Annotated in this window: 56 protein-coding genes and 1 pseudogene (1 of these 57 running past the window's edge); 24 read left to right on the top strand and 33 right to left on the bottom strand. The window is 40.0% G+C overall.

The genetic code is table 11. The features are described 5' to 3' along the window. The 8 genes and pseudogenes from VB732_RS19295 to VB732_RS19260 all read right to left on the bottom strand — a co-directional run. A protein-coding gene (locus VB732_RS19295) for a non-ribosomal peptide synthetase (RefSeq protein WP_323232522.1) crosses the window boundary here: on the bottom strand, window positions 1–5,476 show its start. The gene continues 5,687 nt to the left of window position 1, outside the view; the window shows 5,476 of its 11,163 coding nt (coding positions 1–5,476); its start codon is at window positions 5,474–5,476; the stop codon falls past the left edge of the window. A gap of 43 nt (window positions 5,477–5,519) precedes the next feature. Then, window positions 5,520–6,377, bottom strand: coding sequence for a class I SAM-dependent methyltransferase (locus tag VB732_RS19290; RefSeq protein ID WP_323232521.1), 858 nt, complete (start codon window positions 6,375–6,377; stop codon window positions 5,520–5,522). A 5-nt stretch (window positions 6,378–6,382) separates the two neighbouring features. Beyond that, on the bottom strand, window positions 6,383–8,083 hold the full coding sequence (locus tag VB732_RS19285; protein ID WP_323232520.1) for a carbamoyltransferase: 1,701 nt from the start codon (window positions 8,081–8,083) through the stop codon (window positions 6,383–6,385). Window positions 8,084–8,197: 114 nt separating this feature from the next. Then, window positions 8,198–9,967 (bottom strand): ABC transporter ATP-binding protein/permease, encoded by a 1,770-nt coding sequence (locus tag VB732_RS19280; RefSeq protein WP_323232519.1) that lies wholly within the window; start codon window positions 9,965–9,967, stop codon window positions 8,198–8,200. A 107-nt stretch (window positions 9,968–10,074) separates the two neighbouring features. Further along, complete coding sequence (locus VB732_RS19275) at window positions 10,075–11,253, bottom strand: 2-isopropylmalate synthase (RefSeq protein WP_323232518.1); 1,179 nt, start codon at window positions 11,251–11,253, stop codon at window positions 10,075–10,077. 52 nt (window positions 11,254–11,305) lie between these two features. Then, window positions 11,306–12,583, bottom strand: a complete 1,278-nt coding sequence (locus VB732_RS19270; protein ID WP_323232534.1) for a 3-isopropylmalate dehydratase large subunit — start codon at window positions 12,581–12,583, stop codon at window positions 11,306–11,308. A gap of 132 nt (window positions 12,584–12,715) precedes the next feature. After that, a pseudogene (locus VB732_RS19265) lies at window positions 12,716–12,859 on the bottom strand (3-isopropylmalate dehydratase); the annotation flags it as partial. A gap of 139 nt (window positions 12,860–12,998) precedes the next feature. Then, window positions 12,999–14,090 carry an isocitrate/isopropylmalate dehydrogenase family protein gene (locus VB732_RS19260; RefSeq protein WP_323232517.1) on the bottom strand — a complete coding sequence of 364 codons (1,092 nt, stop codon included), beginning with the start codon at window positions 14,088–14,090 and terminating at the stop codon, window positions 12,999–13,001. A gap of 814 nt (window positions 14,091–14,904) precedes the next feature. On the opposite strand from VB732_RS19260, the gene VB732_RS19255 reads away from it, so the two are divergent. The 11 genes from VB732_RS19255 (at window position 14,905) to VB732_RS19205 (ending at window position 27,749) form a co-directional block, all read left to right on the top strand. Continuing rightward, window positions 14,905–16,212 (top strand): NF041680 family putative transposase, encoded by a 1,308-nt coding sequence (locus VB732_RS19255; protein ID WP_323232515.1) that lies wholly within the window; start codon window positions 14,905–14,907, stop codon window positions 16,210–16,212. Between the two features lie 285 nt (window positions 16,213–16,497). Then, a complete protein-coding gene (locus VB732_RS19250; protein ID WP_323232514.1) occupies window positions 16,498–16,632 on the top strand; it encodes a hypothetical protein in 135 nt (44 codons plus the stop codon). A 264-nt stretch (window positions 16,633–16,896) separates the two neighbouring features. Next, window positions 16,897–17,889: an MvdC family ATP-grasp ribosomal peptide maturase gene (locus VB732_RS19245; protein WP_323232513.1), complete on the top strand. Its 993-nt coding sequence runs from the start codon at window positions 16,897–16,899 to the stop codon at window positions 17,887–17,889. 109 nt (window positions 17,890–17,998) lie between these two features. Further along, entirely contained in the window at window positions 17,999–18,976 is a 978-nt protein-coding gene (locus VB732_RS19240; RefSeq protein ID WP_323232511.1) for an MvdD family ATP-grasp ribosomal peptide maturase, read from the top strand. 130 nt (window positions 18,977–19,106) lie between these two features. After that, on the top strand, window positions 19,107–21,203 hold the full coding sequence (locus VB732_RS19235; RefSeq protein ID WP_323232510.1) for a patatin-like phospholipase family protein: 2,097 nt from the start codon (window positions 19,107–19,109) through the stop codon (window positions 21,201–21,203). A 128-nt stretch (window positions 21,204–21,331) separates the two neighbouring features. Next, window positions 21,332–21,736, top strand: a complete 405-nt coding sequence (locus VB732_RS19230) for a hypothetical protein (protein WP_323232509.1) — start codon at window positions 21,332–21,334, stop codon at window positions 21,734–21,736. Window positions 21,737–21,996: 260 nt separating this feature from the next. Beyond that, window positions 21,997–24,015, top strand: a complete 2,019-nt coding sequence (locus VB732_RS19225; protein ID WP_323232508.1) for an ABC transporter ATP-binding protein/permease — start codon at window positions 21,997–21,999, stop codon at window positions 24,013–24,015. A 6-nt stretch (window positions 24,016–24,021) separates the two neighbouring features. After that, a complete protein-coding gene (locus VB732_RS19220; RefSeq protein ID WP_323232506.1) occupies window positions 24,022–24,168 on the top strand; it encodes a hypothetical protein in 147 nt (48 codons plus the stop codon). A 238-nt stretch (window positions 24,169–24,406) separates the two neighbouring features. Then, a complete protein-coding gene (locus VB732_RS19215) occupies window positions 24,407–26,101 on the top strand; it encodes a GUN4 domain-containing protein (RefSeq protein ID WP_323232533.1) in 1,695 nt (564 codons plus the stop codon). 59 nt (window positions 26,102–26,160) lie between these two features. After that, on the top strand, window positions 26,161–26,412 hold the full coding sequence (locus VB732_RS19210; protein ID WP_323232505.1) for a hypothetical protein: 252 nt from the start codon (window positions 26,161–26,163) through the stop codon (window positions 26,410–26,412). Between the two features lie 8 nt (window positions 26,413–26,420). After that, window positions 26,421–27,749 (top strand): IS701 family transposase, encoded by a 1,329-nt coding sequence (locus VB732_RS19205; protein WP_323232504.1) that lies wholly within the window; start codon window positions 26,421–26,423, stop codon window positions 27,747–27,749. Between the two features lie 20 nt (window positions 27,750–27,769). Here VB732_RS19205 and VB732_RS19200 read toward each other — a convergent pair whose 3' ends face one another. From VB732_RS19200 to VB732_RS19185, 4 genes are all read right to left on the bottom strand, one after another. Further along, window positions 27,770–28,216 carry a hypothetical protein gene (locus VB732_RS19200; RefSeq protein ID WP_323232503.1) on the bottom strand — a complete coding sequence of 149 codons (447 nt, stop codon included), beginning with the start codon at window positions 28,214–28,216 and terminating at the stop codon, window positions 27,770–27,772. A 92-nt stretch (window positions 28,217–28,308) separates the two neighbouring features. Next, complete coding sequence (locus VB732_RS19195) at window positions 28,309–29,124, bottom strand: hypothetical protein (RefSeq protein ID WP_323232502.1); 816 nt, start codon at window positions 29,122–29,124, stop codon at window positions 28,309–28,311. 495 nt (window positions 29,125–29,619) lie between these two features. Beyond that, window positions 29,620–29,952 carry a hypothetical protein gene (locus VB732_RS19190; RefSeq protein ID WP_323232501.1) on the bottom strand — a complete coding sequence of 111 codons (333 nt, stop codon included), beginning with the start codon at window positions 29,950–29,952 and terminating at the stop codon, window positions 29,620–29,622. Between the two features lie 91 nt (window positions 29,953–30,043). After that, window positions 30,044–30,271: a helix-turn-helix transcriptional regulator gene (locus VB732_RS19185; RefSeq protein ID WP_323232500.1), complete on the bottom strand. Its 228-nt coding sequence runs from the start codon at window positions 30,269–30,271 to the stop codon at window positions 30,044–30,046. Between the two features lie 126 nt (window positions 30,272–30,397). On the opposite strand from VB732_RS19185, the gene VB732_RS19180 reads away from it, so the two are divergent. The 3 genes from VB732_RS19180 to VB732_RS19170 are packed head-to-tail and all read left to right on the top strand — an operon-like array spanning window position 30,398 to window position 31,409. Next, on the top strand, window positions 30,398–30,691 hold the full coding sequence (locus tag VB732_RS19180) for a hypothetical protein (protein WP_323232499.1): 294 nt from the start codon (window positions 30,398–30,400) through the stop codon (window positions 30,689–30,691). A gap of 14 nt (window positions 30,692–30,705) precedes the next feature. Continuing rightward, window positions 30,706–31,038, top strand: coding sequence for a DUF5674 family protein (locus VB732_RS19175; RefSeq protein ID WP_323232498.1), 333 nt, complete (start codon window positions 30,706–30,708; stop codon window positions 31,036–31,038). Continuing rightward, entirely contained in the window at window positions 31,035–31,409 is a 375-nt protein-coding gene (locus VB732_RS19170; protein ID WP_323232497.1) for a hypothetical protein, read from the top strand. Before VB732_RS19175 ends, VB732_RS19170 begins: the two co-directional genes overlap by 4 nt. A gap of 11 nt (window positions 31,410–31,420) precedes the next feature. Here the strand turns inward: VB732_RS19170 and VB732_RS19165 are convergent, their stop codons facing one another. From VB732_RS19165 to VB732_RS19115, 11 genes are all read right to left on the bottom strand, one after another. Then, window positions 31,421–31,615 (bottom strand): hypothetical protein, encoded by a 195-nt coding sequence (locus VB732_RS19165; protein ID WP_323232496.1) that lies wholly within the window; start codon window positions 31,613–31,615, stop codon window positions 31,421–31,423. 2 nt (window positions 31,616–31,617) lie between these two features. Beyond that, window positions 31,618–31,887, bottom strand: a complete 270-nt coding sequence (locus VB732_RS19160; protein ID WP_323232495.1) for a hypothetical protein — start codon at window positions 31,885–31,887, stop codon at window positions 31,618–31,620. 10 nt (window positions 31,888–31,897) lie between these two features. Then, complete coding sequence (locus VB732_RS19155; RefSeq protein WP_323232494.1) at window positions 31,898–32,047, bottom strand: hypothetical protein; 150 nt, start codon at window positions 32,045–32,047, stop codon at window positions 31,898–31,900. Beyond that, window positions 32,031–32,258 (bottom strand): hypothetical protein, encoded by a 228-nt coding sequence (locus VB732_RS19150; protein WP_323232493.1) that lies wholly within the window; start codon window positions 32,256–32,258, stop codon window positions 32,031–32,033. The genes VB732_RS19155 and VB732_RS19150 overlap by 17 nt, the downstream gene beginning before the upstream one ends. Before the next feature lie 23 nt (window positions 32,259–32,281). Next, window positions 32,282–32,491, bottom strand: coding sequence for a hypothetical protein (locus tag VB732_RS19145; RefSeq protein ID WP_323232492.1), 210 nt, complete (start codon window positions 32,489–32,491; stop codon window positions 32,282–32,284). A gap of 18 nt (window positions 32,492–32,509) precedes the next feature. Then, window positions 32,510–32,866 carry a hypothetical protein gene (locus tag VB732_RS19140; RefSeq protein ID WP_323232491.1) on the bottom strand — a complete coding sequence of 119 codons (357 nt, stop codon included), beginning with the start codon at window positions 32,864–32,866 and terminating at the stop codon, window positions 32,510–32,512. A 13-nt stretch (window positions 32,867–32,879) separates the two neighbouring features. Beyond that, window positions 32,880–33,221: a hypothetical protein gene (locus VB732_RS19135; RefSeq protein ID WP_323232490.1), complete on the bottom strand. Its 342-nt coding sequence runs from the start codon at window positions 33,219–33,221 to the stop codon at window positions 32,880–32,882. Window positions 33,222–33,298: 77 nt separating this feature from the next. Beyond that, window positions 33,299–33,733 (bottom strand): hypothetical protein, encoded by a 435-nt coding sequence (locus tag VB732_RS19130; RefSeq protein ID WP_323232489.1) that lies wholly within the window; start codon window positions 33,731–33,733, stop codon window positions 33,299–33,301. Between the two features lie 79 nt (window positions 33,734–33,812). Further along, window positions 33,813–34,775 (bottom strand): DUF5895 domain-containing protein, encoded by a 963-nt coding sequence (locus VB732_RS19125; protein ID WP_323232488.1) that lies wholly within the window; start codon window positions 34,773–34,775, stop codon window positions 33,813–33,815. A gap of 59 nt (window positions 34,776–34,834) precedes the next feature. Next, window positions 34,835–35,029, bottom strand: coding sequence for a hypothetical protein (locus VB732_RS19120; protein WP_323232487.1), 195 nt, complete (start codon window positions 35,027–35,029; stop codon window positions 34,835–34,837). A 135-nt stretch (window positions 35,030–35,164) separates the two neighbouring features. Beyond that, entirely contained in the window at window positions 35,165–35,968 is an 804-nt protein-coding gene (locus VB732_RS19115; protein WP_323232486.1) for a hypothetical protein, read from the bottom strand. A gap of 6 nt (window positions 35,969–35,974) precedes the next feature. On the opposite strand from VB732_RS19115, the gene VB732_RS19110 reads away from it, so the two are divergent. Then, window positions 35,975–36,760 carry an Rpn family recombination-promoting nuclease/putative transposase gene (locus tag VB732_RS19110; RefSeq protein ID WP_323232485.1) on the top strand — a complete coding sequence of 262 codons (786 nt, stop codon included), beginning with the start codon at window positions 35,975–35,977 and terminating at the stop codon, window positions 36,758–36,760. On the opposite strand, the gene VB732_RS19105 is transcribed toward VB732_RS19110, so the two are convergent. Beyond that, window positions 36,757–36,930: a hypothetical protein gene (locus VB732_RS19105; RefSeq protein WP_323232484.1), complete on the bottom strand. Its 174-nt coding sequence runs from the start codon at window positions 36,928–36,930 to the stop codon at window positions 36,757–36,759. The two genes, VB732_RS19110 and VB732_RS19105, sit on opposite strands and share 4 nt — an antisense overlap. A gap of 235 nt (window positions 36,931–37,165) precedes the next feature. After that, complete coding sequence (locus VB732_RS19100; RefSeq protein ID WP_323232483.1) at window positions 37,166–37,783, bottom strand: hypothetical protein; 618 nt, start codon at window positions 37,781–37,783, stop codon at window positions 37,166–37,168. Between the two features lie 553 nt (window positions 37,784–38,336). Here VB732_RS19100 and VB732_RS19095 point away from each other — a divergent pair. From VB732_RS19095 to VB732_RS19080, 4 genes are all read left to right on the top strand, one after another. Beyond that, on the top strand, window positions 38,337–38,597 hold the full coding sequence (locus VB732_RS19095) for a hypothetical protein (protein WP_323232482.1): 261 nt from the start codon (window positions 38,337–38,339) through the stop codon (window positions 38,595–38,597). 258 nt (window positions 38,598–38,855) lie between these two features. Then, window positions 38,856–40,541, top strand: a complete 1,686-nt coding sequence (locus VB732_RS19090) for a hypothetical protein (RefSeq protein ID WP_323232481.1) — start codon at window positions 38,856–38,858, stop codon at window positions 40,539–40,541. Window positions 40,542–40,662: 121 nt separating this feature from the next. After that, the gene (locus tag VB732_RS19085) at window positions 40,663–41,226 is read left to right on the top strand and encodes an HNH endonuclease signature motif containing protein (RefSeq protein WP_323232480.1); all 564 of its coding nucleotides are present in this window, start codon (window positions 40,663–40,665) and stop codon (window positions 41,224–41,226) included. Then, a complete protein-coding gene (locus VB732_RS19080; protein ID WP_323232479.1) occupies window positions 41,223–42,329 on the top strand; it encodes a hypothetical protein in 1,107 nt (368 codons plus the stop codon). The genes VB732_RS19085 and VB732_RS19080 overlap by 4 nt, the downstream gene beginning before the upstream one ends. A gap of 9 nt (window positions 42,330–42,338) precedes the next feature. On the opposite strand, the gene VB732_RS19075 is transcribed toward VB732_RS19080, so the two are convergent. The 7 genes from VB732_RS19075 to VB732_RS19045 all read right to left on the bottom strand — a co-directional run bounded on the left by VB732_RS19075 (window position 42,339) and on the right by VB732_RS19045 (window position 48,811). Further along, window positions 42,339–42,767, bottom strand: a complete 429-nt coding sequence (locus tag VB732_RS19075; RefSeq protein WP_323232478.1) for a hypothetical protein — start codon at window positions 42,765–42,767, stop codon at window positions 42,339–42,341. Beyond that, window positions 42,754–42,975 (bottom strand): hypothetical protein, encoded by a 222-nt coding sequence (locus VB732_RS19070; protein ID WP_323232477.1) that lies wholly within the window; start codon window positions 42,973–42,975, stop codon window positions 42,754–42,756. Before VB732_RS19070 ends, VB732_RS19075 begins: the two co-directional genes overlap by 14 nt. 364 nt (window positions 42,976–43,339) lie before the next feature. Then, window positions 43,340–44,398, bottom strand: coding sequence for an RNA-directed DNA polymerase (locus VB732_RS19065; protein WP_323232476.1), 1,059 nt, complete (start codon window positions 44,396–44,398; stop codon window positions 43,340–43,342). 21 nt (window positions 44,399–44,419) lie between these two features. After that, window positions 44,420–44,764 (bottom strand): diversity-generating retroelement protein Avd, encoded by a 345-nt coding sequence (gene avd / locus VB732_RS19060; protein WP_323232475.1) that lies wholly within the window; start codon window positions 44,762–44,764, stop codon window positions 44,420–44,422. A gap of 217 nt (window positions 44,765–44,981) precedes the next feature. Beyond that, window positions 44,982–45,818: a formylglycine-generating enzyme family protein gene (locus VB732_RS19055; protein ID WP_323232474.1), complete on the bottom strand. Its 837-nt coding sequence runs from the start codon at window positions 45,816–45,818 to the stop codon at window positions 44,982–44,984. A gap of 159 nt (window positions 45,819–45,977) precedes the next feature. Continuing rightward, window positions 45,978–47,282 carry a formylglycine-generating enzyme family protein gene (locus VB732_RS19050; RefSeq protein WP_323232473.1) on the bottom strand — a complete coding sequence of 435 codons (1,305 nt, stop codon included), beginning with the start codon at window positions 47,280–47,282 and terminating at the stop codon, window positions 45,978–45,980. A gap of 36 nt (window positions 47,283–47,318) precedes the next feature. Beyond that, window positions 47,319–48,811, bottom strand: a protein-coding gene (locus tag VB732_RS19045; RefSeq protein ID WP_323232472.1) for an ISNCY family transposase whose coding sequence is annotated in 2 segments (ribosomal slippage) — window positions 47,319–47,920 and window positions 47,920–48,811 — 1,494 coding nt in all. Because the reading frame shifts where the segments join, the coding sequence is not laid out codon by codon here. Window positions 48,812–48,902: 91 nt separating this feature from the next. Between VB732_RS19045 and VB732_RS19040 the strand changes: the two genes are divergently transcribed. The 5 genes from VB732_RS19040 (at window position 48,903) to VB732_RS19020 (ending at window position 56,747) form a co-directional block, all read left to right on the top strand. Continuing rightward, a complete protein-coding gene (locus VB732_RS19040) occupies window positions 48,903–49,322 on the top strand; it encodes a hypothetical protein (RefSeq protein ID WP_323232471.1) in 420 nt (139 codons plus the stop codon). A 241-nt stretch (window positions 49,323–49,563) separates the two neighbouring features. Then, window positions 49,564–49,968 (top strand): hypothetical protein, encoded by a 405-nt coding sequence (locus VB732_RS19035; RefSeq protein WP_323232470.1) that lies wholly within the window; start codon window positions 49,564–49,566, stop codon window positions 49,966–49,968. Between the two features lie 397 nt (window positions 49,969–50,365). Continuing rightward, on the top strand, window positions 50,366–53,221 hold the full coding sequence (pglZ, locus tag VB732_RS19030; protein WP_323232469.1) for a BREX-6 system phosphatase PglZ: 2,856 nt from the start codon (window positions 50,366–50,368) through the stop codon (window positions 53,219–53,221). A gap of 15 nt (window positions 53,222–53,236) precedes the next feature. Continuing rightward, window positions 53,237–54,553 (top strand): BREX system ATP-binding protein BrxD, encoded by a 1,317-nt coding sequence (gene brxD, locus VB732_RS19025; RefSeq protein ID WP_323232468.1) that lies wholly within the window; start codon window positions 53,237–53,239, stop codon window positions 54,551–54,553. 79 nt (window positions 54,554–54,632) lie between these two features. Next, entirely contained in the window at window positions 54,633–56,747 is a 2,115-nt protein-coding gene (locus tag VB732_RS19020; protein ID WP_323232467.1) for a DEAD/DEAH box helicase, read from the top strand. Window positions 56,748–56,822: 75 nt separating this feature from the next. Here VB732_RS19020 and VB732_RS19015 read toward each other — a convergent pair whose 3' ends face one another. Further along, window positions 56,823–57,065: a hypothetical protein gene (locus VB732_RS19015; protein ID WP_100902141.1), complete on the bottom strand. Its 243-nt coding sequence runs from the start codon at window positions 57,063–57,065 to the stop codon at window positions 56,823–56,825. Window positions 57,066–57,671 lie beyond the last annotated feature (606 nt).

Genomic DNA, 57,671 nt, shown 5'->3' with positions numbered 1-57,671 from the left:
TTGATGGGGGAATCAGCTTTTGCGTCCAGGCTAATTCCGAGGTCAACTGATGCCAGTATGCTGTCGGTAAAATCCAGACGCTTATCTGCCATTCTTCGGACTTTTGTAAAAACTTGCTAACAGAAGTAAATACCTCAGAAGTGGCAATCACCAATGTTCCACCACAGAGAAGACAGGGATAGATTTCTGCTGCTGCGCCATCAAAACTAATAGATAAAAATTGTAAAAAGCGTAGACTTTGCCCACCGTAGGCATTGCGTTTGTTGATTTTAGACTTATCTGTGAACGCTTGCGTGAAATTCACTAAAGAGCGATGTTCAATCATTACTCCTTTCGGTTGTCCGGTAGACCCAGAAGTATAAATCACATAAGCTAAGTTACTAGCTTGCACTTGAATGTGGGGATTCTCTGCTCCTTGAGTACTAATTGTTACCCAGTCGGTATCTAAACAGAGAAGCTCTGCTGTGTGATTTGGTAATGCTGCTAGTAAATTCTCTTGAGTCAGCAATACCTGCACCTGAGAATCACTCAATATATAAGCCAATCGCTCACTCGGATAAGCTGGATCTAAGGGTACGTAAGCACCACCAGCTTTCAAGATCCCAAGAATACCGATGAGCATGAAAAGCGATCGCTCTACACAAATTCCTACCATCACCTCTGGTTTCACACCCAGGGTTTGTAAGTGATGTGCTAATTTGTTGGCTTTGGCGTTCAGTTGAGCGTAAGTGAGATGCTCATTTTCAAAGACTACTGCGATCGCATCTGGTGTTTGCTCTACTTGTGCCTCAAATAGCTGGTGAATACAAAACTCTTTGGGAAAATCCGTTTGAGTGTTGTTCCACTGCACTAACAGCTGATTTTGTTCCTCTACAGACAGCAGATGGTGTAATTCGTAACGTCCTGTTGGCTCGTTTGCCATTGCAGCCAAGGTATTAGCGTAATAATCGCTAATTTTGTTGATTTGCCCTGGGCATAACTCACAAGCATCGTAGCCCAAACTGAGTTCAATTTGAGATGAATCTGGATTGAGGTTGAAGCCAGCATTAAAAGTAAAGTTTGTTTCTTCAAAAAACTTTTTACCTAATAGCTGCAAGCTTTTGAGTTCTTGCAACTGTTCGTACACATGAAAATGCGTGAAGTTAAAAGTTGTCTCAAATAAAGCCTGACCACCTAAGCTTTTCTGGATTTCGACTAATGGATATCTGCGGTGCGGCAGCAATTCTTGTTCGGTTGCGAACACTGCTTTGACTAAATCTATCCAAGTTCCCCCAGACAATTCTTGGCGAAATGGCAAGGTATTGAGGAATAATCCTAGAATTCGCTCCCCATCAGTTTGTTCTGGTCGTCCGTTAGTTACTAAACCTGTGAGAACATCTGCGTTTGCGCTCAGAAGATTTAATACTCGTAAATGGGCAGCCAGCAGCACACTTTTTAGTGGGACTCCTACAGACTTGGCAAGCTGTTTCAAGCCTCCAGAAATTTCAGAAGATAGTGGCACTTCTTGGAAGCAAAATTGTTGTCCTACCGCCTGAGTTGGGGAAACAAACCAGCGAGGTAGTTTAGTTATGCTGCTATCCTTTAACTTTTCACTCCAGTATTGCTGAGAATTTGCCGAAGCGATCGCTTGTTGCTCTAAGACTACAAAATCTCGGAATACACTACTTAACAGTGGCAAGCTAAAATCAACTTGCTCGTCCAAAATCGCCAAATAGCGTTTAAACAACTCAGTCACTAAAGAAGCGACACTCCAGCCATCGAGAATGGCATGGTGGAAACTCACGGTCAGATTAAAGGTTTCCTGTGTGCGGCGATGCACAAAAAAGCGCACTAGGGGAGCATGAATCCATTCAAAGTGCGATTTCTTTTCCGATTCAAACCAAGCCGCTAAAGCCTCTTCCTGCTCTGAGTTCTGTAAATGACACCAATCTTCCACCTGTAAGGGAATCTCAACTTTTTGATGCACTAGCTGCAACGGCAGACTAAAACTACTTAGCTCAAATGAAGTCCGCAGTACAGCGTGATGATTGACTAAATCTTGCACAGCAAACTGCAAAGCCTGAACATCCAAGGCGGCTTGGAGGTAAAAACTGAAAATGTCGTGATAGACTGCACTTTCTCGCCTGTACTCGCTATGAAACAACATTCCCATTTGCAGCCTTGTTACGGGATAAGCATCTTCTACACCTTCGGGTAACTGCTGTTTGTCGGCTGGCGAAATCAGACTAAATGGTTGACTAAATTCTAACCTTGTAGTATGTTCAACAAACTTCAACTCTTGGACTAGCTCGTGAATCGTCTGGTATTGAAATACCTGCGCTACAGAAAAACTCAAGCCATGTTTTTGGGCTAGAGATTGGACTTGAATACTGCGGATCGAATCTCCGCCTAAAGCAAAGAAGTTATCATGAATGCCTACTTGCTCCCAGCCGAGAATTTGCGTCCAAATGTCTACTAAAAGCTTTTCTTCAGGAGTATTGGGTGCTTGATAAACTGCTTCTAATTCTGGTCTAGCTGTATCAGGTTTCGGCAATACGCGACGGTCTACCTTGCCATTTGCTGTGAGTGGCAGAGCTTCTAACTGCACGAAAGCAGCAGGTATCATGTATTCTGGCAACTTTTGTTTGAGGAAGCGACGCAGTTCTCCAGCTTTGAGAGATTGCTTTCGATTCGACACTACATAAGCCACTAAACGCTTGTCGCCTGGTTCATCGTCTCGTACTAATACCACACTTTCTTGCATATCTGGATAAGAAGCGATCGCATTCTCAATCTCTCCTAATTCAATACGGAAACCACGAATCTTAACTTGGTTATCGATGCGTCCTAAATACTCCAGTTCGCCATTGGGTAAATAACGCGCTAAATCTCCTGTTTTATATAAAAATTCACTTTCTCCTGTCTCCTCAAAGGGGTTATATATAAACCGTTCCTTAGTAAGTTCAGGACGATTGAGATAACCACGAGCTAAAGAAGCACCACTAATGTACATCTCGCCCTTGACACCAATCGGTGCTAGTTTCTGATATTGATCTAGTACGTATACTTGTAAATCTGGAATGGGACGACCGATAACGCTGGCATTAGTATCAAGATCGGTAATTTTCAGGGGACGATAGGTAACGTGTACGGTGGTTTCTGTAATTCCGTACATATTAACTAGCTGCGGCGAGGTGTCACCATGACGCTCAAACCAAGGCTTCAAACTTTCTAATTCCAGGCTTTCTCCGCCAAAAATCACTAGACGCAACTGTAAATTTCCAGCAACTTTCGTAGATTCTTCTGCTTTAATCAGTTGGCGGAAGGCGGAAGGTGTTTGATTGAGGATTGTGACTTGCTTCTGACACAATAACTCATAAAAAGCTTCTGGCTCCCGACTGACTAAGTAAGGTACTATTACCAGTTTGCCACCGTAGATTAAAGCACCCCAGATTTCCCAAACTGAGAAATCAAAAGCATACGAGTGAAATAATGTCCAGACATCACATTCGCTAAAGTTAAACCAAGTCTGAGTTGCGGCAAATAAACGAACTACATTGTGATGATTAATTAAAACACCTTTAGGATTGCCTGTAGAACCCGAAGTATAAATTATATAAGCTAAGTTTTCTGACTGAACATTACTAACTAGATTCTCTTGATTGAACTGTGAGATTGTCTCCCAGTCTGTATCTAAACAAAGCACCTGTAAATTTTGCTCGAATATCTGCGCCGTCAATTTCTGTTGAGTTAACAGTACCGATACCTGAGAATCATTTAGTATATAGGTCAATCTTTCAGCAGGATAAGCTGGATCTAAAGGTACGTAAGCACCGCCAGCTTTTAGGATACTAAGAATACTTATGAGCATGAAAAGCGATCGCTCTACATAAATCCCTACCAACACCTCTGGCTCCACCCCAAGAGTTTGCAAGTAGTGAGCTAATTTATTGGCACGCTGATTTAACTCTTTGTATGTTAATTGTTCACTGCCAAACTCCACTGCTATGGCATCGGGAGTTCGTCGCACCTGTTCTTCAAACAATTGATGGATACATTTATCTTGGGGATGCTTAAATTCTGTATTGTTCCACTCAAAGAGCAACTGATGTCGTTCTTTTGGCGTTAACAATGGCAATTCTGAAACCTGTTGCTCTGGATTAAATAGAATACCTTCTAACAAAATTTGATAATTTTCTGCCATTCTAGCGATCGCGGCAGCATCAAATAAATCAGTATTATATTGCCAGCAAAGCTGAAGGGAATTACCAGCTTCAACGACTGCCAAATCTATATCAAATGCGGCTCCTCGTTGATGTCCTGCTATCAGGTAAGGCTCCATCAAAAGCAGCGTTTTTTCTGATTCCTGTGATAAGTTTTGAGTTTGTTCATACCAGCGATGTTTTTGCCAAGTAAATGCAACTTGAAATAGAGGCGGACGGCTGGGATCTCTCTCGGATACTAGTTGTTTGACTAATAAGGGAAAGGGATAATCTTGATGTCTAAGTGCCCCGAAGACAGTACGATGCACTTGAGCTAGAAATTCAAGGAAGGTTTGGTTCCCCGCAATAAAAGCTCGTAAAATAACGGGATCTGTGAAGTAGCCGACAATTTCTTTAAACTCTTTTCTCGCTGACCGACCTGCCATCGGACTGCCTACTAGAATGTCTTCTTGACCCGTGTAACGATAAAGCAGTACGAAAAAAGCAGCGAGGAGAGTTGTATAAAGGTTTGCTCCTTTGGATTCTCCCAACAGCCTAAGTTTTTGGTGCAGTTCTCGATCTAGCTCGATGAGATGGTAAGCTCCACGATAAGTCTGCACTCTCGATCGCGGTTTATCCAAAGGTAAATCTAAAAGCGGTAACTCACCAGCTAATTGTTTGTGCCAATAAGTCGAGAATTTTTCGCCCCTAGAACTTGCTAAAATCTCGCTCTGCCAATAGATATAATCTGTGTATGACAGACGAGGAAGCGGCAGAATGCGATCGCTGACGGAATTTTGTGCAGCAGCATAAAAAATCTGAAGTTCGTTAAGCAGAATATCAAAAGACCACATATCCCCAGCAATGTGGTGCATAGATAGCAATTGGATATGTTCTTGTGGCGATCGCGTAAATAGACGTACTCGCAGCACGCGATCGCTTTCTAAGTTGAAGGGTCTGTCTGTTTCTGCCAGAATTTGCTTCCTCAAGTAGTCTTCGCTCCCCAAAGAAGCATCTATCACCTGAATATCAACTTCTTGGTATGGGTGAACTACTTGAAAAGGTTGACCGTCGCGCTCGGTATAGGTAGTTCGTAGGATAGAATGGCGTTCGACAATTTTTTGCCATGCTCGATGCCATGCGCCCAAGTCTAATTCCCCGCATAGCCGCACTGTAATAAAAATATTGTAAGCAAGGCTTTGTGGTGCGATTTGGTAGAGAAACCACATCGCTTGTTGACCGTGCGAAAGGGGAAAGATTTGTGGTTGTTTTTGGGAAGCAGAATTGTTCGTCATTGCTAATTTATACTCCGTAGTTACTATCCTAACGATGTGATTTTTACAAAGGATTTAGCCAAGATTCATACGCTAAAGTCATCTCTGTCATAGCGAGCGATCGCTTACCCTGACTGTTGTAATGAAGCACGCACAGATACAAGTGAGAAACATCATTCTCTTGTGCTAATTTTTTCATTTCTTCTACTTGTTCTCTAGTCGCCTGTCCGTTTTCAACATATCTATCAACAAAGTAAGCAAACTTAATTGAAATCGGATTCACCTTGATTTCTGTCTCGCCTTTTAAATACTTCTGAGCCATATTTGCTAGCATGAATGGTTCTTGAGCATTACCCGGAGCAAAGGTAACAATTTGTGCATATCCTGCTGCTGTCAGATGGTTGTCGAGTTCTTTGAACATTCCTTCTACAAAATCAAGTCCCCAAATCCCAGCTGCTGAGTGCAGATAGTGGGTCATTCCCTGTGGTGTCGGTTCAAAAGGCGGATTGGAGATGATATAGTCAAAGCGATCGCCCCGTACTGGTTTCCAAAGATCGTTGACATTACCATCCCGAATTTCGATTTTGCCCTCTAATCCATTGGCAAGGATATTGAAACCTGCATAGTTCTTGGCGCGGGGATTGATTTCCAGTGCCGTGACGTGAATTGCTCCGCCTTTGAGTGCGCCAATAGATAACACACCCGATCCCAGTCCAATTTCTAGCACCCGTGCATTAGTAATCTTTTCTTTTATAAGTTCGTCGAGAAAGAATTGCTGCTCAGGATGTATAGGAAATACTTGGTCTGGTTGAGAGTAACTAACTAAATCAGTAACTACTGTATATTCTCCTGTCAGCTTTGAAGAAATAGTGCTAATCCTCTGATTACGAAGCTTTGAACTGATTAATTCGGTAGTTGTCATAGTTTTTAATTTTTCCGTTCGATTACAAAATCTTGCATAACTAAAGCATCAATAGCTGTGCGCTTAAAGGTTGAGATGGCATCTTTAGGAGAGCAAACTATCGGTTCACTGTCATTAAACGATGTGTTGAGAATTACTGGAACTCCTGTGCGCTGTTCAAATCTTTCAATCAATCGGTAGTAACTGGGGTTGAGTTGTCTGTCTACTAGTTGGACTCTTGCTGTGCCATCAATATGAATGACAGCCGGAATTTTTTCTCTTTTTTCTGGTCGTACCGGACAAGTAAAGAGCATATATTTTAAGCTTTCACTGTGACGACCAATTTCAAACCACTGTTCGGCTTTTTCAGCTAAAATGCTAGGGCCAAAAGGCCGGAAATCTTCTCGGTGCTTTACCTTTTGGTTGAGCAATTCTCGTGTAGTCGCATAGCGCGGATCGGCTAACAAAGAACGATTACCGAGAGCGCGAGGCCCAAATTCCATCCGACCTTGAAACCAACCGACGACTTTACCATCTGCAACCATATCAGCTGCTTCGATGGCACTATCTATTGAGCGTCTGAAAGTCAGACCAGATTCTTCAATTGCTAAAAGGATTTCTTCAGTTGTAAATTCCGGCCCTGTATGTGGTGTGAGTTGCGGAATCTGAATTTTTGGCTGATTACACCGCGTATGATAAGCATACAAAGCTGCACCAACGGCGGTTCCAGCATCGTGGGGAGCTGTTGGAATAAAGATGTTTTTGAATGGGCCTTTTTCTTTAATTAACCAGTTAGTAACGCAGTTGAGAGCGACTCCTCCCGCATAGCACAAATTCTCTGATGGACAGAGGCGGTAAAGCTCTTCAACTAAGTGCAAGACGGCGCAATCGGTAAATACTTGTAAAGCAGCTGCAATATCTTTATGATGTTGTTCTATAGATTCATTTTTCTTTCTACTTTTACCTAGTAGCGCTTCTAAAAATTCAAATTCGCCAACCCGAAAGCGAAGCAGTTCTTTGTCTAGAGTAAAGTGCTTATCTGTAATGTGTGCAAACTGAGAAAATGCTGCTTGTCTGGTTTTGCTTTGTCCATAAGCTGCTAATCCCATAACTTTGCAAGCATCATATTCCGAAAAACCGAGAAATTGGGACAGTTTTTCCCATAAAAAACCTAAAGAATGAGGATATGGGATTTCATGTAAAATACCGAGTCTGTTTTCATAACCATAAGCTCCAATCGAAGAAGCATTTTCACCAATCCCATCAATCACTAAAATTGCTGCTTCTTTCCATCCAGAAGGAAAAAATGCGGAGGCTGCATGAGCTAGATGATGAGGAACCCAAATAAGTTTCTCTGCTGATTTATCGCCCAAGACATGGTTCAAAGAAAGTTTGACTTGTTCCAAGCTGGAAAGAAATGTTTTTTCCCCTTTTATACTCCCCCAATCACCTGGAATACTGATTGGATCAATTTCAAAACTCTTCTGACGTAACTTAGGGTCAAAAGAAAATGCAATCAAATCGATATCTTCAACATTTAAATTGGCATCTTTGAGACAAAAATTAATGGAGTGTATAGGGAGAACGTGCGAATTATCAATGTGTGCAGGTTTGCCGTGTTTATAACGATTAAATCTTTCCTCTTCAACTGCGGAAACAATTTTACCATCAATTACACAAGATGCTGCTGATTCATGATAAACCGAGTTGATACCTAAAATCTTCATACGTAGTTTCTTAAATAGTTGTAATGAGTTGAATCCTAAGAACTTTCAGGCTTCTTAATTTAATTTTTTTTATTTTAGAAAAATTAAATTCTTAAAGATAATCAAGAATTTAACTTACTTGGAAGCGTTTTTTAAGCTCTTTATTTTATTGGCGGATTGAGAGTATTCTTTAATACTTATAAGTTGCCAACTATAACCTTGTGAAAGTTCTAAAACCCATTGATGATAATTAAACAAACTTTCTCGGTGTCCTACACTAATAAAAGTTGTTTTTGTCTCTTGTAGTTGTTGATATAAATTTTCTTCGTTTGTCAAATCTAAAGCACTTGTTGCTTCATCTAATATAGTGAAGCTAGTACGATTAACTAATAGCCGTGCGAAAGCTAAACGCTGTTGTTCTCCCAAAGATAATATATTTTCCCAGGGGGCTTCTTGATCAAAACTATCAACTTTGTTCAGTAAGTTTTGGAGGTTAACTTGCTGTAATATTTCTTTGAGTTGTGCATCGCTCATTTGTCGATTTATATGAGGATAAAGTAACTGTTCACGCAAAGTTCCCAAAATTATGTAAGGACGTTGAGGTAAAAATAAAACTTCTTCTAGAGGAGGTCTGACTAAACGACCAGTCCCCGCATTCCATAAACCTGCGATCGCTCTTAATAAAGAACTTTTACCTCGACCACTAGGCCCTACAATTAACAAACCTTCTCCTGGTTGAACAGACATTGACAAATTGTCAACAATCACTTGTTCATAATCAGGCGTTTTTAAAGTAATATTTTCAAAAGCTATACGATTATCTTCTATGGTTTTAATAACACTAACATTCTCTTGTTGCCTAGTGACTTCTGCTAATGCCTGAGAAAATTCATTTAAACGCTCAATATAACTTGAAAATTTGCCAAAATTACCAAATTCATCAATCAATGCTGCAACAGCAGTAGCAAATAGATTGCAAGCTATATTAGCTTGAATAATTTGTCCAAAATCGATTTCATTTTTAATATATAAAGGACCAAGTATGACAAGAGGGAAAACTTGGATAAGAGCCTGATAGCCTCTTTTAAATATTTCCTGATTTCTCTCCCAATTAATTTTGAATTTATTATTAACAATAATATTATTAAATTTTTGTTGAATTACATTTAATTCTTGATTTTCTCCTTGGAAAAAAGCTATTGATTCAGCATGATTACGAACATGAGTTAAAGCATAGTTGTACTCAGCTTTAAATTCAAGCTCACTTTGATTAATCTTATTAAACTGATTACTAAAATAAGTAGCAATGCCATTGCCTATGATTGTATAAATAACTATAACAACTGCCGCTAAGGAAGAAATTGACCAAAGGATTCCTAAAAAAACAATCATTTCTAGCAATTTTTCTAGGCTATTAGTTGAAATACTCACAGCAGTAGTGGTAACAGGTTCAATTTCTTGAGATAGACGTTGATCTGGGTTCTCTAAATCAGATTTAAAGTTAATTTTATAATAGGCACGGTTGCTCAAATACTTTGATAACATTTCATTATTTAGCCATTGATGCCAATTAAGAGCAATGTTTTGTCTGAGGAATTTAGAAAATCCTACCAGGATTGTTACACAGACAAGACAAAGGATATAAAGCCATAAGGTGTTAATAAATTTAGAATAATCTTTATCCTGAATCAAGACATCGAGTATATAGCGATCAACAAAGCTATTAAACGCATTGATGCTTACTAATGCAATTACTGACAATATTAAAAGAGCAAGCATTCCCCATGCACGAATTACATCTGAAAATGCTCTCTTTCCTGGCTCTGTTGGATACCAATAAGGCCCCGCGACCGCTTTTACTTGTTCCCAAAAAGGATTAAAATTTGAAAATAAAGAATAATTCATGTAAAACTTTTTCAAGGTAGAGCGAGGTGAATAAACATAAGCGGCAGAAGCACAAAAAACAGGACTTATCCGAGTCATCGCTCAGGATAATCTTTCTTACAAAATCCTTACTCAAATACACCATTTTTCCATAAATCTAATATTTCATTGGCTGTAAAGTAACGTTCTTGTTCCGTAGCGAGCGATTTAATTACTGAGCGCATTTTTTCGTATTGACTTCTCGATTGAGGATTTTGTAGTTGTTTCTCAAACAGGTACTGAAAATTACTAGCTCCACTCCATTTGCCAAAAATAATGTCTATAGTACCGTGAGGAAAAACTGCATAACTATATGGATCTGAAAACAACGAATTAACATGGATACCTGACTCATGACGTTGAGCAGCTTGAGAATAAGGAGTGGCAGGACGAATCCCCAATTTCTCAATGTAATTAGTTACTCTGTCAACAATATCATAGTTAATTGCGTTGACTTCAATTCCAAAACGGACTCGCAATCCATTTAACACCTGCTCTATAGAAACATTGCCAGCTCTTTCTCCAATTCCATTAAAAGTACCCGATACCAAAGTTGCTCCCGCCATCAGAGACTGGAGGGTATTTTCTAAGGCCATGCCCATATCATTGTGGTAATGTAATCCGAAAGCGACCCCTGTGGTGGATTGGAGCAGATTGTTAACCCAGATATAGCTCTTTTCTGGACTAAGGATTCCAACTGTATCACAGAGGATAAAGTTTTCAATATAAGGACTAAAAGAGCGGATACATTGCACTAAAAAATCAAAATCGGCTCTGGAAGCATCTTCAGCAGCGAAGTCTACCTTCAGCCCAGCAACTGTCGTGGCATAGCGTAAATTTTCGACAATTAAATCAATAGAATTTTGACGAATTTTATTGATTACCTGAGTTGGGATATTATCATCAATGGTTTGTCCTTTAAATTCGTTCAAACTACGGATATGAGAATCTCGCAGAAAGAGTAATCGGTCAGAAAGAGCATTAAAAAGAACAATGCGCCTAATGCCACAGTCCTTAGCAAAATCAATGGACTGCTTGTTCATTAAAGTATCAGCAATGAGAAAGTTTTCTAAATTTTCTGATAATAATGTTTTAGCTAGGTCAGCTTCTTGCTTGCAGACGCAAGGCATAATACAGAATCCATTGATTCCTGTTTGGGCAATCAGATGAGCCAGTTTTTGTTTAGTTGGGTAAGAGAAGAAAATACCTGCCTGTTGTTCGCCATCCCGCAGCGTTTGGTCGTAAATTTTAAGAGGTAAAGTTTCCATTATTTGACACACTCATCAATAAATCAAAGCTCAGATCAGGAAAAATTTTTATTTAATCAAGAAAGCAGCTAATTTTGCCATTTATGGCTGATATCGCCACCGTTCTTGGTGAAGCCAAATAGTTTTTTCCTGTAGGATCGCCGCTACGTCCTTTAAAATTACGATTGGTTGCATAAACCCCGGTTTCTTCTTTATCCAAAACTCCAATTCCAGAATTGATACAAGCTCCACAACCTGACTTGAGAATCTGTGCGCCTGCTTGTAGAAAAATGTCGAAATAGCCTAATTCTTGGGCTTTTTCTCTAATTTCAATACTTGCAGGGACAATAAACAGGTTCACGCCGTCTGCCACTTGGCGACCCTGCAAAACTTCGGCGACCTGAGCTAAATCGTAGAGTTTGCCGCCTGTACAAGAGCCAATAAAAGCTTTGGTAATTGGAACTTCTTCTAACTGACTAATCGGTACTACTTGATCTGGTTTTGGAGGACGGGCAACTTGTGGTTCTAGATTACTGAGGTCAAATTGATATACTTTTTCGTACTCAGCATCAAGATCGCCAATAATCTCTGTAAATTCCTGCGTAGAACGACTTTTCACATAATTTCGGGTAGTCTCATCAGGCACAATCAAGCCACAGATAGCACCACACTCAACGGCCATATTGGCTAGAGTCAATCGTTCATCAAAAGGTAGTTGTAAGAGGATTGACCCGCGAAACTCCATCACTTTACTGATAGCACCAGCACAACCAATTTGTCCCAGAATAAACAAGATAATATCTTTGGCACTGATATGCGGAGGTAAGGTTCCAGTCAACTCGAATACTAACGTTGAAGGGACACGAATCCACATATCCCCCATTGCATAGATATTCGCCATATCTGTAGTGCCGACACCGGTGGAAAAAGCTCCCAATGCCCCGTAGGTACAGGTATGCGAATCTGTACCAGCAATTATCATTCCTGGCCGCACAAGTCCTTTTTCTGGTAGTAAGACGTGACAGATACCCGCAGCTTCACCAGGGGAGACCATATCAAACAAATGACATCCTTGGTCTTTGGCAAACTCAACCATCTGCTCATACATGAGATTAGCTTTGTGGTCAGCACGGATATCATTGACTTGGATAAAGTGATCTGCAACTAAAACCACCCGTTGAGCATCCCACAGCTTGGCATTTTCTCCATAGTGTTTATAAAATGTCTTGGCTACAGACCCAGCTACAGCATCATGGGATAGAGCTAAATCGACGTGGACAAAAACCACTTCTCCTGTCCGGACGTAGGGATTACTGGAGGCTTTAGCCAAGAGTTTTTCCACTAAAGTCATGGGTCGTTTAGAAGTCACGCTCTTAGGAATACTGATCTTTCCCTGACGACGCATTTGATTAAAAGGTATCAGTCCACCTGCTTGTGCGATCGCATCTACTACAGAATTTTCTTGTTTTTCTCCTAAAATTTCTAGTGGCAGCCCAATATTGATGCTATTGCGATAAAAAATTTCGGCAAACGATTTAGCCTGAATATTTTTAATACCAGCGGCTTTCAGGGCAATGGGGGCAATTTCTCGACTCGAACCACAGCCGAAATTTTCTCCAGCAGCAATTGCGTTGTATTTTAATAGCTCTCCTACTCCAATTAAATGTTCTAAAGCATATTGTTTTAAATAGTCAGGATCGTCTGTTGTTCCTCGATTTGCAGGAATAATATCATCGGTATTTATGTCATCTTCTAAATACAAAATTTTACTTACATGACTCATAAGGCACCCCAAATTCAAAATGTTGTGTGTTGAACAGTTCTTCTTGTAGAAGGTCAATTAATTTTTCAGTATTGACTAATATTTCTGCCCCTTGGGGAGACAAATCAACTGTCCGATATCCTTTGGCTAAAACTCGCTCTTGCGCTGTCATAATTCGTTGGGCAGCCTTCACTTCCCCCCATTGCTGAAGCATCAAAACACAAGCTCCCAGAGTTCCTAGAGGATTAGCAATTCCTAAGCCTGCAATGTCTGGAGCTGTACCGTGAATTGCTTCGTATAATCCAAATCCATCAGCATTCAGACTCGCCGAACCTAATAACCCAATAGATCCAACTAAAGCACCGCCAATATCGCTGAGAATATCTCCAAACATATTGCTTGCCAGAATGACATCAAATCTTTGGGGATTGAGAACCATTTGCATGGCTAAACTATCTACTAGTATTGGCTCAACAATAACGCCTGGAAACTGTAGAGCTTCTTGCTGCACTAGACGAGTCCAAGGCAAATGAGGCAAGGCATTTTCTTTGTGAGCTACGGCGAGCAAGCCTCGGCGTTGTTGGGCTTTTTGCAAGGCTTGACGAGCGATCCGGCGAATCTCTTCATCATAATAGAGCATGGTATGGTAGCCATAAGCTCCCTTTTCATCAAAAGACCTTCCCGCAAGGCCAAAATAAATACCGCTGACTAATTCGCGAACTATGAGTATATCGAGTCCTTGAACTTTTTCTGGTCGGAGGCTAGATTTATGCACTAGACTATTCTCAATGCGAATTGGACGCAGATTGCAAAAAAAGTCGTAATGCTTTCGCAAATCTAGCAGTCCGCCTTGAGTAACCGCACCAAATACTATCCCATTAGATCCATTGCATAGCTCAACTGTGGCTTGAGGAAAGTAAGTACCAAATTTTTCTAAGGCTGTTGCACCAAGCCAACCATAGTCTACTTGCAAGCTAAATCCTTCAAGTTTTGCAACAACTCGTAAAATTTTCAAAGAAGCTTCCACAACTTCTTCGCCAATTCCTTCTCCACTAATAGCGACAATGCGATAATACGGATCACTTAATGACTGCATTAATTTTCTTCCAGATTGAAGTTAAAAAATCTGAGAAATAATTCTAAACAACTTCGTAAGCCATCTTTATTGTGCTTCTATAGGACTCCTATTTGATTTCTGAACGGATTTTAGAGATAAGTCCTTGGTGGATATGCATTTAAGTCTCAGCATGTTTTCAAAATTCAAACCGGATTCCTGTATATGCAGTTTATACGATTCACAATCAGAAATATTACTTATTTTGAGTGATTATTTGTATACATTTACTATACTGAAAACATACATTTAACTTAATTTTCTATTTTTATATGGGAGCGATGCAATTTTGTTAGATCGGACTTTAATTCTCAGTTACAAAGCTAGATTCTCAATAAAAACAGTTATTTAGCTGCGATCGCAGTATTAAATTGGTGATTTAGTACCAGAATTTTAAGCACCTAACAAAATCGCATTGCTCCCATTTTCTATCTTAACATATTTTAAACCAAAGAAATTATTGAAAGTGTTAATTCTGATTACTGGAGTTTAGACTAAAAGCGATATGAGAGAACGCAAATCAAATGGAATTAGAGATTAAAAATATTATCTTGTCAGCCTCAAAGCATCCGCGACCTTTAACAATTCTGTAGTATATCTGCTCCAGATAATAATACAATAATGATAATCATGAAAAGGTGGGAGAGAAACGAGCGTCGCTCGTTTCTCTCCCACCCCCCTATTTGATTATCATTATCAGATGGGTAATGATCAAGAAAAAAAGGGGTGTCTGATTGAATACAGTCCCCCTTTTGGCAGAAAGTGAGAAAAGAACTACCTACTCTCACCTGCCAACATGAAAAATGCCAGACTTGAAGAGTTTCGTCAAGTAGCCTACAAATATTTAGGTAGAGCCAAAGATGCGACCTTTGAATTAACAGATGCCATATTGCTGACCCGCACTGTCTATTCCTTAGCAGACTTATCCTTATCACCAGTATTTAGACGCAAGTGGCCAAGTATTTATGAAGCGCTACAAGATAGCAGACCGCAGCGACAGAAATTGATGCAGTTATATATCAAACAGATACCCCTCAAGGGACGACCCTTGTTAGCAGGAGATCACACAAACTGGTCACGCCCGGATGCAGTAACGCTGCAAGAAAGGACTTATGAGCATAGTGGCACATCCATAGCAGAAAATAAACCGATTAGCATTGGTCAAGGATATAGCACAATTGCCTGGATACCAGAAAAATCAGGTAGCTGGGCCCTACCCTTGAGACATGAACGGATCACAAGTGGCGAAAGCCCAATAGGGAAAGCGGTTTGGCAACTTAAACAGGTGTGTAAACATTTAGCCGTTAGACCAATTTCAGTTTGGGATAGTGAATATGGGTGTGCGCCTTTTGTGTTGAAAACTGCCAGTATTCCCGCAGATATTCTGGTAAGATTGCGCTCAAATCTTTGTTTATGGGGTGAACCTGAAGCTTATACGGGTAAAGGACGACCCAAAAAACACGGATCTAAATTCAAACTTAATGAATCCACGACATGGAGTGATGCAGAATCTGTTTTAGAATTGGATGATCCGAAACTACAACGAGTAAGGGTTAGCCTCTGGAAGAATTTACATTTCCGTAAAGCGGCAGCGCGTCCGATGTTACTCCTGCGAGTTGAACGTCTCAATGCACAAGGTAACTTGAGAGTGTTAAAACCTTTGTGGTTGGCTTGGGTGGGAGAAGAAATGCCTTCAATAGAAGAAGTTTGGCGACTTTACTTGCGTCGATTTACGATTGACCATTGGTATCGTTTTTTGAAGCAACGTTTACATTGGACTGTGCCCAAGTTAAGTACTCCTAAGCAGTGTGAGCGCTGGAGTGACTTAATGCCTTTTATGACTTGGGAGTTGTGGTTAGCTCGTGATATTGTGACTGATAATCCTTTACCTTGGCAGAAGTCACTCGATAATTTGACTCCTGGACGAGTCGCTCAAGCTATGGGTGGAGTTTTTGCGGTGATTGGTACTCCAGCCCTTCCACCCAAACCTCGCGGAAAGTCCCCTGGTTGGGAAGCAGGAAAAAAGCGTCACCGTAAAAACCGATGCCCGATTGTTAAAAAAACAGTAACACGACCACGTAAAGAAGCATCTGTTGCTGTTTAATACCTTAGATTATTCATACTTTTGCTAAGTCTCTGATTAACTCAGCCCTGCTGGGTCATTTTGTATGGCTTAGTCTAAACTCCAGTGATTATAGTTTGACATTGATCACTTAATATTAATAATTGTTAAACATTTTTTCTTAACTTTTTTAAATTCTTTCATATCATTACTTATTAACTGTCTTAACTGTCTTAACTGTCTTAACTGTCTTAACTGATCTTGCAAATATATTTAATTAATGATATATCTGTAGTTGAAAAAACAATTTCCTTTAAGAAGAACTCTATGCCTACAAACACAGTCAAAACAGTGGATGTTGTGGTGGTACCATTCTTTGCGCGTTTCTTGTCAGAGCAAGCTACTGAAGGAACAGAGGTTCCTTGGACTTACAAGTTTCCTTCAGACTTAGAAGACAAATAATTTAGTCGCCGCATCTGAAAGTACCTTTCTGCTCAGAAAAATACCTTGTAATTGGCTTCATTGTAATTTCCTAGAGTAGCGGTTATCAAAGAACTGAAAACTCCTTTTAGAGACGCGATCGCTTTCATATTACCTTATCAATAACATGGAGGTGATTGCTTTTTCTATCGCACTAAATTTTTCAAGAAATTTGGATTAAAAAAAGCAATTTAGTTGCTATTGCTTAATGGCTACCTCCTAAAATTATCAAACAAAATATATTTTATGCACCTGTCTCGTGATGTTGTTTTATTAATCACCCACAGTGGTGATTTCTTCACAGTAGATAGAGTGGCAGAAGCCTTATTAAAAAAAGGGGTGCAACCATTTCGTCTAGATACTGATAAATTTCCTCTAGAAGTGCAATTAACAGCACATTTTGATAAGTCTAAAAGCTACCACACTATAGAATGTAACAACCACTCTATCAGCACAGAGCAGGTGCAAGCTGTATGGATGCGCCGCATTTGGGAACCACAACTGAGTCAAGAATTAGCGCCAAAGTTCCGAGAAGCTTGCGTTAGAGAATCACTTGCAACTTTAGATGGTTTTTGGGACAGCCTCAAGGAAGCTACGTGGGTAGATAATTTAGAGCGGATAGATTATGCAAGTAACAAGCTGCGTCAACTACGGATTGCGTCTGAAGTAGGTTTTGTTATTCCCCAGACTCTTGTTACCAACAAAGCCCAAGCAGCACGAGAGTTTTTCGAGCAAGTCAACGGCAAAATGGTGAGCAAGCTCTTAACTGCTCTTTCCCGCAGTATGGAAGCTAACTCCTCGTTTTTTCTGTACACCAGCATCGTCAAGGAAGAAGACTTACAAGATGCCGAGTCACTGCGCTATTGCCCAATGGTTTTTCAAGAGCAAATTCCTAAGCAACAGGAATTACGGGTGGTGTATGTGAATGGTAATGTATTTGTGGGGGCGCTAAATGCAGATGTGTATGCAGTAGCCAAAGTTGATTGGCGTAAACCTGGTGTTGAGGTTGGCGCATGGCAACACCACCAGCTTCCTGATGAAGTAATTTGTCGTCTCAAAGCCTTTATGGGGAAATTTGGGCTGTTGTTTGGAGCCTTAGATTTCATCGTCACACCATCAGGGGAATACGTCTTTTTGGAAATCAACCCTCTGGGGGAGTGGGGAATGCTGGAAAAGGATTTAGACTTACCCATTGCAAGTGCTATCGCAGATGCTCTTGTACCAATTCGTAATTCGTAATGATGCTCGTTCCTCTCTACCGCTTCTCTACGAGACGCTGCGCGAACGCTAACGTAACTCGTAATTAAGAAAGCCAATTCCTGTAGGGTATCTTAGGTGCAACTCAATTATGACCGTATTAATAGTCACCTTTAGCCAAGACAACGAAAGCATTCCTCTAGTCATCAAAGAAATTGAGGCTAAAGGAGAAAAAGCCTTTCGGTTTGATACAGATAGATATCCCACCGAAGTCAAGTTAGATATTTACTCTGGTGATACTGGACGAATAATTATTACTGATGGCGAACAAAAGCTTGATTTGAGTGAAGTTTCCTCAGTTTGGTATCGGCGGATGCGCTACGGACAAAAAATCCCCGACTCAATGGACAAGCAATACAGAGATGCGTCAATTAATGAATGTCGTGCCACTGTCAGGGGTATGATTGCCAGCCTTCAAGGATTCCACTTTGATAAAATGTCAAATGTGGATCGGGCGAATAATAAACAACTACAGTTAAAAATTGCCAAAGAAGTTGGACTTTTGACTCCGCGTACCCTGACTTCCAACAATCCCGAAGCAGTCAAGCAATTTGCTCAAGAGTGTAAGCAAGGTATAGTTACCAAAATGCTTTCTTCCTTTGCTATTTATGATGAGCAAGGACGAGAAAACGTTGTGTTTACCACTCCAGTTACAACCGATGATTTAGAGAATATCGAAGGGTTGCGTTTTTGTCCGATGACATTTCAAGAAAACGTGCCGAAGGCTCTGGAATTGCGGACAACTATTGTCGGACACCGGGTATTTACTGCCGCAGTAGATTCCCAAAGCTTGCAAGGATCTACTTATGACTGGCGCAAAGAGGGCAGAGCCTTAGTTAAAAATTGGCAACCATACAACTTGCCGGAAGATATTGAGAAAAAACTGCTCAAACTGATGGCTTATTTTGGTCTAAACTATGGAGCAATTGATATTATTGTCACCCCCGATGGTCGGTATATATTCCTCGAAGTTAACCCAGTCGGGGAATTTTTTTGGATGGAGATATATTCACCACACTACCCCATTTCGCAGGCGATCGCAGAAGTATTACTGACTCATAAAAATTAGGGATTGAGCCTTGTATATTTTTATTGTCTTCTATTTTGAAAGATGTTAGTGAGACTTCACTATTAAGTTTATTAATATTAAATTCCTTATTTAAAATTATGAATTATTGCTATTTGGAGATTAAATCCTTGTGATAAACATAGTAAATACACAAACAGTTTTAACATTTGATGGGGTAAATGATTATATAGATTTTGGCAGAAACGATATTGGCGGCGTTTTTGCTCAAGGGAGTTCCAACTTTACAGTTTCAGGATGGATAAATCCACATGAACTAACAAATAAAGCCACTAGTTACGGGACGCGCAATGTATTTTTTGCCCGTTCTTCAGAGAGATTTAGCGATAATTTTGAATTCGGCATCAGTGAAACAGGAAGCCTAGATATCTACATTGATGAAAGTGTTAGCAAGGGTATCAAAACCTTTGGGCAAGGAGAATTAGCTATAGGAGAATGGCACTTTTTTGCTATTGTTTTTAATAGTGGTCAGGTAGCCGTATATCTTGACGATCATGAGTACAACGATTCTCTTAGAGGTTCATCTTTAAACAAAGCTACAAGTTCTATAACTCTGGGAGCAACGTTACATAAACAGGTTTATTTCAAAGGACAATTAGCAAATATTAGCGTTTGGAATCATCCTTGTACTCAAGCACAAATCCAGACTCATCGTTGTGGGCTAATAGTCGGGGATGAAGAAGGATTAGTGGCTTACTGGAAATTAGATGAAGGGCAAGGTACAACTGTCAAAAACCAAACTGGAAAGTCCTATCAAGGAAACTTTCGTGGTAATCCTATTTGGACTTTAGCAGAAATTCCATTCGCAACACAATCATCAAATCCAGTTATATTTGCAGAAGAATTATCCAATCAAGAGGATATTCAAGAAGAGATCCAAACTGAGACAGCAGTTATTCCCGAAGAAAATATTTCACCACTAACCACAAGTTTATTAGCAGCAACAGTATCGTTAGTAAGCGACGACGAAAACCAACCAAAGGAAATTCAACAGACAGAAATAAACAGCGAAGAATTGAAGATTATTCCAACTGCGATCGCTCTTGAACCAGATGACGAGGAAACCAAAACAGACCAAACTGAAGATCCCGTCAATATCCAACAAGCACAAATATTAACCCAGGAAGAATCGCCAGAAACCATGAATACAAAAGCCCGTCCCAAATATAAAATACTTTCCATTGATGGAGGCGGTGTTCGGGGCATTATTCCTGCATTAATCCTAGCAGAAATTGAAAGGCGGACAAAAAAGCCTATATTCAGCTTGTTTGATTTAATTACTGGTACTTCCAGCGGCGGAATTTTAGCACTTGGACTAACTAAACCCCGATTAAGTTCCGATGTATCTGATAAGTTGCCAGTAGCTGAATACACTGCTGAGGATCTCCTACAGTTATTTATTGAGTATGGGGTAGAAATATTTTATGAGCCGTTATTTGAAAGACTACTTGGCCCATTAGAGGATATATTTCTCCAGCCAAAATACCCTTCCGAAAGCAAAGAAGAAATTTTCAGGCAATATTTTGGTAACGCCTCTCTAGAAAATAATCTTAAAGAAGTTTTTGTGACGAGTTACGATATCGAGCAGCGAATTCCGATATTTTTTACAAACAAACTAGAAAAACAGCAAATAGAATCTAAGAATTTTCAGAAGTTGTGTGGTGGTTTTTCGCTCCTAGATGCGGCATTGGCAACTACTGCCACTCCGACTTATTTTGCTCCTCATCGGATGGTAAACCCCCATAATAGCGGCATCGCCTATACTTTAATCGATGGTGGAGTATTTGCCAATAATCCAGCCCATTTAGCTATTTTAGAAGCACAAATTAGTAGTAAACAAAAAGCCCAAAAACCCCTCAATACAGAAGATATTTTAGTAGTTTCTTTAGGTACAGGTTCGCTGACGAGTGTCTACCCTTATAAAGAAGTCAAAAATTGGGGACTCTTGCAATGGGGAAGACCGCTTTTAAATATTATGTTTGACGGTAGTAGTGAAGTGGTAGCTGGAGAATTAGAACAGTTGTTTGAACCTACTGATAAAGAAGCTAAAAGTTTTTATTATCGCTTTCAAACATTGTTAGATAGTGAACTAGAAGAAATAGATAATACCAAACTCCAAAATACTCGTCAGTTACAAGCTATAGCCCATCGACTAATATCTAACAAAAGTCAACAAATCGATGAACTGTGTAGTCTTTTGTTGGGCTAAATCAGATTTCTTACATCTTGCACCAACTAATTGGTGCAAGATGTAAGATTTTTAATTTCTTCACAAAAGAAATTAGTAATGACTCTCTTAGTCATGTTTTCATTTTATAAAGACTGTAGGTAAGTACAATGGATGAACTCGTCAAAAAAATTTCTGGTTTAGGCCTTCCTGGCATACTTTTCGTGATTGCAACGGCTGCATCAGGGGGTAATGTCGCCGCCGTTGTCGCTATGCTTTCATCGCTGGGGGGGCCTTTAGGCCTCTTAGGAGGTTTAGGCTTGCTTGGGGTGGTAGCCGTTCTAGGGGAATATATAGCAGGATTTGGAATTGAAAACGTTCTTAAGCTCATCTATACAGAACGTAGCAAAACTGAATCTATCAGATTTCTTCTCAAAGAAATTCAAGAATTGCCCATTTCAGATGAGTTAAAACTCAAACTGAAACATCATATTAGCCCAGTAGTCCTTACTGAGCCTGACCAAGGCCCTTTTCCGAGAACAGTCGAAATTGTTGATGAGGAACCATTGATCTAGTTTTCAGACATTCTCTAAAAGGAAAAATGGCCTTTGAGTCTAATACCGTTTCTTTGTGAAGCTGCGCCAAATTTTTTTTCTTTGTGTTCTACCCTGCGGGAAGCCGCTGGCGCGTCTATGCGCTCTTTGCGGTAGCCTGCGGCAAGCCGCTAGCGCGTCTACGTTTTTAAAGCGCATCTTCATACAGAATTGGTATAACTAATTCTCAAAGGCCATTTCAAAATTCCTAGTGTAATTAGTAACGGCTACATTTTTAGAATATGCAAACTCCATCTGTGCGTGAGCAAAATACAACGAATCCTTTTTCAACCCTGATTCAATTTTGGCAAGATGTGAAAGTAGTTGCCGGGCCTTATTGGTATCCAACAAAAGCAGAAGGAAGAGCGTTTTCAGATGTGATTCGCTCATGGGGAATGCTAATTTCCTTGGTATTATTAATAGTCGTAATTGTCGGTGCAAATGCTGCAAATAGTTACTGGAATCGCTATGTAATTGATATTGTTATTGAACAGAGAGATCTGGATCAATATAAGAGTACTTTATGGCTGTCCAGTTTCATTATTATAGGGATGGTTTTGTTAGTTACTCTTTTGAGATATGTCAGGAAAAAAATAATTCTTGACTGGTACAAATGGCTAAATAATCATGTTTTAGAAAAATATTTAAGTAATCAAGCTTATTATAAAATCAATTTTAAATCTGATATAGATAATCCAGATCAACGCTTATCCCAAGAGATAGAACCTATTACTAGTATTGGCTTGAGATTTTCATCTTCTTTACTAGAAAAATCTTTAGAGATGTTCAGTGCTTTGATCATTCTCTGGACAGTTTCTTCACAAATCGCAATTTATTTAGTTATTTATACAATTATAGGTAATTTAATAGCTGTTTACTTGAATCAAGCAATCAATAAAGTTAACCAAGAAGAAATTGCATTTAAAGCAGATTTTGCCTATTGCTTAACTCATGTTCGTAATCATGCTGAATCAATTGCTTTTTTTCAGGGAGAAGATGAAGAATTAAATATAATTCAGCGTCGATTTAATAATGTTTTAAAAACCGCTGAACGCAGGCTGAATTTAGAGAAGGGACAAGACGCTTTTGGCAGAGCATATCAGTCTGCCATTAGCGTATTCTCGATGTTTATCCTTACACCTTTATTTCTTCAAGATCAAATTGATTATGGACAAATAAATCAAGCTAGTTTTGCTTGTTTTATGTTTTCTAATGCTCTAGGAGAATTAATAGCCGAGTTTGGAATTTCAGGGCGATTTTCTGGTTATGTAAAGCGTTTAGCAGAGTTTTCAGATGCGCTACAGGCTGCTAGTAAACAAGCAGAGAACGTCAATACTATTAAAATTCTAGAAGAAGAACGTTTAGCTTTTGAGAATGTAACTTTACAAACGCCAAATTATGAACAGGTGATTGTTGAAAATTTGTCAGTTGCTGTTGGGCCAGGCGAAGGGTTATTGATTGTTGGGCCTAGTGGTAGGGGTAAAAGTTCTTTGTTGAGGGCGATCGCTGGTTTGTGGAATGCAGGAACGGGTCGTCTGGTGCGTCCTCCCCTAAAAGAAGTATTATTCTTACCCCAACGGCCTTATATCATTTTAGGGACTTTACGCGAACAGTTGCTTTATCCTAAAACTAATCGTCAATTGACCGACGCAGAACTTCAAGAAGTTTTGCAACAAGTTAACCTGCAACACCTACTTACCCGTGTAGACGGCTTTGATACAGAAGTTCCTTGGGAAAATATATTGTCTTTAGGAGAACAACAACGCCTCGCTTTTGCACGGCTATTAATTACACATCCCAGTTTCACTATCTTAGATGAAGCAACGAGTGCTTTAGATTTAAATAACGAAGGTAATTTATATCAACAGTTACAATCAACGAAAACAACCTTTATTAGTGTTGGTCATAGAGAAAGCTTATTTAATTATCATCAATGGGTGTTAGAACTTTCACAAGGATCTAATTGGCGACTTGTTTCTATGCAAGATTATCAATTGCAAAAAGAAACTGCTGTTAAATCATCAGGAAAGGAGCAAACTACGATAGATATTTACCCAAAAAATGAACTCAAAATCAAGCTAGAATCACCAGCAAGCGCCACAATTCTAGGACTTTCCCATAAAGAGCTTCAGGCATTAACAGACTATTCTATTACTACTATCAGAAGCAAGGCTAGTCAAGAAAAGCCCGTGACTACGAAGGATGATGTAACCTACCGCTATAACAAAAACCCGGAGGTATTGAAATGGGTAATAGATTGAGGCTATATGGTTATAGTCATCTCAAATAGCACAGATTTACCTAGTGGTTCCCTGAAAATTGATTACATAGCGTCATTATATCGACAACAGGGATACGCGTCTGAAGCTACAAAAGCTGTGGTAGATTGGGCGTTATCTCAACCTGATGTGTAAAGCGTTACTGTTGGATGCGATCGCGCTAATATAAGTTCAAAGCGAGTCCCAGAAAAAATCGGGATACAACTTGTGGAATCGCGAGAGAAAATCCTGGTATGGAAATTATGCACAAACAAATACGGTAAAGTAACTTTGTCTGCTTTAAAAAATATCTTGACTTAATGTAATCATAAAAATCTTCAGGTGTTGAAATGAATAAGAGTTTAGTAACTATTTGTATGTTTCAAAACAAGTGATGCTAACTAGAAAGCAAGAACAATTAATTACTTATAAATCTATTATGATTTATGAAAAACATTATAAGTTTCCTACTTTAAAAAATCCTAAACTAAAAAAAATTCAAAGTAAAATTAGAAAATGCCAAAGCTTAATTAAAGAAGGTACTAAATATCATTCTTATTTTTGGGGAATAATCAAATGGAAAAAAGAAATTAGTCAAGGAGAAACTTTAGCAGAGGTTAAATTATTAATTAGAGATTATACTCAACTCCTGGATTTTTTAGAAAATTATAAAAATAGTTATCAAAATTTTTTATTAAACTTCATAGATGACTGGAAAAACCTATTTAACCAAAAATATTATGAAATTAGAGAAATAAATGAACAAAGAAATAAGCTAGAGATGAAGAATCATAAAGATCCTCAAATAATTGACAAGTTAAAAGTGGAAGGAGAAGAAAATTTAAAATCTATTCTGCTATTAAGCAATACTAACTTTTTAATTTTAGAAAAAGTAAAACTACTCAGTGAAGGAATTAAAAACTTAGCGGAAGATACTAAAAATCAAAAGCAAGCTATTCAGAAAATATTTAAAGATATAGAGGTGTATCAAGAGATTTATGAATACCAAGTCAGAGCTACAAAAATTCGTCAAGAAATTGCAAAAATAGCTGAAACTGCAATTAATCTAGAAAAGTCTTTACAAGATTACTTTAATCCGTTTCAATCTTTAATAGATGATGTAGTAAAAGTAGATGTAGATTTTTATGCAATTGTAGGAGAGATTCAAAATTTAGCAAGTAATACTCTAAATTCTCAAGGTAACTTATTAGCCATACAAGATACTAGTTCGATGTCTCATGACATCCTCAATCTATTAGTGGCAAGTTATAGTAAAAAAGATAGACTGCAAGATGTTTTCTGTCAGTCAAAATTATTAAATTTACAGATTTATGGCTTTGATTTTAGTAAAGATGAAATAACTTTAAATCAAGCAATTTACTTAATATCTAATTATATTTCTACTCAACTGGTTGCTCAAAAGAAAGTTCTAGGGATAGAAGAAGAAAAAATAGATATTGTTTCTTCTTCTCAATTTTTTTTAGAGAAAGCAGAATTGACGGAACAAATTAATAATGATGTTGACATTAAGTTTGCGACAGAATTGAAAAATAATTGGAATATTAATTACAGTAAATTACAAAACTTTCTTACAGAGTATAAGTGGCAAGAAGCTGATATTGAAACAGCTAAATTAATGCTACAAGTCATGGGCAAGAATGATTGGAATGAAGTTTATAAAGAAGATATTCTTAACTTTTCGTGTGAAGCTTTTCATAAAATTGATCGACTTTGGCAACAATACAGTTATGGTTACTTTGGCTTTAGTGTTCAGCAAAGCATTTGGAACGAAATAGGTGGTCAAATAGATTATGAAACGGAAAAAAGACTTGGCGATCGCCTGGGTTGGCGAGAAGAGGGAAGATGGTTAAATTACGACCAATTAACTTTTAAATTATCCCCTGTAACGCCGATGGGGCATCTACCAGCCAAATGGTTACACTATGACTCACATAGCTCTAGCTTATCTACATCATCTACAGAACACCTTTCAATGGGAGCTTGGCGAGTAAAATCTTGGTTAGTCTGGCAGATGCACTTATTCTTTTCCCGTGTAAAAAGTTGTAACAAGAGTTTTATAGTGCGTTAATCACACATTTGTTAATAATCAAAAAATTATATATAACTAAAACTAATTTGAGGATAGATATGAATAGTATGCATTCTGATATAGAAATAGAAATTTTACTTTTGGGGAAATGGCGTTTTAATACTGACTCAGAAAAAATTACTATTGAATTTAAAGATGATATGACTTATGAACAAACCAGGATTCAAACATTGCTTTTTTCTAAACCTAAAGAACTTCTAACAGGTAATAAATTTACTGGAGTATCCCTCTTCTGTCACTTTCCGAGTATTCTGAATAAAAGGATTAAAATAAAAAACTCTGGAAGGTAAGCAGGGCAATGGATGTAGAATTACAAATCCTGAAACATTTGGCAAGAGATGCCCACCCAACAGTTGCCATCATAGATGAATATTGTGCAGAGTATAAAGACCTGTTTAAGGAAGTAAGAAATTATGAGTGCTTCAAATATTTACATCTGGGAATAATGTCACCAATCAAAAGAAAATCGTTACCAGAGATAGCGAAAGCCGTAAGTATAAACTCTGCACAGTCATTACATCATTTTTTAGCGAATTCAGATTGGTCAGTAGAGGAATTAAAACAACGAAGATTAAATAAACTCAAACAAGCATTAGATGGCAATGCGATTACAGTAGTAATAGATGAAACAGGAGACAGGAAAAAAGGTAGAAAGACTGATTATGTAGCAAGACAATATCTAGGAAGTGTCGGAAAAGTTGACAATGGAATAGTTTCAGTCAATGCTTATGGACTTTACTCTAATATAACTTTTCCTTTAAGCGTAAAAATATTCAAACCAAAAGGAACGCTAAAAGAAGGAGATAAATATAAAACTAAAATAGAGTTAGCATCAGAAATTATTACAGAGCTAATTGGCTCAGGCTTTACTATTAAATTAGTACTAGCGGATAGTTTATATGGTGAAAGTAGCGAATTTACTAGAAAACTAGCTGAATATAAATTAGATTATGTCGTAGCGATAAGAAATAATCATGGAGTCTGGCTGCCAGCAGGACAGAGGGTTAGGGCGAATAAGTGGTGTAAATTTGAGAGAACATTTAGCAATCAGAAATCAGAAATTAGATACATTAGGGAAATAATTTATGGTAAAAAAAGAGCCATAACTTACTGGGAAATAACTACTGATCCAGAAACCATGCCAGAGAATTCTACTTCTTTTGTGATGACAAATCTTCAAGGTAATCTCAAGAAAATTTTAGGAGATTTATATGGATTAAGAACCTGGGTAGAATATGGTTTCCGACAGTGTAAACAGGAACTAGGTTGGACAGATTATCGTTTCACCAATTTTCAACATATTGAGAGATGGTGGGAAATTATTTTTTGTGTTTACACAATGATTAGTTTAAACTCTTCAGCCTTGTTAGACTTAAATAAATCTCGTCAAATTGAAAATGAGTTACAAGAAAATAGTGATGTTGATTTTTCTAATCATCAACAATGGAATCATGAATCCGGATGGAAAAATACTTTAAATAATCTGCGTCTCATTGCCCAACCACTATTACTATTTTGGTTGATTTATCCCTGGATACATATTTTCCCCAATTCTAATTTATTGCTGGGATTCAATCAATTAATTAGTGAAATGAATCAATTTAAACCCTGTTATGCTTCTGGATAATTTCACTTAGTTACTACTTGCTAACACCGGAAAGTGACAGAAGAGGGATAAGGCAAGTAGTCACAGCTATCGATCAGTTGTGACAATTCCACATCAATAAAATGCTGTTGGGTTGCTGCTAATTGTTCTCTTTTTCTCTGGGACATTATTGCCCTGGCTTGCTCTTTACCTTCTGAACGAGCTAGTTCCAATGCTTCTAATTTCGCTATTTCTAGTGCCTGTGTGATCTGACGCTCTTTATCAGTTTGCTCCAGAATTATGTGCTTATCCTGCACTAATCTTTTAAGAATTGCCATCCTTAAATCAAAATCGAAACTAATCTCTAGCTCCTCCAGTGCTTGCCCTGAAGCTTTCTGCTGATGGGTAATCTGTTGCTTTCTAGTATTGCTAATCGCTTTACTCTGTACCTGTGTTACTTCCCCACCTGTCTCTGCCGACTGTACTATTTCTGAACCTTTACGTGGCATATTTTTCTCCTAGCAATAGTTACAATATTCTCCGCACAACACAAAATTAACCGTGAAGGCTAAAACGTTATTTAATCCGTCCAATAGTCTAATCATGCAACCCTCTTTTTGGATGCTATCTTTTTCCACTGTCCTAGCTCAGAAACCGAGTAATGTTTACGCTGACTAAAATCGCCCCACTTATACAATGTCCGAATCGAAACCTTATAGCCACACATCGCCAAATATCTAGCTAAATCTTTCCCCTTACATCCCCGCATCTGCCATTTATGCCACATCTTGGCACTAGAAGCTGTTTCCAATGTCATCGCTCGACGTGACCAATGTTTCATCATCACTATCAGAGCAGACACTGAAGGAAACTTTTTTGTCGGATGGTCATGCCTCCAACAAGCCATATACGTTAACAATGAGGCCTTACCCTCTTCTACAAAACGTTCATACTTCGGAATACCCAAGAACTGTTTCCAACTCGCCCAACAATTTCTCGAAATTTCCCGGTTCATAATCCGGTCGCAGCACTTTTTCACCTCACTTAACGCTATTCTGGGGGGCTGCTGTTTGACCTCATCTGCTACAAATACTTCCCCAGTATTTATCTGACTACAGAACTTCTCCAATACCTCATCTAGTTTGTACTCGTTAGCTTTGTAATAATCTCTCAAGCTTCGATAAGTCACTTTCCGCCGTGGATGATGCTTGCGTAACCATGCCAAACACAGCAACATTTCCGTCTGCTCTTGCGTGTATTTCCTTTGTCTAACTTTCTTCCCCTGGGCGTAACAAGCACCTGCTAATCGCTCCCATTCATACCATGTGCGATCGCTAATTCTGGCTCCCCGAATCTTTTCACATTGGTTTCTCAAATTGATTGAAAGGCTGATCCAATCTTCTATTACTACTGGCATGGTTAAAGCTCTGCAAAATCAAAGTGGCTGTCAAAATTGAAAGAGTAATCGCCATAACGGCTGTACAAAATTCTAACAAACCTGATGGATTTCTTTCTTCCTTTTCTATTGTTTCAGTTGTTCCATCAAAAGATGTTTTTGTATATATCTCTCTCCTATACACATTGCGCTATCTCCGTATATTTGGATATCTGTACTTATCTCTGTCGTACTACACTCACTGCCCCATTCAGAAAAAAGTGTACCCAATTTTAAGGGTTTGAGAATCAAATAATCTACACCCCACTTCCTAACGTTCTGCTTAATCCATGCCCTGCAATTGTTTCAGGTTTGTAGTATTACAGTAACATCGCTGCCTATGGTTTTCATGAAAACTCCAAAAGGCTATTTTTGGTAAATTCAGCAGAATAAATGTAGTTTGCAATCAAAGGCAAAAAGCTGTTAAATGCTTGCAATATCTTTGTCTTAGGGTGTAATTCGCAATAAACTAGCAATTCATTTTTTTGAAAGGCTAACTACACAAACTGGTTTTGGGGGTACTGAGCCTCTATGTATCTTTTTTAGTGCTAATAATCTGGCATCAACATCGACTCCATAGCTTTGAAACGTCTGTTCTAGTTCCATACGTGTCATTTCACAAAAGCGTGATTTGCTATTTCTCCCATGTTTTAGTCCCAGAAAAATCTGTAGCTCTAAAACTTGTCTAATCTCTGTCCAACTTAAGTAGGCTTGCCCAAATAAATTCAGAGCCTTCAGATATTTATTTATCGTGTCCTTCGATTGAATCATCAATAACTCGCGGCATCGCTTAACGCTTAACTGCTCCATTTGTGCGTCGAACTGTTGAACTTTTTAAATAATAAAATACCCACGCTTGGTGGGCAATAGAATTAATTGCACATTGTGCAGTTCATAGTTATTAAACTGCACAATGTGCAATTCTCACGTATTTTTTTCTAATCTCTGGATTGATATTTAAAAGTAAATGCAGTCTATTTAATTCCTTTAATGTTCTTTGGCTAATCCGACGATCACCATTACTCCACTTGTCAACGACAGATGTAGACACTCCCATCAAGTCGGCAAGTGAACGGTGATACATGGGATGTTTAATGAAAAAGTCATTTAAGTCTGTGATTTCTGCCATAATGCGATTGCTCCTTTGCAGGTTGTGTCTGTGAAGGGGAAGCCCTCCAGTGGTCACACACTGGGGGCATATTTGTGGAGATAATAACATGATAAGCTACTGAGGAGTAGCAATAAGGTTCTAGAAGTGGATATAGACAAATTAATTCAGGCTTTACAAGAACGTGGGGTAATTAGCGAGATTATTGATAAACGTCCTGGTGTTCCCAAGTTGCCTGCTCAGTTGTATGTTCAACTGATTATTGCCTCTGTTGCCACCAGAAAGGATATTAGCGCCTGTATTAGTACTGCCTTAGAAACTTATGTCATGCGAAATGCCGACAAACACTTAAACGAAATCAAATTTCAGGCAGCAGCGGCCGATAAAGAACTTGAGCAGTACTTGGCTGATACGATTGCTTCCAGGCTTGAGGGTAAATAACCAATCACAAAAACATGATTCTGTTACTGCGCGATCGCGCTACCCCTCTTCAACTTGAGCAAATGCTCCAACAGCACAAGTTCTACATCAAAACCGCAGTCGATCTTGAGCGTCGGGTATTAGTGGGGGGTGGCAATCTGCACTATGACTGTGAACAAGCGCTACTGGCTGATGGCAGTAGACAAGAAAATATCTGGGCAGCAAGCTTTATGCCTACGACTGGGAAAATGATTTTCGAGTCTATGGTCAATCTCCGCCCTCGCCAAAATCGCAAAATGGAAATACTTGACCCTAATATTAGAGAAAGAGTCAGTCAACTTATTGTGGAGTTCCTGAGCAATTTATGATCGAAGTGACACCAGAACAACAAAACTTTATGCAAGATGATGTTCCTATCCGGTTACATCATTTAGCAAATCACCTGTCGCAAATTCACTCCTTGTGGAATCAAGACTCCTCAAGTGATTTGATGCTACCTCTGGTGAAAGAAAGCCGATACTTTCTTGAATGGACTGTTCCCGACATGGTACAAGCAGACGACATTGACCGAGCCTGTGAGTTAGTTGATTTAGGTCGTCTTTTGACCCGTTGGCTATTTAATTGGGACAAAATCTGGGCTGACCCTGAACAAACGCAATCTGCCGCAAAGCAAACCCAAGAATGGTTGCATCGGGTTTTAGAAATAGCTGATACAGAGCCTGAATCATTGACCGCTTGACTTCCAGCTTTTCAATTCTCCGCAAATTCCCGAACCCCCACAACTTCCCGCCGCACAACTTGCGCTCCCAACTCCCGTCGCTTTCCCAACGAATTAAAAAACACATACCGGGTTTGCTCTGGATGTTGTCGAGGGTGGCTGTACCGTAATTGCACACCACGGAATTGGTACAACTTGCTCTTGGTCAACACAACATTATTCGACATTTTTAACTGACCTTCCTCTGATTAACTATCAGCGATCGCAAATATCGCCGACACTCCGCCTCTCCCTTGCATACAAGGATACGCAGAGCTTCGATCTCCTGAATTGGAGACATACAAATTTCGGCAATTGCACTAATCAAATTCTGCTGCCCTTGTACATACTCTTGATGCTGCTGCTCTAATTTGTGAACCTTGAACTTTAATTGATCTACTTCTCTTAATGCTTTTGTTAGAGTAGATTCTTTGCTTTTTCTGCTTAACGCTAATGTCATTTGTCAATCTCTACTTTGACTTTCTCGGTGGCTCATTTTCGGCTAGTACTTGTGCAAAGTCGTAAATCGTAACTTGCGGCTCTGGCTCTGGTTTTGACACTGGCTCCGCTTGGAGTTCAGGACTGCCCAAACCTATCGCTTGTTTAATTTCTTGTTCCACTTGAAACCTCTGCTTGTTCAATATCATCAATCGCCCCAATCACCTCAAACAGCACATTCAAAGCATCGTTAAGTACCACATTATTTGAAGTAGAGAAGTATTCGCTATATTCAATCCGCCGATATTCTGTAGTACTTTGAACGAGCCGCAAAGTCTGCTGACAACCTTTGAGAATCTGTCGTATCTCTGCTGTAGTCAATATCATTTCCATATCGTTACCTTGAGATTCTGATTTTAGTAATTCCTCATATCAGAGTCGTAGAGAAGTTGATGATCATGAAAAACACCGTCTTCTTCCCCAGACCACTCTTTCTTGCTGATTTTATATTCAGGTCGCGGTATTATTCTTCCTTCACCACCAGCTAGCTTCTCAGCTTTTAATTCTTCTTCTAAAGCTGCCCAAAATTCTTTATCTTCTTGAGACATTGTTGCTTGTATGTCCATTTTTCAAACCTCAATCTTCTAACCAAAACTTTCAAAATCTGGACAAGTATTACCCTCTACACCACTTGGATGTATCGCGCAAATTAGCATCACTCCACCATGTTTTATCCCGTGAAAGTTACTGCATCCCCTGCAAGTTTTGGGAATAGCTTTGCGTCTTTCTTCTAATACATTGTCAATGCCTGACTCGATTTCTTTATCGATTTGAAATTGACACAGACAACTTATAGTTAGCAAACTTCCACCGCAAAACAGGGTCGAGCCAGCAATAACAGCTTTGGCACTTGTCTGTTTGAACAGAATTGTGCCTCCGATGACGGCTGCTGCTATTCCCAAAGAGCCAGCACAAATGTTTAAATATTTTAGGTTTGACATTGTTGCTTTCTATTTATTTATCTCTGCTAATACTAAGACTTGCACCCAGTAAAGAACTACCTAAAAAGGCGGAGAAACTAACCAACATCCCACCTAAACAAGCATTTTTCTGATAATGCCAGCTAGAAATAATTATTCTAGGATTGGTATTAGTTTCGATTATTTCTAATCCCCAACTAGCAATTGATCCTACTCCCGCAAATCCCATGAACAACAAAGAGACGACCGCTGACACTTCAATGGTGCGGTCAATGAAAATCCTGGGATTAAACCGTCTTAAAGTACGGCGGCGGACACCTAAACGGACTTTTGGCTCTTGCATAGGTAAATGCCCAATTTGTTTGTAGTTAGCCATTGGTTTTAGTTATTCTTTAATTATTGAAGGAAAAAACAGAAAAGCAGCGATAAACTGCCTTTCTCAAATATGAAGTTTTACCTATCGCCGTAATGAGATGGATGCCCAGGATGTGAATAATCGTCTTCGTAGCCATCATCATCGTCATCATCACCTTGAATTAATTCAAGGGTGATGCCGCAAAAAGCATTTTTAATTTGCCCTGTTCTGCCATAAGCTATTTTTAATTCGTTGCTGAGATTTAAACCACGCAGCAATGCTTCTCCTAAATATGGTTGCAATCTTTCATGATAAATTTTCAGTTGCTTCACTGCCTGCTCTTTAAGATTACTCTGACTAAAGTTACTATTAAAAATTGCAATCATCTGATTTTCAACAGACGGCTGATTAACTACCTTTCTGCACTTTTCAATTTCTCGGCAGTAAGCCTTAATCGTGTTACTCAAGTGTTTGCTATCCATCTGGCAAACTAACACCGTAACTCCATCTTTTGATATGTGAGTTTCAAACATGATTATCCTTTTGGGTAAATTAGCTCTGTATTTAAGTAATTCGTAATTGGTTGTTTAATTACGAATTACTTAGCATTAACTAGAAATTATCGGGGTCGTTATCTTCTATCTCATCAACTTGATTTATCGGCATAGTTTTACCAAATTGTTCTTCTGGAAATTCATCAACTTCAATTCCAGGCGCAATCTGATGAAATTTCTCAAATTGCTTTAAGTATTTAGAAGCAAACCCCGACAATGACTGCTGCGTTCCCCATATTTTCTCAGCATTGGGAAGATTGAAAAACTCCTTCACGTTTTCTGCTGTTGGTTCGTTAAACCCAACTACGGCACATACCTCAGCACGAGCTTCCGCACCAACAAGCTCTGTATCAAATGTTGGTTGAAATATCGTGACTGCTCTCGCTTGCTCATTCAAAGTATAGAATGAATCACCTTGAGAGTCAGAGTAAGCTATTTCTACCAGTTTGTAGAAGTTCTCAAGCTGTTGTCCAAAGAATGCCGCAGCACCCCCATGAACTGTCAAAACTAAAGGAACTTTGTGGAGAAAGTTACCGTTCCTATCAACCAAGTAAATCATGTGTAATGTGCGTAATGTGGTGAACTCTTTAGGGTGTGATTCACGAACTGATTGACCGTGCCAAGTCTCAAAGTTACCGAGGATATCTCCCTTTCTCCCAATCCCAGCTTCAGCACCTTTATCATTGACCTCAATCATTCTGGGACTAGAAGCTAAAACATGAATTTTAGGGCATTCAAAAGCTAATCCTGATTCAGCATTACCATTACGGTAAGTGTGAATGAAGGGAATACCACAAGCAAGATCATATCCTTCAGGTAAAGCGAATTTCTTGCCTTTTGGTGTAGCCTGTAGTTGAGCTACTAAATTCTCAACTTCTGTTCGTTTCACCCAGCCAGATAATTTGATATTGTCTGACTTAACAAACAGAATATTTTTTCCATTTAGCAATTGACAAATAGGCAATTTAGAGAAATTACCACGAAACTCAGGAGATTTAAATGTATCAAGTGTAACTGTCATGATTTATTTCCTACGATTGATTTATGACTTCTCAAAAAGTTCAAGCGGAGCTTTTCTATTTACTGGCTCTTGACAACTTCCACCCAAAAACCGCATCCAGTATTCTTAACTCGAACCAATTGTCTATCCAGTAGATATTGGATACTTGTTTGTGGAAAACTGATTCTATGCAAAGGCGCAGAACCACCGCATACTCGAAGCGAATGCAGCAAATTAGCTGCTGTCAATTCAGAGCAGTTTTGTTTTTTAGACATTGGTTGAAATTCCTGTATTTGTTACTAACTTTCGTCAGCGATCGCTGCAATAAAATAAGCGCTCTGCTGTTAACAAAGCGCTTGATGATTTGATAATTTGTAGGGACTTCGAGATTACTTTTACTGCCCCGCTGTTTAGAACCTGCTTAACAGTTCTTCACGAGATAAATTAGGTAATTCCAGCAAAACTCTAGCAAAATCTTCTGGAGATAGCTGTAATAAGCTATCGACAATTCTTGATAGTTCTTCGTCTACAGCACCAAATCTGTATCTCAACAAATTCTCTACAACTTGGCGCTGTCCTTCTAATCTTGCCTGTTGTTTAGTAGTATCTTCCCATTGCTGATAAGCTTGCGACAAGTTCATAATCAATTCCTGCTCATCTTCAGTTAAATCGTCTGTTTGTTGAATTAAAACAATGCGCCAATTTGTAATTAACTTTAAAGTATTTTGTCGTAACAAATTACTTTCAGGAAGTGCCAACAATTCATTCACGGCTTGGCGTTGCGTTTGTCCTTTACCTAAAATCCTTAACCAAAGGGTTTCATCCGTAACAGGTAACTGGTTAATCGCCAGTATCGCCGTTCTAAAAGAATCAGGCAGAAAGTACACCCCAGGCATCCAAGTTTCTAGCTCTAGTTTAGCCCCAAAACTTTCAAGCAATGCTTCTGAAACTGACGGTGATAAAATCCACAGCCGCGCTAGATTATCCTCTGGTATAGTCGTATCTTCCCTTTTGGCTTTGCGTTGCGAATCTGCGATCACCGTGAACAGCTTTGTAAGGCAGTTTCGCACTTCTGTTTTACTGGGTTGATTGCGGAATGGTTCTAGCAAAGCCGTATTCAGCAGCGCAATCCTTCCCAGTAGTCCTAAATTTGGCGCTTGGGCTTGGGGCGCTGCTGAAAATAAAACATCAAAAACTTCACCAAATAACTCCACTAATTTATGAGCAATTTTGATAACACTTGTAAATTCATTGCTGAACTGTATTCTCCTGATTTTGCTACTTGGCTATTAGGAAAACCTATCACTTTAACTAAGCTAAGTCCAACAGAGTTATCAATAGAACCAATTCGTGCTGATTCTTTAATTTTGTTGCAATCAGATGAGGTTGTTCTACATATAGAGTTTCAGACAGTTCCCGATAAAAATATGCCATTTCGGATGGCTGATTATTATTTGCGGATATATCGTCGCTTTCCCAATAAACAAATACATCAGGTTGTGATTTATTTAGATAAAACTACGTCGGATCAAGTGTATCAAACCACATTTACGACAGAAAAAATGCGGCATGAATTTTCGGTAATTCGCCTATGGGAACAACCTTCAGAAATATTCCTGAACACCCCAGGATTATTGCCATTTGCTGTATTAAGTGCGACCAATGACAAAGCTAGTACACTACAACAAGTGGCGAACTCTGTTGATAAAATTAGTGAAAGACGGACACAAAGTAATATTTCTGCTGCTGCCGCAATTCTGGCTGGGTTAGTATTAGAACAAGAAGTAATTGGGCGTTTATTCAGGAAGGACATTATGCGCGAATCAATCATTTATCAGTCAATTCTGAGCGAAGGTAAAGAAGAAGGAAGTCAACAAAAAGCTCGTCAAATCGCCCTCAACTTACTAGCAGAAGGCATGAGTATTGACGCGATCGCACGGATAACCGGATTATCAGTGGAGATGGTGCAACAGTTACAACATCAAGAAACCGACAATCAAGATTAAGCCGCTTCCAGTTCCACAGCCTTTTTTCGTGGCTTATCCGCAGCCTTAACAAAACTCTCCAACCCCACCACTGCATCCCTTGGCTTGGCGTACCGGATTTCGTCCACCTCGTTCGCCCAATGGGTAATGTGCTGAAACACCAAACCCAGCATTGAATCATCCCTGTACACACGGTATATCTTCGGACAGGCTCCTTTCACGTACACCAGTTTATAACCAGATACATCCAACACCTCTGCATTAGGATCATTTGGGGGCAGCAGAATTCTATCTTCGGATTCATGCAACTGTTCTACTTGAAGGGAGAGAGTAAATATTATGACTTGTGGCACGATTATGATCTTTGATTAAGGTTTGATGGCGAGTGCGCTTACCGGGTATGCACTCGCCTTTTCCTATATAAAACTACGCCGCTACTGCCACCCGCACTCGCAAAAGAGCGATCGCAGTTGACGCACTATCCGCTTGTTGATTGGGGCTGTATTGGTAACGCCTCCCGTACCAACCTTCATAGTTACACCCAACGAAGCCCACTAAATCCTTGCCCCGAAAGACTTTCGTGCTGAATGACAACCAGTCAATCTCACCATGCCATAGACCAAACTTGGTGCAAGCTACTTCCAGTTCAGCGCTTAATCGTTCGTTGCGTTCTCGTGGTGTTTCGGGAAGGCTGGCTTTGATTTCCGCTACTGCTGCCTTAAACGGTTCTTTGTTAAAACGAGCGAAACCGTGGGACATCTTCACCCACACGATGTTGTCAGAGTTAATCCAAATGGTGACTACATCCTGCGGCTGGCAATCGTGAGGATAGTCGGATTGGTTAACGATGGTTGCAATGATGGTGCGTTCCCCCTTGGGGTTGCCGTAGGCATCGCGGTCGGTCAAAGGGTCTTTAGCTGGGGCAACTGGTGCTACAGTTTGCGCCTGGGCTTCTAGAAGACCGTCGAGTTCCTGTTGGGCAATCGCTTGTTGATCAATAGAAGAATCAGTGATTGCTTGCTGTGTAAGCGTTCTGTAAGTCATAATAAAAATCTCCATTCACTTGGATAAAAGGCGATCGCATACTTTCCACGGTGGGCGATTGCCTTTACTATGTGTGCAAACGTTGTTGTGGTTTAGCACAACGCTCTCAAAAAATTTAAGCGCAGCTTTTCTTTAGTACTCCTAGCCAGTGACCAGGAGCATTACCAAACAGGAGAGCAATAATCTCAGGCGACGTATACAGCTTCAAACGCTTCAAAGTCAGTTGTCGTCCTGCTGGTAATTTGTTATTCGGTGCAAATCCATTTCCCGGCTGTGTACCCCTCACCTTCTCTGGTTGCGCCAGTGCCTCGGCTACTCATCAAGCGGTCACTCTGGATTATGCTGTCAAGGTTCTGTGGGCTTTGAGATTGCAAAAGGGCGATCTCTTTTGTTTTGCCTCATGAATATAATGTACTATTTTGGCTAGCCATTGTCAAGACATTATCTAGCCAAAAAGCTGATTTATATGGGCTTGAGAGATTAGTAGAATTTATAGCCAGTGGCTAGACCGTGTTTTATAGTGTAAATAGTTGTTTAATTCAATGGAATAAAAATGGTAAACGAAAGAAAGCCGCCTGCAAGGAAACGAGGCGCGCAATTAAATGTCCGCCTTGATAATGACCTATATGTTGATTACAAGGAGTTGCTTGACAGGGAAGGTACAAGCATGACTGAAGATATAGAAAATTACATCAAAAGTAGACTCGGCAAAGAAAGTGATACCAATGTTATTGATATCAGGCAAGTAATAGAAAGACAACAACAAGAAATAGCGGAGATAAAAGCAGAATTGGGAAAATTAAAGGCGGGCTAGCCGCAGAAAATCAACAATTGAAAAATCAGCTAGATGATATGCTAGCCAGCGCCAAAAACCTCATTAATCTAGCAAGCAAGTCGCCCCCTACACAACACTAGGGGGCGAAGCTTTTAAAGGGTGATTATTTCTGTCTAGCTTGGTTGCAATTGTGGCTAGCCTAATGCTAGACTCAAAGCAATTATGCTGACAAATTAAGACCCCCAGCGATTGTTTTGCAGGCAGACGCTGAGGGTAGTCCCACAAACTCCCAGGTTTATGGTTAATCAAACAATATCAAATCCTCCTACATTATGCACAGAGGACAATACCGCTATTGGCCACTACATCTGCGGCGAAACCTCAACCCTTGATTACACTAATCTCAACACCAGCATCCAGGAAACCTTTGCTGCCATAGACAGATTCGAGTGGCAGGCATCCGACGAACTACGGCTGATGCGGGATAACGGCTATTTCCAAGATGGCGCATACACCAGCTTTGAGGATTACTGTGAAAACGAGTTGACCAAACACGGTGGATATCGCAGGGTCAAGGATTTATTTGCAGCCAAGCGAGTAGTTGATATTCTACCCGAAGAGTTAAAAGACAAGATCACCAAACCTTCCCAGACTCGCCCCTTACTCCGACTGGTCAAAACACCCGACAAACTGCAACAAGCCGTAGCGATCGCGTCCGAAGAGAAACCCTTTCCTACAGCTGCCGATTTCGCTAGAGCAGTACAACAGGTTGCACCAACAGCTAAACGCTCCACAAAAAAAGAAAAAAGTCAAACGCAATTGTGTAATTCTGTCACGGTTTCATCACAATCTCATTCCCGTTTTGGGGAGTCGGGAGTGATTGAGGCAGATGCACCAAACGTTTGGCAGCAGACTGTCACCTTTGCTGATGGCGAAAAACTGCTGGTCAACAATACTGATCTAGATGCCCCAAGTGTTCCATTTCCCAAAGAAAGAACATATCCAGCCGAGTATGCTGAGGTAATCGCAGCACTCAAAGAACAACATCAGCAAGAGTTAGAGCGACTTTCCCAGGAATTGAGGATTGGTTTGCAGACAGAAGCCACTGCCAGAGCCGAAGAACAAGTACGAGAGCAAATCTCATCCTTGCAAAACCTGTTTCAGCAGCAAAAGGAAGAAAACATCCAATTGCAGCAGCGGCTTTTCGAGTTGGAAGGATTGAGGCAGTTGGAACTTGAAAACCAACGATTACAACGGCGTATTCAAGATTTGGAACACGCTGTACAAGAACACCCTGGCCAGCAGTGGGAAAATACTCTCACCCTGCAAGCTACCAAAGCGTTAAACAAAGAAGTTAAGCGTTCGCTGGGGAAAACTATTGACCTGCGATCGCTGGCTGTAGAACCGCCCAAAGAAAATGCCCCAGAATGCTTACGCTTGATGGGTATGGCATTGAGCAATATGGCTTGTGCGATGAACAACACCCAAGCACTCGAAGCTGCGGCAATAATCCTGGGGAGTGAACCAACACCGCAGGCGATCGCTGTAAGAGCCGAGCAATTAGAAATGTTGCCCCAGGCGATTAGCGAAATTCGGGCTGTACTATCCAAGCCTGGGTGTAGCTGGTGGGACTATTTGACTGTGGCTACTGAGTATGAGGCTATCAAAAATGACTACTGGGCGGAGTTAACCACACAAGAGATAGAGTTAATCACTGCTTTGGAGAAAGCCGAATCCTCCAAGATTACGGAGCATACGGTTCTTCACGAAACCCCTGCCGAGTCTGGTTCTTCTAATTGCGAATTGATTGGCGTTGGTTCTATCGTGTCTCACGCTGACCCCTATCGCACTTTGTATGTGGAACGGGGTGAAGTCGTGGAGGATCTGGGCGAAGAATTGGTAGTGGCGTGGGATTGTTGGCAAGAACGCTCAAAGAAGACTGACAGGTATTCCAGAGAGGAGTTGCGATTCTGGGAAGGATAACTAATTTTTGCCCGTGCCAGTAATTTCTTAGACACGACTTTATAAATACACAGATAATGCCAAGCCCCGCGCTGACAGTGGGGGAAATTTCCGTGCGTCAACATAAACAGGAGAGTGAATTATGACGAATTATAAAGGTATTCCACCAGAAGATTTAATTTGGGCAGTCAAGCATTTTTCATATTGCGCTCTCAAACTCTACAGCTATGCTTGGGCTGTACATCCTTATAAGCCCAAATACGACAAATACTCTACTACCTACATCCCTAGAGTGATCTTACTCTCTGATTTGGAGATGAAAGCAAACGTCTTAAATAAGGCGATGACGGAAGTAACCGATAGCAAATTGTTTAAGATATTTTATCTTCCCAATAGACCCTGCTATGAAAAATATGCTGGTATGGTCTGTTTCTCCGAAAACAAACATGGTATTTACTTGCCTGAATCGACGGAGTACAAATTCAGCGCTTACGACGAGTTTTTAGCATCAGAATACTGGCAAGACTGTAGAAGACTAGTTCTAGCTAGAGATAATTTTAGATGTGTAAAATGCAACGCCAATCAAAAATTACAAGTTCATCATTTGACTTATGATCATCACGGTTTCGAGATGGAATACTTGGATGACTTGATTACTCTGTGTCGTCGCTGTCATGCCTCTGCTCATCATGGAGGTGAGAAATGACTACTAAATTTAAACAGTCCACTGGCTCAAAACTAAATCATCCTCACATGATTATCCCGTCAGAGGACACCACATGGGCAATCAGTCAAAAACCATCTGTACTGAGATTTTGGCAGCAGTGTTGGCTAGCTGACCCATTCGGCTCACGCTGGATGAAATTGGTGACTAATTTGAGTGATTCAGCTTTTAGATTGGCCAGAAGAGTATTGGAAGCAGCTGGTTTGTTTATATTTCGTCGTCTCAGCTGTGGCAGTGATGGCAGAACATCAGTTTGGGAAGTAAAAAATCTGCATGGCGCGCGAGTTAAAGATTTTTGGCAGAGCGAGAAAAACAAAGCGGATACCGCCTCAAATAAAGCGGATAACGTTTCAATTAAAGTGAATACCGCGACAATTGAAACAAACATTGCCACTCAAAACCAGTCAGAGCAAGCGTTTAGGAAACCCTCACGAACTCCTCAGAAACACCTCACGAACTCTTCAAAAGAGATCGTGAGGTGTGATTCTTCCACTTCATACGAAAATTCGCGTGTAGAGGTGACGGCTGACGCGCCTTTTGGGGGCGCGTCGCCTCAGTCTGTTGTAAGCGTGGAAGAAGAGAAAGAGTTACCTGCGGTAACGGACTGCACATCGCTAACGCTTGTGGAAGCTACACAGGATGAATCTGCTTCGTTGTTGGGAGAAAAGCAGGATTGTCGTGTTGAAGTGACAGTCCCTCATGAAGGCACGTTTTCCGCCGCGCCCGTTGCTCTCAATTGTGAAGAATCAGCCTCATCCAGCCTTTCCCCTTCGTTAACGGATGAAAATTCGGTTTTTCATGTAGAAGCCAAGGCGGATAACGTTGACCAAAATTTCGCCGCGCCTGCCCCAAATGATGAAAAATGGTCAAGTGAAGCGATCGCAGCGCGGTCTAAGGCTCGACCAGAGCGGATGCAAAAACTTAAGCTGGCGGAGGTGTTGAGCGAAAATCCTGGGTTTGAGTTTCTGGCGGAATGTTGGAATGATGACCCCGCTTTGCAGATTGTGATTAAAAAACTGGTGGTGAAGTTTCCGCAGTGGGGGATCGCTTGTGCGGATGGGGCGCTGGTGGATTGGGAGGAGTAGAGCGATCGCTTATTTTGGAGTTCTTTTCTTAGGACTGACTACAAAATATAGCTGTGAGCGATAAAAACAAACATCAAACTCCATAAAAAAATTCACTTGCCCTAAAATTAGAGGTACTTGTACAGCTTTTGTCCAAGCAAATACAAGTTGAACAGGTTCAAATTGAGCCACTATTGCTTGAATAACCACAACACGAGCCTCAAACTGAGCCAGATTTCCTGTTAAGTTTAAGGTTGCTGTTTGACGTTCCCAAACATACCCCAAATCAAGACCTATTTGATAGGGTAAGACGTTAACTGTCGCTCCTGTATCTAATAATGCAGATGTTGTGATAGAGCATTGTTGAGTTGCAAGTGTAATTGGCATCTGTGGGCGAAAACCAGCTTCTCCCAATGCTGTATCAGAGTTGACAAAAGGAAATTGCTCAACATTCGGCATTGTTTTGATTTTGTGTTGCTTGCAAAACTTCTAGCATCGTGTTTGCCGCATCAATTGCATTATATGGAGACCAGACAGGATAAGATTGCTCTGGTTTAATTAAATCAGCTTCTTGTTGGGCTAATCCTGAAATCAAAACTTGCACAACATAAAGTTTTTCAGCACGGCTGAGTCCTTGAAGCGTATTCAATAATTCTGCTGAAACCATGTTTGCTGCTCCTTTGTATAGCCCAAACCCATAGAGAAATTGCATTTCTCAAAGACAGGATTGTGCTGTTGTAGAGTTGAGCAACTGTTCGGTTTACACCTACCAAGCTACCCAACTCAGTTTGATTTTCGGATATCGTCACCGACATCACAGGTGTAGGTTGGACTCTTCGTTTGCACTCTCGACAGATTCCCACCTGCCAACTCTCGCGGTGAAGAGTACTCCCAACGGCACACACAACCCGAAACCCAATATTGTTGTTATCGTTGTCGCGGTTGTTGTTGTTGTTGCGATACGCGGAACGGCAGTTTTCAGGATTGTTGTTCCAAGAACCGCCCCGCAGTCGGGTTCGCCTACCCCTTCTCTACCTTCTCCTAAAATGGAGATAAGTAAATATCTGTTTGCGTAGTTGCCAAGTATCGCCATGCTCTAAGTGTGCAACCCAACTTTTTATGGATTGAGTCACTTGATTGAGTTCGATTTTACCTTGGGCATAGTCTATTTGCAATCGCTTAAGTCTACGTCTTGCATGATGCAAATTACTATTTTTGACCCGCATTCTGTCAGAAAATACTCTGAATCCCAGAAAGGTTGCGCCAATTTTAGTTTCAAATAATTGGCTTTTTATCGGGTGAATTTTGAGCCTTAATTCAGCTAAGTATGCTTCTATTTCTAATCTAGCGTCTGCCAATAATTCTTTGTCATCGCTAAATAGAGCAAAGTCATCAACATAACGGACATATTTGGATATTTTTAGCTTTTCTTTCACAAAATGGTCAAAACCATTTAAATAAATATTTGCAAAAAATTGGCTGGTTAAATTTCCAATTGGTAAACCTTTCCTACGAGTCACAGAAGTAAGTAAATCATCACCAAGGAAATAATCAATTACTCCTTCTTGTTCGTTACTGTTGTCGATAATAGTCTCAATCAACCACAGCGTATCAGAGCATTTAATTTTACGATGTATTAATTCTTTTAAAATATTATGGTCAATACTGGGAAAATACTTTTTGATATCACACTGAAGCACATAGCGGCTATTCCGAGCAAAGTGAGCAAATTTTTTTAATGCTCGATGCGTCCCAAAACCAATTCGATTAGCGTAAGAATCACCTATAAAAGTTCTCTCGAAAATTGGTACTATTATGTTACACAGTACATGGTGAACAACTCTATCTCTATATGGTGCGGCTGAAATTAGACGGCTTTTTGGATTGATTAGATGAAAAGTGCGGTAAGCTCCTGGCTGATAAGTTTTATCTATTAGCTGTTTCTGTAATCTAATTAATTCAGTCTCCAAATGATAATTAAAATCTAAAACATTTTCCCGAAAGCGCTTCCCTTTTTGTGCCTGACGACACGCAGAAAGTATATTCTCGAAATCAATAACTTGACAATAAAGATTCCCGTAACGCTTCATTTTATTTTTATTAAAATCAACTCATTTGTCTCTTTCTCTTTGCTTTTTGATCCATCCGCCCAGTTCTGTACCAATTTCATCTATTATTTTGATAGCATATTCATATCGCTGAACTGACATTAAATTAAAATCAAGCAGCATTCGTGTTTGATAACGTAAAATATCCAATTGAGTATTAAGAGATTCTAATTGAGGTAGTTTATCTTTTGCATATTTGGCTTTAATTAATCCCTCTAATAAATTGTACAATTGGTTAATTAATCTATCTCCTAAAGTGAATTTATGAATTTTCGGTAATCTATCAATAATTGGCACGTACCATTTAATGCAGTCATAAGTCTTTTGAATGACCGATAATTCTTTCATTTTTTTAATGAATCTTAATACTTAAGGGGGTATTAACCACCAAAAACCGGATATAGTGGATAACTCTTAAAAATCTTAATACAGCTTTAGTCACTGCCTCAAAACCTGGGTAATAAATGTATTTGTTTCTCAAAAAAAATTAGATCGCTCCACTTCGTTACGCTAAAAAAGTAAAAAAGAACAAGTGCAAAGGGGAAAAGGACTAAAGTATAAAGGGCTACTGAAGAATCCTCCCAACGGCACACACAACCCGAAACCCAATACTGTAGTCATCGTTGTCGCGGTTGTCGTTGAAGTAGCGATACGCGGAACGGCAGTCCTCAGGATTGTAGTCCCAAGAACCGCCCCGCAGCACGGCTCTTACTTGCTTTTGAGAAGGATTATCATTCTTACTATCAAACCATGCACTCCCATCTGTTGGCGCACCTACATAGTTGCTGTGCCAATCATCAAGACACCATTCATATACATTTCCGTGCATATCGTATAATCCAAAGGCGTTTGCTACTCCAAAACTGCCCACTTCTGTTGTTTCCTCTCGGTATGTTCCTTTCACACCTGCACCATAAGTTCTGGTAGCATCATAATTGGCTAATTCTGATGTAATTGTTTCTCCAAAATGGAATGGTGTTGTTGTACCTGCTCTACACGCATATTCCCATTCTGCTTCGCTAGGCAGACGATATTTTCTGTTAGTATGGGCTACAAGGCGATCGCAAAACTCCACCGCATCATACCAAGACACTTGCTCTACAGGGCGATTTGTACCTTTGAATTGCGATGGGTCAGCTTTTAGCTCTTTATTGACTTGTGGTAATGCTGCTACGGCTTTCCACTGTGCTTGAGTAACTGGATACTTACCCATGCAAAATTGCTGAATATTTACTAAATGTTGAGGACTTTCTGAATCCCTATGCTCTAGTTCATCATCTGGTGAACCCATCAGAAAACTACCGCCAGGAATCAGCACCATATCTAGCGTAATTCCATTACCCAAGTCTTCTACGTAGTATTGGGCAGTTTTATATGTTTCGTTTATAACTATTTTTGGCATTGACTATATTTAATAGTTTTTTACTTCCAAAATAAGAGTTTTCTAATCATTATCAAGTCAACACCGTCTTTTTCCAAAAAATTAGATCGCTCCACTTCGTTACGCTAAAAAAGTAAAAAAGAACAAGTGCAAAGGGCAAAAGAACTAAAGTATAAAGGGCTACCGAAGAATCCTCCCAACGGCACACACAACCCGAAACCCAATAAGGCTGAGATCGAGGTCGCGGTTGAGGTCGTTGAAGCGAGACGCGGAACGGCAGTAGGCAGGAAAGTAGGCCCAAGAACCGCCCCGCAGCATAGCAGTTCCTTGTCTTTGAGAAAGATTATCATTCTTGCTATCAAACCATGCACTCCCATTTGTTGGCGCACCTTCATAGCTACTGTGCCAATCGTCAAGACACCATTCCCAGACATTTCCGTGCATATCGTATAGTCCAAAGGCGTTTGCTACTCCAAAACTGCCCACTTCTGTTGTTTCCTCTCGGTATGTTCCTTTCACACCTGCACCATAAGTTCTGGTAGCATCATAATTGGCTAATTCTGATGTAATTGTTTCTCCAAAATGGAATGGTGTTGTTGTACCTGCTCTACACGCATATTCCCATTCTGCTTCACTCGGTAGGCGGTAGCTTTTTCCTGTATGTTGGGAGAGGCGATCGCAAAACTCAACTGCTTCGTACCAAGAAACTTGCTCAACGGGGCGATTTGCACCTTTAAAATTAGATGGTTCGGGGTTTAGTTCTCGGTTAACCTGGGGCAGAGAGGCGATTGCTTGCCACTGTGCCTGTGTTACTGGGTATTTTCCCATGAAGAACGACTGAATATTTACTTGGTGCTGAGGACGTTCATCATTGTTACTATTTTCTTCATTCTCTGGTGCGCCCATTATAAAATTGCCTTCTGGAATGGATACCATTTCTAGTTGCGCTCCATTCCCTAAATCTTCAATGAAATATTGGGCTTGTTTAAGACTACGGTGAATATCTATTTGTGAATAATTTACCTGTCTTTGGATAGTATTTTTTAAATTTGTTTTATTAACTTTTTCGCCGAATGCTGATGATAAAACTTTCCATAGATTACTAGCAACATTCTTTAATTCTTGTATAGAGTAATTTGATGATGCTGCTATTTGCTCATAAGTCTGATTTGATATTGTTTTTTCTATAATTAGTTGTTCAACTTCAGTTAAATGCTTTTCTGTGTGAGAAAATACTAAATTATCAACAAATTCTATAAAATTAACTATATTAGATTTTTTGATTTCCGTGATGGTCGCAACTTCAAAATTAAAATTTTCTAAATGAAAATCACTACCAAAAGTGATGGTTTTCACTTTAAATGTAAATGGTTTTAGTGGCAGTAAGGTATTTAAGAATAGCTCTCCTGATTCAGTTACATAACTATATCGCTGTGCCAATAAAGCATATTCACCTCCCAAACGACGGAGTACGTCTAAGCCCACTCTAGCAAAAGGTAAAACCTAGTGTGGCAAAACTTACTAGAGAAGACGGCTCTCTAGATTAGCCAAGTAAGCCTTGGGGTCTCTGCGAAATCGATACTGTTCAATTCTGGCTTTGTGGTGTTTTTGTAATTGAGAGCGTAATTCGAGCCAAGTAGGAATATCAACTTGCGCTAAATCAGATGCGCTAAAAGAATGAAGCTTAGTAGCGATCGCACAGGCAAGTTTGACAGAACCACGAATAACGAGGGATGAGGGGGCAACTTTACGACCAGTACAACGACGTTGATGATGACGTAGCATACCAAAAGCATGTTCTAAGTCATTATTAGTTCGGGGAAAATCTTCAATTTCGTAACAATGAAAAAGTCCAGACCAGTAGTTATGGGTAGTTTTGATAAAGTTATCTATTGCGGTATTGAGTATACCAGCTTTCTGTTTTTGTTGGGACATTTCTGTTAATAGTTCCTGATAACTTTGTTTGACTCCAGCAGCATCAAGACCTATTTTATTATTGAGAATATTACTAGCTTTATCAACCCACTGATATGCAACCCTCACAGGTGAAAATAAAGATGCAGTCGCAGATAAACCCTTAGCTATCAGGTGTTTTAGGTTGACTAAGGGTGGGGTTAAAGCACTTTTTTTTCCATCCGTTCTAAGCTTTGCTCTATCAATGTCAAATTTTCTTGTAACTTTAATCCTGATGCCTCTAACGGTGGATGACCATCATTAGTTATAGAACTACGTACTGCCGAGCAATAATCTTCGATAATAGTTGCCATTTCCTGAGTTTCATTAGTAACACTACGTTCAATGTCTCGTAATCCTCTAACTTTTTTCTTTAATTCCTTTTTTGCATGTCGATCCGCCTCATATATGGGAATAATAGCTTCCTTCAGGTAATGGTAATGACATAAACCGTGAGCAATTCTAGGTAATGCTAGCCTAACAGCTTTGCGAATTGATTGTTGCCCATCACTAACAACTCCATCAATTGGTACATTTAGGGTATTAGTTACTTCTAATAATAACGCCACTAAATCTTCATTTCTTGATGATAATAAGGTTTTAGCAAGTAAGATTTCTCCTGATAAGCAATCTCGAATTACCCATAAGACCTCATGTCCAATTTCTGGCTGCATCCCATCAATGGCTAATATCACCCGTCCTTGATTAGCCACTATTGCTTTTAACCTTTTATAATCTTTTAGCCATAAAGAAAGTAATTCGTCATATCTGTCAATGAGGTGCGTGACCGTTCGTTGACTTATACATATACCCTTTAATTCAAGGTGAGTGTGTATTTCGGGAACACTTCTATGTTCCTGGTACCGTAATGCTCCTATGTAAGCAATCACATCTAAACCAAATTCGTTTTGTGGTAGAGCGAATGACCCTTCTTGCTCTGGTCGATATGCTTTTTTATACCGCAGACATGACTTATTTCGACATCGACGAATTTTTAGCTGTAGTTCTACTACCCCGTTTAACGTTCTTATATGTCGAGGATTATTGTATTCATTCCACATTGCTTGACCGCACGAGGGGCATTTTTTTTGAACACAATCGAGTACTTCAAACGATGTTGCCTCTGGTTTTAAACTTTTTCTTGCCAAGTTTTTGCACCATTATTTCGCTACAAGGTCAAGATTACAGGATTTTCGCTCTTCTCTAGTAAGTTTTGCCACGCTAGAAAAAGACTACGACTGGTCACACTTAGCCGCCCGATACTTTCCTCAACGCGTAGACGAAAAATGTCAACAAGACCCATCCCTAGCAGTAGCCCACGGCTGCTTCTGGAAATACCACCCCGCCAAAGCCTACGAATGGGAACTAAGACTACAAGACGAAATCGCCCCCGACTTCACCATAGATGAAATTGACTCCGACCAATTGCGACAAGAAATTATAGATAACAACCCCGAATTCGTAGCAGAATTGTCAGAAAAAGAGGAAAAGCGGCGAGAACGTAAACGCAAAAAACAAGACCCAGAAGAAGACTGGACTATTCCCCCTGCCCCAGACTACGAGGAAGAATGAGGTAATGCGGAAATTCGGCACTTATTTCCCCCTCAATTATCCGAAAAATCGTCTTTTAAAAATTTATAATTAAACTTGTTTAGCAATACATAGCTGAAAATACATCAATAGGACTTACGTAAGATTGATGTATTTTTGTCATTGCGACCCTATGGAAGCAATTTCAAACCTAGATTTTTCGTAGTCTGTGCGTAAGCCCTAACCAATTAAATTGAAGTAAGTCTCTGGAGTAACTGTATAAATGAATCAGCAAAATTCAAAACCATTATATAATACAAACAATGTATGGGAAGAATTAGTAATTTCGATTTTATCTGTAAATCAATATACACTAAGCAAGACTTATTTAACTATTGAAAGTATGAGAGAAATAGGATTATTTAATCCCGATAATTTAAAACAATGGGATATTAATGAGATGAATCAACGTCTTACTCAAGGAGGTTACGAACGAGGTTCTTTTATGAATAATCTATTTGCTGAAAGGTTGGCAGCTTTAGGAAGTTTAATTGCTAATCAAGGTATAAACAAGTGTGAACAAGTGCTTTTGAGTAGAGATAAAAAACTAATTACAGATTTTTTAATGCCTATAAAAGGAATTGGCCCCAAAGTTATTGAAAACTACTTTTTTCTTCAAGAACTATAAATAATTATGTTATTTGTAATTAAAAATTAAAAAATAGTAATTAATCAATAACTAACAAAAAATATAAGCAATAAAAAAGTGCATCATAGTTAGCTTCTAAATAATTATTACAACAATTAAGGAGAAATATTATAACTTACTTAAACGTACAACTTTCAGATTCCTTATATAACCAAATTGAAGCCTTAATAGCCGAAGAAAACATTTCTTTAGAATAACTTCTAGCTACTGCACTATCAGCACAAGTTTCCGCATGGATGACCAAAGACTATATCGAAGAAAAGCCAAACGCGGTAGTTGGGATAAATTTCAGCAAGTTTTAGCTAAAGTCCCTGACGTAGAACCAGAAGATCACGACAAATTGTAAGACACAATTCCGCATTCCCCATAAATTTCTATGTCCATCATTACCACCTATTTAGAAGACGAAATAAAACAGAAATTACGGGAACAAGGTATAGTCATCTGGCTAGATAAAGACGCACACTATAACAGTTATGTTGATGAACTGATAACCCGTCATCGCCAAGGTGAATTTTTTGCCCCAGTCGTCGCCTTTCGCGGTAGTTATCTAGAAATGTTATTTGCCCTGGAATCTTATGGTAATGGACTTGTCCCCGAACCATTGCTAATTCATCTGCCCGGACATACAGAAGATACAATCCGCAAAACCCCAATTTTAGAACTTTACCGGGCTGGTTATCGTTTTCGCAAAGCTTTAGACACCCTTATCCGCGAAGCCTCTACAGGTCAAGTTACTCCCACAGAATTAGAAAACTACCTTTCTCAAAGCGTTACCGACCTCACCGCCGCCGAAACTTGGTTAGAAAATACCCTCTCCCAACCCCAAGACAGCCTAGCTAAATATTTAGATAATTTCAGCCTAGAGTGGATTTTGGAAGGTTTGCTGGATTTAGACAGCATCATAAATGAAGCTAAAAAGTTACGGGCTAAATTCCCAGATACCCACAGCCTCGACACCCTTACCCAACATCTTTACCGTCACACAGGAATGGATGAGACGTTTTTACAGTTCTACAGCAACCAAGAAACCCTCTCCTTTTCCAGACTAGGTGAAGCCTTCGCCGCGTGGCTAATGTGCGTTGAATATGTCCAAGACCTCAACCGTTCACCCCATCTTCCCCAACTCCAACCCCTCAACCAACTTTCTCCACCCCTACGGAAAAACTGTAAACAACTAATAGAATATCTTCGCCAGCGCCATCCCGACACCTACGCCACCAAAGCGGTAATTGTAGAGTCTCACTTAGAACCAGAACTACAAAAACTTACCCCAGAAGAATTAAGTAAAATTAAAACTTTCCAATGGGGAGAAAACGCAATTCTAGCCGCAGCCGTCCAAGCACTATTAGCGGCGGAATTTAGCAAAGTTTTAGGCTGGTCACAACCGCGCACAGAATCACCTGCATTTTGGTTGGAACGCGATCGCACTCATAAAATAGAATGGACACTCATCCAATCAGCTGCGACTTTCGGCGATAAAATTCAAAACTCAGGACGCATCAAAACCTTAGATAATCTGAGAGCAGCCCTAGAATACTATACCCAATCTGGTTATCAAGTGGATCGAGCGCATCGCCGTTTTGAGCAGCAATGTTTTAACCTGTTAGAGTCTAAATTACCCCACTTTGCCCAACTTCTCGAAGCCACCGAAAAACTCCGCCGCCAATACCGAATTTGGGCAGATACCTTAGCGCAAGACTTCACCGCCATCTGCCAAAAAGACAGCTTTTTACCAGAAGACGACCTCCAACAGCGAACTCTCTACGACCAAGTTATCCACCCTCTCACCCAAAACAATCATAAAAAAGTTGCCTACTTCTTAATTGATGCCTTCCGCTACGAAATGGCTACAGAACTGCTAAAAGAATTTACTGAAGCTGGTACTATAGTTTCCCTGAAAGCGAGGTATGCAGAATTACCCAGTATTACCGCCGTAGGTATGAACGCCTTAGCCCCTGTCAGCCAAGGAGGAAAGCTACTCTTAGCTGGTGATAATGGCTTTAAGGGTTTTAAAACAGGTGAGTATACAGTCCGTAGTCCCCAAGAAAGGGTCAGGGCGATGAAAGATAAAAGCATCTCTCATCATGGTAAGGGTAACAAAGACATTGCCAGCTTTAACCTAACTGAAGTTCGTAATAATACAACATCTAAGCTGAAAAAAAGCTGTGCTGATGTCCGTTTGATTGTCATTCACAGCCGAGAAATTGACGATGCAGGGGAAGCTAACCTGGGTTTAGCCACCTTTGAAAGTTGGCTTCAGCAAATTAAAGCCGCCTGGAATCACTTAAAAAACATCGGTGTGAATGAATTTGTCTTAACTGCCGACCACGGTTTTTTACTGCAAGACCACACCACTCAAGAAATAAAATATGGTAGTAAAAAAGACCCTAACCGCCGCCATATCATAGATTTAGAACCACGCTCTGAGCAAGGGTGTGTTACAGTTTCTCTGAGTTCCCTAAAATATGAAGGGCAAAATAAATACTTAATTTTTAGTAAAGATACATCTGTATTTGCCACAGGTAATCCCGGCGCTACTTTTGTACACGGTGGTAACAGCTTGCAAGAGCGCGTCATTCCTGTACTCACAGTATCTCACCGTTATAATTCCCATTTGGGAATGGTGAAATACTTAATTGAAGCTCAAGCAGATAATAACAAAATTCGCTTAAGAGTTAAGCCAGCCCCCTTACCTCAAAGCGTGCTAAATTTTGCCGAAGCCAAGACAATTAATTTAGCTTTCCATGTTCCTAACCGTCAGGATATCCAGATCACAATTAAAGATGTTATCGGCGCAGGGATAAATAACCAACAACTGCAAATTCCCGTTACAGATGAATGGGTAGAAGTGCTATTTGACCTAAGAGGACAACGTGATGAGCGAGTCCGCATTGAGATTTTTCACCCTGACGGGATTGAAGATATAGAAGCGACCATTCCCCAAGAATATTTTGACGTTTCTGGTTCCCTAAAAACCGAAATTCCTACCACACAAACACCAAGCATCAATGATTGGCAAGATAGTTTTGAGGATAAAACAGTAGCCCAAGTATTCCTTCATCTCCAAAAACATAACTCTATTACTGAAATAGAACTCACTCAAATTCTCGGTAACGCCAGAAAAGCCAGGCGTTTTGCCTTAGATTTTGAGGAATACTTGAAGAAAGTTCCCTTCTCAGTCAGGATTGAAACGACAAGTAATGGTAAGCGTTACGTCAAGCAAAACTAAAATTAAAAATCAACTATGACAATCAGTGAACGAGATATTGAGCATATCTTTGAACGCCTGCGTTCTGGAGTTGTTCCAGAAAGAGGTTTAGAAGCTTTTGCAGTCGGTATTGACAAACAACGTACAGAAATCCATCGCCAACTCAAACTAGCAGCTGATGGGGAAGGTGTATTTAAATTTCTTCGTGGTGGCTATGGCTGTGGTAAAACATTTATGTCATGTTTGGCAATTCTGGATGCCCAAGCCCAAGGTTTTGCGACTAGCTTTGTAGTGGTTTCTGACAACGATTTACACTTTTACAAATTTGATGATGTTTATCGTAAAGTCGTACAAGAATTGGGAACTAGTTCCTGTCCTAGAGGTGCTTTAAGCGACATCATTGACCGTTGGATTGCCCGTGTAGAAGATGCCCTAATTGCTGGGGGTGCTGACGAAAACAGTGATGAGTTTGATACTCTAGTGCAGCAACGTATGGAAGAAGAACTCGCCTCCCTAACTGGTGGTAAAGCCCCAGAAGATATGGCTAGAGTATTGCGGACTATTTTTATACTTAAACAAAAAGGTGAAATTGCGGAAGCTAGTGCTTTACTTTCTTGGCTCTCTGGTAGTGAAAATGTAGCAGCCAGCGCCAAAAAAATTGCCGGAATTAAAGGAGATATTGTCAGCCGGGATGCTCTCGATTACCTACAGGGTATTTTAGAGATTGTCAAAGCCGCAGGCTATAAGGGACTAGTAATTGTCATTGATGAAGTAGAAACAATTTTGCGAATGCGTCACGATAGCCGAGGTAAGTCCTTAAATGGAATTCGTCAAATTTGTGATGCGGCAGACCGCTACAAAGGCTTACTATGGATTTTTACAGGGACACCCGAATTTTATGATACCAAACGTGGTGTAGGAGGTTTGGAACCTTTGAGCGATCGCATTCAATTTTTAGCTCCTGGTGGTTTTGCCAACCCCCGCCAACCCCAGTTGGATCTCAAACCTTTTGATGCTAAACGCCTTAAAGAAGTAGCCTTAAAATTGCGGGAAATTTATCCCACTGTAAATAAAACAGTCCTAACTACCAAAGTCACCCCTGACTTTATTGAACGACTGGTTGCCAAAGTGACGGCAGGGTTTAAAGGCGATGTTGGAGTAGTTCCCCGCCAGTTCTTGCGCCAATTTGTCAACGTGTTAGATTTGGCGGCTAATGATGAGGAATTTGACCCCATGATCGCCGAGGGCTTTGAAGCTACTAATTTAACAGAAGACGAAATCCGTATTCGGGAAGGTCGTCCCCTTTTTGATGCCGAACCAGAGGATATTCAAGGCTACGCTGTGGAATTTTAATCAGGTGGAGAATTGGGAATTGGAAAGATTCTAATTTGAAATTTTGTAGCTTACTTCCTGTAGGATAGTTTGAATTTTTATGACTTCTGCCTTTGCACGTTTTCCTCCCCGTCTACAACAAGCAATTGTCTCCCGCTTGGGCTGGTCTTCTCTCCGCCCTGTGCAAGAACTGGCGGCACACGCTTTATTAGATGGTAAAAATGCAGTAATTTTAGCTCCTACTGCTGGCGGAAAAACAGAAGCCTCTATCTTTCCGCTATTGGCAATGTTAATGGAGCGTGAACCCCAAGGAGTTGGTTTAATTTATATTGCACCAATCAAAGCTCTCTTAAATAACCAAGCCGAGCGTTTGGGGAGTTACACAGAAATGGTTGGTTTGCGCCGCTTCCTGTGGCATGGAGATATTAAAGATTCCCATAAACGGACTTTTATCAAAGAGCCAACAGCAGTCTTAATGACCACCCCTGAATCTTTAGAGGTCATGCTGCTATCTGCCAAAGTACCCCATGCCAAAGTATTTGGAGATTTACGCGCTGTAGTTATTGATGAAGTTCACGCCTTAGCGGGTACAGACCGAGGCGCTCACCTGATGTCTGTGATGGAACGGCTAGGGCGTTATACAGTCAATGATATTCAGCGCATAGGGTTGAGTGCTACCGTTGGCAATCCGGCTGATATTCTGCATTGGCTGCAAGGGACATCAAAACGGGAAGGTGATGTTATTGAGCCTCCAAAAGTGCCTTCTCAAAAAGATTTGCGCGTTTATTTACGAGATACACTAGGAGCGATCGCTCAAGAAGCTAGTCAATTAACCCAAGGAAAAAAGAGCCTGTTTTTTTGTGACAGTCGCTCACTGGCTGAAGACATTGCCGAACGAATGCGAAATCGCGGGACTGATGTATTCGTTCACCATAGTTCCGTCTCTCTAGAAGAACGCACCGCCGCCGAGGAACGTTTTCAAACAGGAAGTAATACCAGCATTATTTGCACTTCCACCCTAGAGTTGGGTATTGATGTTGGCGACTTAGACTTAGTATTACAAGCGAATGCAGCTTCTACAGTCTCTTCCTTTTTACAACGCTTGGGACGCACGGGTAGAAGGGCTGGTCAACGCGCCAACACTACATTTTTTTGTGAAGATGTGGAGACAGTATTGCAAGCGATCGCTATTGTTGAACTAGCGAGAAAAAGCTGGGTAGAATCTGTTCCCATTCAAACCAGAGCTTGGGCTGTCATGGTGCATCAGTTACTAGCTTTAACTCTACAATTTGGTGCTATTAGCCCAGAACGCTGTTGGGAGCATTTGTCTAGCGTACCTGACTTTTCCGGTATCAACTATACAGAATTTGAGGTACTAATCAAGCACATGATTCGGGAAGACTTCTTGTTTCATGCAGGTGGCTTACTTTCAATGGGAGATAAAGCAGAACGGGTTTTTGGTCGGAAAAACTTTATGGAACTCTACGCAGTTTTTAGTAGCCCATTGCTTTATAAAGTACAAACACCATCTGGCTACACCATCGGCTCTTTAGAGCAAGCGTTTGTGGATAAACTAGTTGCAGATATGAGTTCTTTCCTGCTCAGTGGTAAGGCTTGGACTGTTACCCATATCAACCACCAAGAGCGTATTGTTGGGGTTGTTCCAGCTCCTCGTGGTAAAAAACCAAGTTGGGGCGGCTTTGCTCCGCAACTATTAGGTTATGACCTGTGCCAGCAAATTGCAGAAATCATTAAAACAGAGGATATTATTCCTTATATTGATCCTAGAGCGCAAGCATCTGTAGATGAATTTCGTACTGACCTTAGACCATTACTGATAGATTCGCAATTAAGTATTCAGATAGATAACGAACGAGCGTTGTGGTGGACTTTTGCCGGCGGACAGATTAATCACACCCTCAAATATGGTCTGCAATTCCATCATGATTGGAAGATTGTTGCTGATAACTTCAAGCTCAAAATAGAGGGAGAAAGTCTTGGTCAAGCTACGTTAAGTTTGGCAATTACTCAGATGAGTGATAAAGACTTTTGGCAAAGCCCTAATATACAAAAATTTATCCTGTCACAATTACCAGAGTATCGTCTGAGTAAGTTTCAGGCAGCATTACCGGAAATCTATTCTTTAGAAATGATTGGTAATTATTTGCTAAACCTTCCTGGCGCAGCTAATTTTTTGTATTCCAAATTCAACTAAATTTCCTCACCACCCGTTCCATCGACAAACCAACCTTTTCGCGTGATTCTTTCAAATCTATAAAAATCAATAGCTTCAATTATCATCAGCATCAGTACCCTTGGTTGTGTCTCCTCCTCTAGTTTCGCCAATCAACTGAGCGTCTGGAGAAATAAAGCCTCGCTCTTTGCCTAACCGAAAAAAGTGAGTTTCAATGTATCTATTAACACTAGTGTTTTCCTCTCTGGCTAATTTACTTAGAGTTTCTACCACTAACTCGTCAATTCGGAAGGAAACAGGCTTTCTTTTTCTGGACATAAACAAGAGCAAGACTTGCATGGACACCTCCTTATATTACATTTGCTGTGCTTTTCATTTCGTTATGCAACTAAAAGTACTGCAAAAGTATAGTATAATGCAATGCTTTTGCTATACAAAAATCTGATAGTGAGCAAGTAAAAAGCAGAATAAATCTGATATCAAAAGTATTGCAAAAGCATTGCGATTGGTCTATATTTATTACAAGGGCAAAGGAAAGCGAACCGCCTGCACCCAAACGCAAAAAGGGTTCGCAAGTCTAACCAGTTACAGATTTGCTCAACATAAAACATAGATTTGAGAAACGAGAACCTCCCGTCGTATAGCACAAGGTACGCCAGGTAAAGTCGGCTGGGGGAGATACTCAAAATCACTCAATAAATCTACTCATACTCCAATTAGGACAGCAACCGCGCACGCAATACCTTCTTTACAGCCTTGTGCTGTGGATTCTTACGAGACAATAACTGGAATTTAAAAATATGAGGCTACGCCAAAGCAATTTGAGAGCGTTGCGGTAAACCACAACGTTGTTCACGCAAAACAAAAGGCGATCGCAAACTTTGCACCGTGAGCGATCGCCTTTTTACCCCAAACAAGAGGTATTTCTAATGATTACACAGACTT

The organism is Nostoc sp. UHCC 0252, assembly GCF_034931145.1.
Taxonomy (GTDB): Bacteria; Cyanobacteriota; Cyanobacteriia; order Cyanobacteriales; family Nostocaceae; genus Nostoc.
Note: the sequence above shows the minus strand (reverse complement) of the source record. Positions and strands in the feature narration are given on the sequence as shown.

What these genes read in the sequence shown, in the direction of transcription:
- VB732_RS19290 (WP_323232521.1), bottom strand. Translation starts at nt 6,377, where the DNA reads ATGACAACTACCGAATTAATCAGTTCAAAGCTTCGTAATCAGAGGATT.
- VB732_RS19285 (WP_323232520.1), bottom strand. Translation starts at nt 8,083, where the DNA reads ATGAAGATTTTAGGTATCAACTCGGTTTATCATGAATCAGCAGCATCT.
- VB732_RS19280 (WP_323232519.1), bottom strand. Translation starts at nt 9,967, where the DNA reads ATGAATTATTCTTTATTTTCAAATTTTAATCCTTTTTGGGAACAAGTA.
- VB732_RS19275 (WP_323232518.1), bottom strand. Translation starts at nt 11,253, where the DNA reads ATGGAAACTTTACCTCTTAAAATTTACGACCAAACGCTGCGGGATGGC.
- VB732_RS19270 (WP_323232534.1), bottom strand. Translation starts at nt 12,583, where the DNA reads ATGACTTTAGTGGAAAAACTCTTGGCTAAAGCCTCCAGTAATCCCTAC.
- VB732_RS19260 (WP_323232517.1), bottom strand. Translation starts at nt 14,090, where the DNA reads ATGCAGTCATTAAGTGATCCGTATTATCGCATTGTCGCTATTAGTGGA.
- VB732_RS19255 (WP_323232515.1), top strand. Translation starts at nt 14,905, where the DNA reads ATGAAAAATGCCAGACTTGAAGAGTTTCGTCAAGTAGCCTACAAATAT.
- VB732_RS19250 (WP_323232514.1), top strand. Translation starts at nt 16,498, where the DNA reads ATGCCTACAAACACAGTCAAAACAGTGGATGTTGTGGTGGTACCATTC.
- VB732_RS19245 (WP_323232513.1), top strand. Translation starts at nt 16,897, where the DNA reads ATGCACCTGTCTCGTGATGTTGTTTTATTAATCACCCACAGTGGTGAT.
- VB732_RS19240 (WP_323232511.1), top strand. Translation starts at nt 17,999, where the DNA reads ATGACCGTATTAATAGTCACCTTTAGCCAAGACAACGAAAGCATTCCT.
- VB732_RS19230 (WP_323232509.1), top strand. Translation starts at nt 21,332, where the DNA reads ATGGATGAACTCGTCAAAAAAATTTCTGGTTTAGGCCTTCCTGGCATA.
- VB732_RS19225 (WP_323232508.1), top strand. Translation starts at nt 21,997, where the DNA reads ATGCAAACTCCATCTGTGCGTGAGCAAAATACAACGAATCCTTTTTCA.
- VB732_RS19220 (WP_323232506.1), top strand. Translation starts at nt 24,022, where the DNA reads ATGGTTATAGTCATCTCAAATAGCACAGATTTACCTAGTGGTTCCCTG.
- VB732_RS19215 (WP_323232533.1), top strand. Translation starts at nt 24,407, where the DNA reads ATGCTAACTAGAAAGCAAGAACAATTAATTACTTATAAATCTATTATG.
- VB732_RS19210 (WP_323232505.1), top strand. Translation starts at nt 26,161, where the DNA reads ATGAATAGTATGCATTCTGATATAGAAATAGAAATTTTACTTTTGGGG.
- VB732_RS19205 (WP_323232504.1), top strand. Translation starts at nt 26,421, where the DNA reads ATGGATGTAGAATTACAAATCCTGAAACATTTGGCAAGAGATGCCCAC.
- VB732_RS19200 (WP_323232503.1), bottom strand. Translation starts at nt 28,216, where the DNA reads ATGCCACGTAAAGGTTCAGAAATAGTACAGTCGGCAGAGACAGGTGGG.
- VB732_RS19195 (WP_323232502.1), bottom strand. Translation starts at nt 29,124, where the DNA reads ATGCCAGTAGTAATAGAAGATTGGATCAGCCTTTCAATCAATTTGAGA.
- VB732_RS19190 (WP_323232501.1), bottom strand. Translation starts at nt 29,952, where the DNA reads ATGGAGCAGTTAAGCGTTAAGCGATGCCGCGAGTTATTGATGATTCAA.
- VB732_RS19185 (WP_323232500.1), bottom strand. Translation starts at nt 30,271, where the DNA reads ATGGCAGAAATCACAGACTTAAATGACTTTTTCATTAAACATCCCATG.
- VB732_RS19175 (WP_323232498.1), top strand. Translation starts at nt 30,706, where the DNA reads ATGATTCTGTTACTGCGCGATCGCGCTACCCCTCTTCAACTTGAGCAA.
- VB732_RS19170 (WP_323232497.1), top strand. Translation starts at nt 31,035, where the DNA reads ATGATCGAAGTGACACCAGAACAACAAAACTTTATGCAAGATGATGTT.
- VB732_RS19165 (WP_323232496.1), bottom strand. Translation starts at nt 31,615, where the DNA reads ATGTCGAATAATGTTGTGTTGACCAAGAGCAAGTTGTACCAATTCCGT.
- VB732_RS19160 (WP_323232495.1), bottom strand. Translation starts at nt 31,887, where the DNA reads ATGACATTAGCGTTAAGCAGAAAAAGCAAAGAATCTACTCTAACAAAA.
- VB732_RS19150 (WP_323232493.1), bottom strand. Translation starts at nt 32,258, where the DNA reads ATGGAAATGATATTGACTACAGCAGAGATACGACAGATTCTCAAAGGT.
- VB732_RS19145 (WP_323232492.1), bottom strand. Translation starts at nt 32,491, where the DNA reads ATGGACATACAAGCAACAATGTCTCAAGAAGATAAAGAATTTTGGGCA.
- VB732_RS19140 (WP_323232491.1), bottom strand. Translation starts at nt 32,866, where the DNA reads ATGTCAAACCTAAAATATTTAAACATTTGTGCTGGCTCTTTGGGAATA.
- VB732_RS19135 (WP_323232490.1), bottom strand. Translation starts at nt 33,221, where the DNA reads ATGGCTAACTACAAACAAATTGGGCATTTACCTATGCAAGAGCCAAAA.
- VB732_RS19130 (WP_323232489.1), bottom strand. Translation starts at nt 33,733, where the DNA reads ATGTTTGAAACTCACATATCAAAAGATGGAGTTACGGTGTTAGTTTGC.
- VB732_RS19125 (WP_323232488.1), bottom strand. Translation starts at nt 34,775, where the DNA reads ATGACAGTTACACTTGATACATTTAAATCTCCTGAGTTTCGTGGTAAT.
- VB732_RS19120 (WP_323232487.1), bottom strand. Translation starts at nt 35,029, where the DNA reads ATGTCTAAAAAACAAAACTGCTCTGAATTGACAGCAGCTAATTTGCTG.
- VB732_RS19110 (WP_323232485.1), top strand. Translation starts at nt 35,975, where the DNA reads ATGAGCAATTTTGATAACACTTGTAAATTCATTGCTGAACTGTATTCT.
- VB732_RS19100 (WP_323232483.1), bottom strand. Translation starts at nt 37,783, where the DNA reads ATGACTTACAGAACGCTTACACAGCAAGCAATCACTGATTCTTCTATT.
- VB732_RS19095 (WP_323232482.1), top strand. Translation starts at nt 38,337, where the DNA reads ATGGTAAACGAAAGAAAGCCGCCTGCAAGGAAACGAGGCGCGCAATTA.
- VB732_RS19090 (WP_323232481.1), top strand. Translation starts at nt 38,856, where the DNA reads ATGGTTAATCAAACAATATCAAATCCTCCTACATTATGCACAGAGGAC.
- VB732_RS19085 (WP_323232480.1), top strand. Translation starts at nt 40,663, where the DNA reads ATGACGAATTATAAAGGTATTCCACCAGAAGATTTAATTTGGGCAGTC.
- VB732_RS19080 (WP_323232479.1), top strand. Translation starts at nt 41,223, where the DNA reads ATGACTACTAAATTTAAACAGTCCACTGGCTCAAAACTAAATCATCCT.
- VB732_RS19075 (WP_323232478.1), bottom strand. Translation starts at nt 42,767, where the DNA reads ATGCCGAATGTTGAGCAATTTCCTTTTGTCAACTCTGATACAGCATTG.
- VB732_RS19070 (WP_323232477.1), bottom strand. Translation starts at nt 42,975, where the DNA reads ATGGTTTCAGCAGAATTATTGAATACGCTTCAAGGACTCAGCCGTGCT.
- VB732_RS19065 (WP_323232476.1), bottom strand. Translation starts at nt 44,398, where the DNA reads ATGAAGCGTTACGGGAATCTTTATTGTCAAGTTATTGATTTCGAGAAT.
- avd (WP_323232475.1), bottom strand. Translation starts at nt 44,764, where the DNA reads ATGAAAGAATTATCGGTCATTCAAAAGACTTATGACTGCATTAAATGG.
- VB732_RS19055 (WP_323232474.1), bottom strand. Translation starts at nt 45,818, where the DNA reads ATGCCAAAAATAGTTATAAACGAAACATATAAAACTGCCCAATACTAC.
- VB732_RS19035 (WP_323232470.1), top strand. Translation starts at nt 49,564, where the DNA reads ATGAATCAGCAAAATTCAAAACCATTATATAATACAAACAATGTATGG.
- pglZ (WP_323232469.1), top strand. Translation starts at nt 50,366, where the DNA reads ATGTCCATCATTACCACCTATTTAGAAGACGAAATAAAACAGAAATTA.
- brxD (WP_323232468.1), top strand. Translation starts at nt 53,237, where the DNA reads ATGACAATCAGTGAACGAGATATTGAGCATATCTTTGAACGCCTGCGT.
- VB732_RS19020 (WP_323232467.1), top strand. Translation starts at nt 54,633, where the DNA reads ATGACTTCTGCCTTTGCACGTTTTCCTCCCCGTCTACAACAAGCAATT.
- VB732_RS19015 (WP_100902141.1), bottom strand. Translation starts at nt 57,065, where the DNA reads ATGCAAGTCTTGCTCTTGTTTATGTCCAGAAAAAGAAAGCCTGTTTCC.